The 57,671-nt window shown below is 37.0% G+C and carries 54 protein-coding genes and 3 tRNA genes (2 of these 57 cut by a window edge); 36 read left to right on the plus strand and 21 right to left on the minus strand.

Annotated features, from left to right (window positions below):
- From M0R38_00260 to M0R38_00270, 3 genes are all read left to right on the plus strand, one after another.
- Nucleotides 1–388, plus strand: the 3' portion of a protein-coding gene (locus M0R38_00260; GenBank protein MCK9480181.1) for a glycosyltransferase family 2 protein. The gene continues 245 nt to the left of window position 1, outside the view; the window shows 388 of its 633 coding nt (coding positions 246–633); the start codon falls outside the window, past its left edge; its stop codon occupies nt 386–388.
- Nucleotides 389–504: 116 nt separating this feature from the next.
- On the plus strand, nt 505–1,746 hold the full coding sequence (locus tag M0R38_00265) for a transglycosylase SLT domain-containing protein (protein MCK9480182.1): 1,242 nt from the start codon (nt 505–507) through the stop codon (nt 1,744–1,746).
- A gap of 10 nt (nt 1,747–1,756) precedes the next feature.
- Nucleotides 1,757–2,359 (plus strand): DUF1684 domain-containing protein, encoded by a 603-nt coding sequence (locus M0R38_00270; protein ID MCK9480183.1) that lies wholly within the window; start codon nt 1,757–1,759, stop codon nt 2,357–2,359.
- A gap of 101 nt (nt 2,360–2,460) precedes the next feature.
- On the opposite strand, the gene M0R38_00275 is transcribed toward M0R38_00270, so the two are convergent.
- Nucleotides 2,461–2,625: a hypothetical protein gene (locus M0R38_00275; GenBank protein MCK9480184.1), complete on the minus strand. Its 165-nt coding sequence runs from the start codon at nt 2,623–2,625 to the stop codon at nt 2,461–2,463.
- A gap of 34 nt (nt 2,626–2,659) precedes the next feature.
- Here M0R38_00275 and M0R38_00280 point away from each other — a divergent pair, with 34 nt between their 5' ends.
- Entirely contained in the window at nt 2,660–2,905 is a 246-nt protein-coding gene (locus M0R38_00280; protein ID MCK9480185.1) for a helix-turn-helix domain-containing protein, read from the plus strand.
- Nucleotides 2,906–3,130: 225 nt separating this feature from the next.
- Here the strand turns inward: M0R38_00280 and M0R38_00285 are convergent, their stop codons facing one another.
- The 3 genes from M0R38_00285 to M0R38_00295 form a co-directional block, all read right to left on the minus strand.
- Nucleotides 3,131–3,511, minus strand: coding sequence for a hypothetical protein (locus tag M0R38_00285; protein ID MCK9480186.1), 381 nt, complete (start codon nt 3,509–3,511; stop codon nt 3,131–3,133).
- Complete coding sequence (locus M0R38_00290; GenBank protein ID MCK9480187.1) at nt 3,511–4,227, minus strand: polymorphic toxin type 23 domain-containing protein; 717 nt, start codon at nt 4,225–4,227, stop codon at nt 3,511–3,513. Before M0R38_00290 ends, M0R38_00285 begins: the two co-directional genes overlap by 1 nt.
- A 568-nt stretch (nt 4,228–4,795) precedes the next feature.
- On the minus strand, nt 4,796–5,428 hold the full coding sequence (locus M0R38_00295; GenBank protein ID MCK9480188.1) for a Crp/Fnr family transcriptional regulator: 633 nt from the start codon (nt 5,426–5,428) through the stop codon (nt 4,796–4,798).
- Nucleotides 5,429–5,614: 186 nt separating this feature from the next.
- Between M0R38_00295 and M0R38_00300 the strand changes: the two genes are divergently transcribed.
- The 3 genes from M0R38_00300 (at nt 5,615) to M0R38_00310 (ending at nt 8,145) form a co-directional block, all read left to right on the plus strand.
- Nucleotides 5,615–6,391 carry an SDR family NAD(P)-dependent oxidoreductase gene (locus M0R38_00300; GenBank protein ID MCK9480189.1) on the plus strand — a complete coding sequence of 259 codons (777 nt, stop codon included), beginning with the start codon at nt 5,615–5,617 and terminating at the stop codon, nt 6,389–6,391.
- Between the two features lie 311 nt (nt 6,392–6,702).
- A complete protein-coding gene (locus M0R38_00305) occupies nt 6,703–7,680 on the plus strand; it encodes a deoxyhypusine synthase family protein (GenBank protein MCK9480190.1) in 978 nt (325 codons plus the stop codon).
- A 42-nt stretch (nt 7,681–7,722) separates the two neighbouring features.
- On the plus strand, nt 7,723–8,145 hold the full coding sequence (locus M0R38_00310; GenBank protein MCK9480191.1) for a BrxA/BrxB family bacilliredoxin: 423 nt from the start codon (nt 7,723–7,725) through the stop codon (nt 8,143–8,145).
- Nucleotides 8,146–8,408: 263 nt separating this feature from the next.
- Here M0R38_00310 and M0R38_00315 read toward each other — a convergent pair whose 3' ends face one another.
- Together M0R38_00315 and M0R38_00320 are read right to left on the minus strand one after the other, a co-directional pair.
- Nucleotides 8,409–9,251 (minus strand): 1,4-dihydroxy-2-naphthoyl-CoA synthase, encoded by an 843-nt coding sequence (locus tag M0R38_00315; GenBank protein ID MCK9480192.1) that lies wholly within the window; start codon nt 9,249–9,251, stop codon nt 8,409–8,411.
- An 80-nt stretch (nt 9,252–9,331) separates the two neighbouring features.
- On the minus strand, nt 9,332–10,189 hold the full coding sequence (locus tag M0R38_00320) for a methylated-DNA--[protein]-cysteine S-methyltransferase (GenBank protein MCK9480193.1): 858 nt from the start codon (nt 10,187–10,189) through the stop codon (nt 9,332–9,334).
- Between the two features lie 101 nt (nt 10,190–10,290).
- Between M0R38_00320 and M0R38_00325 the strand changes: the two genes are divergently transcribed.
- The 3 genes from M0R38_00325 to M0R38_00335 are packed head-to-tail and all read left to right on the plus strand — an operon-like array spanning nt 10,291 to nt 13,202.
- A complete protein-coding gene (locus M0R38_00325) occupies nt 10,291–11,031 on the plus strand; it encodes a pyridoxine 5'-phosphate synthase (protein ID MCK9480194.1) in 741 nt (246 codons plus the stop codon).
- A complete protein-coding gene (locus M0R38_00330; GenBank protein MCK9480195.1) occupies nt 11,028–12,014 on the plus strand; it encodes a zinc dependent phospholipase C family protein in 987 nt (328 codons plus the stop codon). The genes M0R38_00325 and M0R38_00330 overlap by 4 nt, the downstream gene beginning before the upstream one ends.
- Before the next feature lie 27 nt (nt 12,015–12,041).
- Entirely contained in the window at nt 12,042–13,202 is a 1,161-nt protein-coding gene (locus M0R38_00335; GenBank protein MCK9480196.1) for a hypothetical protein, read from the plus strand.
- Here the strand turns inward: M0R38_00335 and M0R38_00340 are convergent.
- The 3 genes from M0R38_00340 to M0R38_00350 all read right to left on the minus strand — a co-directional run bounded on the left by M0R38_00340 (nt 13,199) and on the right by M0R38_00350 (nt 16,490).
- On the minus strand, nt 13,199–13,873 hold the full coding sequence (locus tag M0R38_00340; protein ID MCK9480197.1) for a DUF3575 domain-containing protein: 675 nt from the start codon (nt 13,871–13,873) through the stop codon (nt 13,199–13,201). The genes M0R38_00335 and M0R38_00340 overlap by 4 nt on opposite strands.
- Nucleotides 13,874–14,053: 180 nt before the next feature.
- The gene (locus tag M0R38_00345; protein ID MCK9480198.1) at nt 14,054–15,694 is read right to left on the minus strand and encodes a T9SS type A sorting domain-containing protein; all 1,641 of its coding nucleotides are present in this window, start codon (nt 15,692–15,694) and stop codon (nt 14,054–14,056) included.
- 91 nt (nt 15,695–15,785) lie between these two features.
- Nucleotides 15,786–16,490 carry an SDR family oxidoreductase gene (locus M0R38_00350; GenBank protein MCK9480199.1) on the minus strand — a complete coding sequence of 235 codons (705 nt, stop codon included), beginning with the start codon at nt 16,488–16,490 and terminating at the stop codon, nt 15,786–15,788.
- A gap of 51 nt (nt 16,491–16,541) precedes the next feature.
- Between M0R38_00350 and M0R38_00355 the strand changes: the two genes are divergently transcribed.
- The 18 genes from M0R38_00355 to M0R38_00440 all read left to right on the plus strand — a co-directional run bounded on the left by M0R38_00355 (nt 16,542) and on the right by M0R38_00440 (nt 32,534).
- Nucleotides 16,542–17,288, plus strand: coding sequence for an ABC transporter permease (locus M0R38_00355; GenBank protein ID MCK9480200.1), 747 nt, complete (start codon nt 16,542–16,544; stop codon nt 17,286–17,288).
- Nucleotides 17,289–17,293: 5 nt separating this feature from the next.
- Entirely contained in the window at nt 17,294–18,031 is a 738-nt protein-coding gene (locus tag M0R38_00360; GenBank protein MCK9480201.1) for an ATP-binding cassette domain-containing protein, read from the plus strand.
- A gap of 68 nt (nt 18,032–18,099) precedes the next feature.
- Entirely contained in the window at nt 18,100–19,101 is a 1,002-nt protein-coding gene (locus M0R38_00365) for a bifunctional oligoribonuclease/PAP phosphatase NrnA (protein MCK9480202.1), read from the plus strand.
- On the plus strand, nt 19,098–19,979 hold the full coding sequence (locus M0R38_00370; GenBank protein MCK9480203.1) for an FKBP-type peptidyl-prolyl cis-trans isomerase: 882 nt from the start codon (nt 19,098–19,100) through the stop codon (nt 19,977–19,979). The genes M0R38_00365 and M0R38_00370 overlap by 4 nt, the downstream gene beginning before the upstream one ends.
- A 51-nt stretch (nt 19,980–20,030) precedes the next feature.
- The gene (locus tag M0R38_00375) at nt 20,031–20,312 is read left to right on the plus strand and encodes a T9SS type A sorting domain-containing protein (protein ID MCK9480204.1); all 282 of its coding nucleotides are present in this window, start codon (nt 20,031–20,033) and stop codon (nt 20,310–20,312) included.
- A gap of 133 nt (nt 20,313–20,445) precedes the next feature.
- Nucleotides 20,446–20,883 (plus strand): DUF5004 domain-containing protein, encoded by a 438-nt coding sequence (locus M0R38_00380; GenBank protein ID MCK9480205.1) that lies wholly within the window; start codon nt 20,446–20,448, stop codon nt 20,881–20,883.
- Nucleotides 20,884–20,955: 72 nt separating this feature from the next.
- Complete coding sequence (gene rfbB, locus M0R38_00385; protein MCK9480206.1) at nt 20,956–22,011, plus strand: dTDP-glucose 4,6-dehydratase; 1,056 nt, start codon at nt 20,956–20,958, stop codon at nt 22,009–22,011.
- Nucleotides 22,012–22,036: 25 nt separating this feature from the next.
- The gene (gene rfbA / locus M0R38_00390; protein ID MCK9480207.1) at nt 22,037–22,912 is read left to right on the plus strand and encodes a glucose-1-phosphate thymidylyltransferase RfbA; all 876 of its coding nucleotides are present in this window, start codon (nt 22,037–22,039) and stop codon (nt 22,910–22,912) included.
- The gene (locus M0R38_00395; protein MCK9480208.1) at nt 22,903–23,691 is read left to right on the plus strand and encodes a polysaccharide biosynthesis/export family protein; all 789 of its coding nucleotides are present in this window, start codon (nt 22,903–22,905) and stop codon (nt 23,689–23,691) included. The genes rfbA and M0R38_00395 overlap by 10 nt, the downstream gene beginning before the upstream one ends.
- Before the next feature lie 5 nt (nt 23,692–23,696).
- Nucleotides 23,697–26,096 (plus strand): polysaccharide biosynthesis tyrosine autokinase, encoded by a 2,400-nt coding sequence (locus M0R38_00400; GenBank protein MCK9480209.1) that lies wholly within the window; start codon nt 23,697–23,699, stop codon nt 26,094–26,096.
- 3 nt (nt 26,097–26,099) lie between these two features.
- On the plus strand, nt 26,100–26,843 hold the full coding sequence (locus tag M0R38_00405; GenBank protein ID MCK9480210.1) for a capsular biosynthesis protein: 744 nt from the start codon (nt 26,100–26,102) through the stop codon (nt 26,841–26,843).
- 19 nt (nt 26,844–26,862) lie between these two features.
- Entirely contained in the window at nt 26,863–28,335 is a 1,473-nt protein-coding gene (locus M0R38_00410) for an oligosaccharide flippase family protein (protein ID MCK9480211.1), read from the plus strand.
- Nucleotides 28,335–28,769, plus strand: coding sequence for a dUTP diphosphatase (gene dut / locus M0R38_00415; protein MCK9480212.1), 435 nt, complete (start codon nt 28,335–28,337; stop codon nt 28,767–28,769). Before M0R38_00410 ends, dut begins: the two co-directional genes overlap by 1 nt.
- Nucleotides 28,770–28,794: 25 nt before the next feature.
- A complete protein-coding gene (locus M0R38_00420; GenBank protein MCK9480213.1) occupies nt 28,795–29,796 on the plus strand; it encodes a sugar phosphate nucleotidyltransferase in 1,002 nt (333 codons plus the stop codon).
- Nucleotides 29,797–30,163: 367 nt separating this feature from the next.
- Nucleotides 30,164–30,598 carry a cold shock domain-containing protein gene (locus M0R38_00425; protein ID MCK9480214.1) on the plus strand — a complete coding sequence of 145 codons (435 nt, stop codon included), beginning with the start codon at nt 30,164–30,166 and terminating at the stop codon, nt 30,596–30,598.
- A 141-nt stretch (nt 30,599–30,739) separates the two neighbouring features.
- Nucleotides 30,740–31,207 carry a hypothetical protein gene (locus tag M0R38_00430; protein MCK9480215.1) on the plus strand — a complete coding sequence of 156 codons (468 nt, stop codon included), beginning with the start codon at nt 30,740–30,742 and terminating at the stop codon, nt 31,205–31,207.
- An 18-nt stretch (nt 31,208–31,225) separates the two neighbouring features.
- On the plus strand, nt 31,226–31,933 hold the full coding sequence (locus M0R38_00435) for a VIT family protein (protein ID MCK9480216.1): 708 nt from the start codon (nt 31,226–31,228) through the stop codon (nt 31,931–31,933).
- 40 nt (nt 31,934–31,973) lie between these two features.
- The gene (locus tag M0R38_00440) at nt 31,974–32,534 is read left to right on the plus strand and encodes a cytochrome b/b6 domain-containing protein (GenBank protein ID MCK9480217.1); all 561 of its coding nucleotides are present in this window, start codon (nt 31,974–31,976) and stop codon (nt 32,532–32,534) included.
- A gap of 9 nt (nt 32,535–32,543) precedes the next feature.
- Here M0R38_00440 and M0R38_00445 read toward each other — a convergent pair whose 3' ends face one another.
- From M0R38_00445 to M0R38_00460, 4 genes are all read right to left on the minus strand, one after another.
- Nucleotides 32,544–33,932 carry a hypothetical protein gene (locus M0R38_00445; protein ID MCK9480218.1) on the minus strand — a complete coding sequence of 463 codons (1,389 nt, stop codon included), beginning with the start codon at nt 33,930–33,932 and terminating at the stop codon, nt 32,544–32,546.
- Nucleotides 33,933–33,975: 43 nt separating this feature from the next.
- Nucleotides 33,976–34,332: a hypothetical protein gene (locus M0R38_00450; protein ID MCK9480219.1), complete on the minus strand. Its 357-nt coding sequence runs from the start codon at nt 34,330–34,332 to the stop codon at nt 33,976–33,978.
- An 80-nt stretch (nt 34,333–34,412) separates the two neighbouring features.
- Nucleotides 34,413–36,008, minus strand: coding sequence for a phosphoenolpyruvate carboxykinase (ATP) (pckA, locus tag M0R38_00455; GenBank protein MCK9480220.1), 1,596 nt, complete (start codon nt 36,006–36,008; stop codon nt 34,413–34,415).
- Nucleotides 36,009–36,203: 195 nt separating this feature from the next.
- A tRNA-Ile gene (locus M0R38_00460) sits at nt 36,204–36,277 on the minus strand.
- A gap of 104 nt (nt 36,278–36,381) precedes the next feature.
- On the opposite strand from M0R38_00460, the gene ileS reads away from it, so the two are divergent.
- The 4 genes from ileS (at nt 36,382) to M0R38_00480 (ending at nt 42,040) form a co-directional block, all read left to right on the plus strand.
- The gene (gene ileS / locus M0R38_00465; protein ID MCK9480221.1) at nt 36,382–39,720 is read left to right on the plus strand and encodes an isoleucine--tRNA ligase; all 3,339 of its coding nucleotides are present in this window, start codon (nt 36,382–36,384) and stop codon (nt 39,718–39,720) included.
- A gap of 13 nt (nt 39,721–39,733) precedes the next feature.
- The gene (locus tag M0R38_00470) at nt 39,734–40,108 is read left to right on the plus strand and encodes a TraR/DksA C4-type zinc finger protein (GenBank protein MCK9480222.1); all 375 of its coding nucleotides are present in this window, start codon (nt 39,734–39,736) and stop codon (nt 40,106–40,108) included.
- Between the two features lie 104 nt (nt 40,109–40,212).
- A complete protein-coding gene (locus M0R38_00475) occupies nt 40,213–40,836 on the plus strand; it encodes a lipoprotein signal peptidase (GenBank protein ID MCK9480223.1) in 624 nt (207 codons plus the stop codon).
- Between the two features lie 112 nt (nt 40,837–40,948).
- Nucleotides 40,949–42,040, plus strand: coding sequence for an acyltransferase family protein (locus M0R38_00480; protein ID MCK9480224.1), 1,092 nt, complete (start codon nt 40,949–40,951; stop codon nt 42,038–42,040).
- Nucleotides 42,041–42,054: 14 nt separating this feature from the next.
- Here M0R38_00480 and M0R38_00485 read toward each other — a convergent pair whose 3' ends face one another.
- From M0R38_00485 to M0R38_00495, 3 genes are read right to left on the minus strand one after another with little or no spacing between them, the layout of a single operon-like run.
- Nucleotides 42,055–43,023 (minus strand): polyprenyl synthetase family protein, encoded by a 969-nt coding sequence (locus M0R38_00485; GenBank protein ID MCK9480225.1) that lies wholly within the window; start codon nt 43,021–43,023, stop codon nt 42,055–42,057.
- A complete protein-coding gene (gene rnr, locus M0R38_00490; GenBank protein ID MCK9480226.1) occupies nt 43,024–45,228 on the minus strand; it encodes a ribonuclease R in 2,205 nt (734 codons plus the stop codon). It lies immediately after the preceding gene.
- A 2-nt stretch (nt 45,229–45,230) separates the two neighbouring features.
- Nucleotides 45,231–46,841, minus strand: coding sequence for an ABC transporter ATP-binding protein (locus M0R38_00495; GenBank protein MCK9480227.1), 1,611 nt, complete (start codon nt 46,839–46,841; stop codon nt 45,231–45,233).
- Between the two features lie 120 nt (nt 46,842–46,961).
- Here M0R38_00495 and M0R38_00500 point away from each other — a divergent pair, with 120 nt between their 5' ends.
- Complete coding sequence (locus M0R38_00500; protein MCK9480228.1) at nt 46,962–49,286, plus strand: T9SS type A sorting domain-containing protein; 2,325 nt, start codon at nt 46,962–46,964, stop codon at nt 49,284–49,286.
- Between the two features lie 92 nt (nt 49,287–49,378).
- Here M0R38_00500 and M0R38_00505 read toward each other — a convergent pair.
- The 4 genes from M0R38_00505 to M0R38_00520 all read right to left on the minus strand — a co-directional run bounded on the left by M0R38_00505 (nt 49,379) and on the right by M0R38_00520 (nt 53,130).
- A tRNA-Ser gene (locus tag M0R38_00505) sits at nt 49,379–49,466 on the minus strand.
- 46 nt (nt 49,467–49,512) lie between these two features.
- Nucleotides 49,513–50,478 carry a YihY/virulence factor BrkB family protein gene (locus M0R38_00510; protein MCK9480229.1) on the minus strand — a complete coding sequence of 322 codons (966 nt, stop codon included), beginning with the start codon at nt 50,476–50,478 and terminating at the stop codon, nt 49,513–49,515.
- A 4-nt stretch (nt 50,479–50,482) separates the two neighbouring features.
- Nucleotides 50,483–51,271, minus strand: a complete 789-nt coding sequence (locus M0R38_00515; GenBank protein MCK9480230.1) for a class I SAM-dependent methyltransferase — start codon at nt 51,269–51,271, stop codon at nt 50,483–50,485.
- Nucleotides 51,271–53,130, minus strand: coding sequence for a DUF349 domain-containing protein (locus tag M0R38_00520; protein ID MCK9480231.1), 1,860 nt, complete (start codon nt 53,128–53,130; stop codon nt 51,271–51,273). Before M0R38_00520 ends, M0R38_00515 begins: the two co-directional genes overlap by 1 nt.
- Before the next feature lie 76 nt (nt 53,131–53,206).
- Here M0R38_00520 and M0R38_00525 point away from each other — a divergent pair, with 76 nt between their 5' ends.
- On the plus strand, nt 53,207–54,055 hold the full coding sequence (locus tag M0R38_00525) for a hydroxymethylglutaryl-CoA lyase (GenBank protein ID MCK9480232.1): 849 nt from the start codon (nt 53,207–53,209) through the stop codon (nt 54,053–54,055).
- Between the two features lie 73 nt (nt 54,056–54,128).
- Here the strand turns inward: M0R38_00525 and M0R38_00530 are convergent.
- Nucleotides 54,129–54,202: transfer RNA gene (locus M0R38_00530), tRNA-Ala, on the minus strand.
- Nucleotides 54,203–54,636: 434 nt separating this feature from the next.
- Here M0R38_00530 and M0R38_00535 point away from each other — a divergent pair.
- Together M0R38_00535 and M0R38_00540 are read left to right on the plus strand one after the other, a co-directional pair.
- On the plus strand, nt 54,637–55,326 hold the full coding sequence (locus M0R38_00535) for a hypothetical protein (protein ID MCK9480233.1): 690 nt from the start codon (nt 54,637–54,639) through the stop codon (nt 55,324–55,326).
- 14 nt (nt 55,327–55,340) lie between these two features.
- Nucleotides 55,341–57,671: the 5' portion of an Ig-like domain-containing protein gene (locus M0R38_00540; protein MCK9480234.1), read on the plus strand. Its footprint extends 1,692 nt past the window's final position; 2,331 of the gene's 4,023 nt are visible here — the first part of the coding sequence; its start codon is at nt 55,341–55,343; its stop codon lies off the right edge, out of view.

Genomic DNA, 57,671 nt, shown 5'->3' on the forward strand with positions numbered 1-57,671 from the left:
AGGGAACTACGTTACTTTCTTGGATTCAGATGATTATTATGAGGATACACATTTGGCTACAAGAAAAGAAATATTAATACAGCATCCGGAAATTGATATTTTACATGGAGGTGTTAAAATCATTGGAGAACAATATGTGCCCGATGTTTTTAGAGAAGGGGAATTGATACACTTGTCCAAATGTGTGATTGGAGCAACTTTTTTTATTAAAAAATCCGTGTTCACAGCATTGCATGGATTTGAAACCATACGCTTGGGTAGCGATGCTAAACTATTGGCTAAAGCTGAAAAATCAGGCTATTCAATAGAGAAGACACATCATCCTACTTATGTTTATGATCGTACAGGAACGGATTCTATTACCCACAATTACAACAAGAATATATAGGCATTAAAGCATGTTTATCTAATTAGGAATTTTGGTAAAGGTCGTTGAAAACTCTATTTTTCATAGTTGGTATTAATTCAATAAAAACTTTGTTTTGTACGTTTATAAACGACACCATGCAAAAGCCTTTTTCAGTACTTCTATTTTTCTTGCTCTTTTTTGCTGTAGGTGCTATACACTCCCAGTCAGACACAAGCCGAAATACATTTGTTAAAGATCAATATTATAACAAGCTAATTAAAGTAAAATCTGAAATTCCGGTCTTTTACAATAACAGCGTAAGGCTGGAAATCATGAATTTGCTTAAGAATCAAGGACATAAAACATCTGACATGATTGGCAAAGCTCATTTCGTTTTAAAAACATTAGGACCATATTTTGATAGTATCGGGATGCCAAAAGAGTTAGCCCTTATTTCCATAGTAAACAGCCAACTCAATAGCAATTATATAGAATCATCAACGGGCGCATCCGGTATTTGGCCCCTTACTTATTCAACAGCAAGACGTTATCGTCTTATCACCAATTCTTATATAGATCAAAGAAGAAATATCTGGCTTTCAACAGTTGCAGCAGCCTCCTATTTGCGCGACTTAGAACAAATATATCAGGATTGGCACTTTGTGATTACTGCATTTGCCGCTGGTCCTATTAATCTCAATATGGCAATCAGAAAAGCAGGCAATACCCTTGACTACTCAATGGTGCACAATGTGCTCGAATCCAATCAACGCCAATGTTTGGAAAAATTCATGGCACTTTGGTATGTCTATAATTTTGCGACCGAGCACAAAATTAATGAGAATCAATATCATATTCCTCAGAGCGATACTGTTTGCACTTCGGTAGCATTGAGTTTAGACTATGTAGCAGATAAATTACAATTAAAAAACAGTGTTATTTATCAATTAAACCCTGATTTTATTGAAGGTATTGTACCCGAAATTCCTCATTGTACCTGTTTTAGACTACCCGTATCTGAGATTCAAAACTATCAGAGTGCCCGCGACAGCATTGAAGTTAGAGCGCCAGAACCCGATACAACAGGAAAGGATTCAGTGCCTATGATTTCTCCCGAAATCATCAAAACTCCTACCGGGGTTCCTGTGAATGTAGATGTTACATCTGAACCCAAACTAATTTACTATACTGTTAAAAGCGGTGACAACCTTGGCTTGTTGTCAAAGCTGTTTGATTGTTCTATCAATGAAATTAAGAAATGGAACAATTTAAAAGGAACCATGTTGTATGCAGGAGCCAGACTCAAAATCTATGTTCCCGGAGATAAAGTGGCGGAATACAAAAAAATCAACTCAATGTCTGCTTCGCAAAAGCAAGCAAAAGCACGAAATAAATAAACGGATTTTGATGAAATCAGTTGTTTTAGGAATCATTCTTTGTAATTCACTCATGTTTGCTGCATGCACACAACAAAACAATGTTAATCTTGATGCTGAGTATAATCGTGAAATTGCTGACCATAGAGCTCAATTAGATTCTATGTTCAGAATAAGTAAGAATTCACCTTTTTATAAACACAAGAATTTCACCCATCTCAACTTCTATGAACCGGATGTCCGTTTTAGAATTAAGATAAAAGCACAAACAACAGAAAACCCTGAGATTGTTCAGTTTCAGACTAACACAGAACGAAAACCGGTTTACTTAAAAAAATATCTTTTGGTTTTTAACCTCATTGGTAAGCAAGACACACTCTGGGGTTTTGTTAAGAATGAGACCCCCAATGATATTTTTGTACCGTTTAAAGATTTAACAAACGGAAAGCAGACGTATTACGGTGGCAGGTATATGGATTTAAAATTTGAACCAAATTCAGACTCTGTTTGGTTGGATTTTAACAAAGCATATAACCCTTACTGTCATTATGATACCGGATTTTCATGCCCGTTGGTGCCATTCGAAAATCATTTGTCTTTGGCAATTGAAGCAGGTGAAAAATTGTATCATTAAAATACAACACCTATGCTTAACCCACTAAGCTGTGGACTAATTGCAGGCACTAAGCCTATTTTTTTAGATGGTCGAATCCATTTTTTTACTGAAGGAAAAATCTAATACGCAATTTCGGTTGAAAGCATACCAATACCGGCACCCGCAATAACATCACCCAGCCAATGTCTGTCATTAACCATGCGTAAGAATCCTGTTGCAAATACAAAAGGATAACTGGCAAGCCCAAGCAAGAGATTTTTGTCTTTGTACTCTTTGAAAATCAAATGAGCTGCGGAAAAAAGCGGAGTATCTCGTGAAATGATTGGGAAGTACGAACGTGGCGAAGCTGTACCATCTATTGATGCAGCTAAAAAAATTGCCGATGCTTTGGAAGTTACATTAGATTACTTGGTAGGCGAAGGGGCGAACGCTAAACTTGATAAAAAAACTGTAAAACGTTTACACAATATTGAACTGCTTGAAGATACTAAACGTAATGTGTTGTTTGATTTGATTGATACTTATATACGGGATGCTAAAATTCGTAAAGCTCACACCAGTTAAATAAACAACGCCCCTGATTTTATTAGAGGCGTTTCTCTACTGCCAGTTGATTGTATAATTTGTTAGATTGACGGGCTTTTTTATGAGCGTATAGTTAAGAAAAATTGTAGAACCACCCCACTTGCCTAATCTTCTCTTATAAAATTTCAGATTACCATTTAAATCTATTTTTGCATAATTATAATGAAAGGCAACAAAATCATGCAGTACATGAGTTTCAGTAATTTAATCACCTTTTTTAAAATTATATATACCCCAATTACCATAAGCTAAATCATTATATTCTTTTTCTATAGGCATACTTTTGTATTCATAACTTATAAATACTTCTCCTATACTAAAAAATCTGAGAAAGTAATATGTGGTATCTTTTAGGTTAGAATTAAAGGAACTGGATGTATAAACGGCAGAAGTATCAACTGGTAATATTGATAAAGATTTGAGTCTTCTAACATGCTTTTTTTTATCATACCTAAATTTTTTCTTAGGATGTTGATATGAGTAATCTCTTTCTTTTAATTCCTCATTTGTCAATAATCGTTGTGCCCATATTTCAGAAGGCAACAATGTGATCACAAAAAACAAAATAAATAATTTACTTTTCATCAGCTTCCTCCTCCTGTTATTCCTCCACCTATTTGTAGCGAACCGGGTGAAAAAGATTCAAACCTGTTTATTCTTCCTCCAAGAAATTTTGGAAAATTATCGTGTATCCCATTTTGTAAGTACAACGGATTAAATAAACCTGTTCCGGAATAATTGGTTCGGAGATTAAGTCCATTTGAGTTATTCAACTGTAAAAAAGTTTGACCGTTGGTTAAACTCGTATTCCTTGGTGTTTGGGAATAATAATTAAACCCATCACTCTTTTTATAAGAATCATAACTCGGTGATGTACCTATCCTTTCACCTGTAAATCCATCATAGCCACCAGACAATGTAATGCCACCGCCTAGATTTACACTTGCCACTAAACTACCAGTCCACCAACGATCATTTCTATCACCTATTCCAGGGAAAAAATCATTAGATGTATGCAGACTAAAATCTCCAGATCTAAAGCCAAGGCTTCCCACTCGCTGATTTCCTTCTCCACCTCCTACAAGATTTGACCCTATTGTAAAGGATGATTTGAAGCTGTTGTTTACACCAGTTAAATTAGAGGTTTCCGAATTAAATGTATTCAATGTCATTGGCGTAGCCGTGCCCTTACCAAAAGTTAAGGCAGGGCTTACAACTATGTCCATATTTAAACCTGTCTGACCTCCTGATGTTCCTGTTGTTCCCAAACCACCACCGTTAAATCTACCTGATAAATTCAAGCTACCCGTAAAATTACCAGAGTTGGCAGAAAGTCCGACACCTGCACCGATACTAAAGTTAGATTGTCCTTTAGTTCCAAAATTAAATGATAAAGAAACTTTTGCGCTTGTGCTTGCACCAGCTTTCGGGCAATCATCACAATCTCCGTTAGGGTCGCTATTAGTTATAGGGTTGTCGCTGGGGACTTGTGAGCTCTTTTAACTGGATCTTGATTCCAACGCATAACTACTCTTGTATCATACTCCCAAAACAAGGCTGTAGTGTGGTTTCCTTCACCCGATATTTCGTTTACTTTCTCTTGCGTGTTAAATCCGTATGAGTACGAAAACTCCTCGTTTTTATATGTCTGTATACTACTACCAAACGGATAATACACAATTGTGACTCGTCCTAAAAAAAGTTTACAGTTTAAAGATTTAATCCTGTTATTTGTTTACATATACTTTTTAGTCCTGAAATGACTTTACTTTTCTTGACCATTCTTACACGTTTTGGTGTAAACCTTTTTTAGGAATAGACTCCCAAAACGATTCCTATAAAAACCTTCTTACCCATCAGATAATAATTTCAGGACTTTGACAATAACTCTATCTTATTTCTCCCAAGACGTACACTACCGGATTCTTCTAATTGTTTTAATAGCCTTGATACAACTACCCTGGCAGTACCTAATTTATTTGCTATTTGTTCATGAGTCATTAAGATTGTGGTTGATTGTGTTACATCTGCAGTCTTTTTCAGCAAATCCAACAACCTTTCATCAACCTTCTTAAAAGCAATATCATTTACAATCTCTAATAACTCTTCAAACCTTTTATGATAAAGCCTAAATATGTAGTCCAACCACTGCGGGTATTCTTTGATAAAAAAGCTTAGTTTATCAATAGGTACAAACAAGATTTCGGCATCTTCCTCAACCTCTGCCCTGACCTTACTAGTCTCATTGTGTAGCCCGCCCAAAAACGACATAATACAACTCTCTCCTGCTTTGATGTAATACAACAAAATCTCACGACCGTCCTCTTCCTCTCTTATAACTTTCAGAATTCCTTTTGTTACTATGGGTAAAGAGTTGATGTGTGCATTCTCATTCAATACTACACTGCCGGCTTTGTAATGTTTCTGAATACCATATTGAAATAGTTTCGATACTAATTCGGGAGAAGATTTAAACTCTTCAATTTGTACAAGATTTTCCACAAGGCAAAGATAAAGCAATATAGCAGAGAAAGACTGATACGAACTGTACGAGCTTAATATTTCTTAGACAATTGAATAAAGCTGATAACAGAAAAACAAAAAAAGAGCCCAACCTTATTTGTAATTTTCATAAAAGAACAACAACAATTTTTATCAAAATTTCTACTTTTGCTGATACTTATCAATATGAGCATACAATATGCGGTAATAACCGGTGCGAGTCAGGGTTTAGGCAAATCCTTTGCTTTTGAACTTGCAAGTAAGAGATATAATCTAATCTTAATCAGTTTACCCAATCAAAATTTAACCGGTTTGTCAGAAACTATACAAGAGCAATATGGCGTATCTGTAATATGCAGAGAAACGGATTTAAGTATTTCAAGCAATGTAATAGAGCTGACCGATTGGATAAATAAGCACTATCAAGTTTCGTTATTAATCAATAATGCAGGTGTTGGAGGTACAAAAAGATTTGAAGAAGCCAGCCAAAGTTATTTGATGAATATGATTAATCTGAATATTACGGCAACAACCATTCTAACGCATCAATTACTGTCTAATCTGAAAAAGCAAGACAAAGCATATATTCTCAATATTTCAAGCTTATCTGCATTTTCTCCCGTTGGTTTTAAGACGATTTATCCGGCTTCTAAAGCTTATGTTCATTCATTTACAAGAGGATTGTTTCAAGAGCTCAAAGAAACTAATGTGTTTGTGAGTGTAGTAAACCCGGGCGCAATGTCAACCAATTCAGGAGTATCAGAAAGAATTAGTAATTTGGGTTTATTTGGAAAGTTTACATTGCTCGAACCTGATTTTGTTGCAAAGAAATGTATCAACCAACTTTTCAAGAAAAATAAAGTCATTATTGTGAATCCGGTAAGTTGGTTGTTCTTGAAAATATTACCTGAACGGATTAAAATACCGTTGTTAACAAACATCATTAAGAAGGAAATTCAGTAAAACTGATAATGGATATAATTGCCTTAAATAATGCTTATCAAACAGTAATTAAGCAGCTGATAAATATCAACTAAGTGTAATCAACACATAACAACTTCCAAAATAACAATATCTAATCAAGTCATTTGTTATCTTAAGCGTAGTCAAAATTTCAATTTATTCAATCTGTATTGGTTTCACACTAAAACTGTTGTTAGAGTGGAGAGATAAGAAATAAATACCTTTAGCTATTCCATTCAAATTTACTTGCTTGTTTTCCTTCAAAAAGGTAAAGACATTATAGTTACTTTTGCACCACTAATTTTAAAACAATGACAAATAAAGGACCGGTTTCAAATTTTATAAACCATCATTACAGACATTTCAATGCTGCTGCACTTATGGATGCAGCAAAAGGGTATGAAGCACATTTGTTAGAAGGCGGCAAAATGTTGATTTCAATGGGTGGAGCCATGAGTACTGCCGAATTAGGTATTTCACTCGCAGAAATGATACGCCAAGACAAGGTGCATATTATTTCATGTACCGGGGCTAACTTAGAGGAAGATGTTATGAACCTTGTGGCGCACAGTCATTACAAAAGGGTTCCCAATTACAGAGATCTTACACCCGAACAAGAAAGAGAGTTGTTGGACAATCATTACAACAGGGTTACTGACACTTGCATACCTGAAGAAGAGGCATTCAGAAGGTTGCAATCTCATTTAGAAAAAGTGTGGAAGGATGCGGAAGCAAAAGGTGAACGATATTTTCCACATGAATTTTTGTATAAAGTTGTTTTGAGTGGAGAATTAAAACAATACTATGAAATCGACCCTAAAAACAGTTGGATTATAGCTGCAGCCGAAAAGAACCTGCCAATTGTGGTGCCTGGTTGGGAAGATAGCACTTGCGGTAATATTTTCACAAGCTATGTTATCAAAGGGCAACTTAAAGCAAGTACTGTAAAAAGCGGTATTGAATACATGGTTTGGTTAACTGAATTATATAGAGAACTAAGCACTGGCAAAGGACTTGGATTTTTTCAAATTGGAGGAGGTATTTCAGGAGACTTCCCGATTTGTGTTGTACCCATGATGTATCAAGACTTAGAATGGGAAGAGGTTCCTTTTTGGGCATATTTTTGTCAAATTTCTGACTCTACTACTTCTTACGGTTCATATTCAGGAGCTGTTCCAAATGAAAAAATAACATGGGGTAAGTTGGATATAGACACCCCGAAATTTATTGTTGAATCTGACGCAACCATTGTCGCTCCTTTGATATTTGCTTGGATTTTGGGTTGGTAAGAATAAAGACTAATTTTGCACAGTAATTAATCAAAATCAATTATGGCATATCCCGAAATGATGGTAGCACCTATGCGTGCTGAGTTAACTAACGCTGATTTTATTGAATTAAAAACAGCTGAAGAAGTAGAAAATATATTCAATTCATTCCCAGAGAATCAAACAACCTTAGTTGTAATCAATTCTGTGTGTGGTTGTGCTGCCGGAGCAATGAGACCCGGTGTGTTACATTCTTTACATGGAGATAAAAAACCACAAAAGCTATATACAGTTTTTGCCGGAATGGAGGTTGAAGCTGTAGCCAAAGCCAGAGAATATATGATACCTTTTCCACCTTCTTCTCCTTCTATCGCGCTTTTTAAAGGTAACAAACTTGTTCACTTTGTGGAGAGATATATGATTGAAGGAAAACCGGCTGAAGCGTTAGCAGCAAATTTACAGGCTGCTTATAACGAATTCTGTTAAACAGTGTTATCTTGTTGTTCTGCCCAAAAGGACAAATCAAGTCTTTTGATTAACCGAAAGTTATTAAACAGAAGAAGACATTGTCTTCTTCTGTTTTTTTGTGAGAGTTGATAGGTTTTTTGGAAGTTATTTATTTTTAAAAGGAGAAGTACAATCCAATAGCCCATTTCTATGCACTGAATAATTTTTTAAAAGCTATTTGATTCAGCACAAACAGGGTGATTTTGTGTTCTATTTAATAATCAACGCTACAAACTATTATTTTAAGGGAATTTTGGAAATTTGCTGAAATCTCTGGGTCTTTTTTCTAAGAAAGCATCCCGTCCTTCTTTTGCCTCATCAGTTCCATAAATCAATCGGGTGGCTTCACCGGCATACACTTGTTGTCCTATGAGTCCATCGTCAATGAGGTTAAAAGCAAACTTTGCCATTTTAACAGCAGTAGGGCTTTTGGTCATAATTTCTTGAGCCCATTCGTATGCAGTTTGCTCAAGTTCGCTATGAGGAACAACAGCATTCACCATACCCATTTCGTATGCTTCTTGTGCATTATATGATTTACCTAAGAAGAAGATTTCTCTGGCTCTTTTTTGACCTACCATTCTGGCTAAATAAGCAGAGCCAAACCCTCCATCAATACTTGCAACATCTAAATCTGTTTGCTTAAATACAGCATGTTCTTTACTTGCAATGGTTAAGTCGCATACAACATGCAAACTATGTCCCCCGCCCACAGCCCATCCCGGAACAACTGCAATTACCACTTTATTCATAAAGCGTATGCGTCTTTGTACATCCAAAATGTTAAATTTATTAACGCCATCAGAGCCTTTATACCCTGTGTTTGAACGAACTCTTTGATCGCCTCCTGAGCAGAATGCCCAACCACCATCCTTGGGCGAAGGTCCTTCACCGGTAAGCAGCACAACCCCTATTTCTTGTGATTCATGAGCTATTATTAATGCCTCTAACATTTCATCCACTGTCAGAGGTCTGAACGCATTTCTTACCTCAGGTCGATTAATAGCAATACGTGCTACTCCATTACAATAGGTAAATGTTATATCTTCAAACTCTTTTATTTTTTCCCACTTGAGTGTATCCATAAATCGGTCTATTATTGAGCAAAAATAGAGTTTAAATTCTTAGTGTTTTATGAAAAGTATGGAGTTTACCCTAAAAGGAATTATTCGCTTACTCTCATAGAGTTATTACTTCCTACTGCGTGAATTGCTTCCCAACCTATAAGAGCTAATTTGCGCTCACTTCCCCACATATAATTGCCATATTCACCCGATGAACGCACAACCCTATGACACGGAACCAGCATTGTGATCGGGTTGTTTCCGACTGCGGTTCCGACTGCACGTGATGAACGCGGACTCCCTATCTGTCTTGCAATAATTTGATAGGTGGTAAGTGAGCCAAAAGGAATTTGAAGAAGGGCATTCCAAACTTTAATTTGAAAATCAGTCCCTTTTAGATGTAAGGGAATGAGTGCGCTTGTTGCTTTGTGAGGAAAAAATGCACTGAATGCATTGTTGTGTAGGCTTACAGATTCTTCCTTTAATTGTGCATTTGGAAAAAGTTCTTTTAGAACTGTAATTTCTGTTTGAGGATTTGTACTAAAAACCATGTAACAAAGCCCTTTTGCAGAAGAAGCTATAAAAAGTGAACCAAAAGGACTTTCTGCCATTGAATATGTTATGAGTAAATTGGAGTCAAGGGCTTCTTCTTCGCTCATTTGAATGATGGATATTGGAGCATGTTTAAAGTCAATTCTATTATCTAATGGATGACTAAAAAGACTTCTTTGTTGTGTTTTTTCTTTGAGTCGATAATGAGCATACTCAGGGGTTGTATAGAGTAAAAAATCCCTTGGTCCAACTCCGCACCAATCAATGAACATGCGATGAAACACTTGTGGAGATACTTGCATTATCTTGGCAACCTCATCTAAGTGGTTTCGAAGCAAGGGCTGTTTCTCAAGAATAGCCAATGCCTCAAGAATATATTCTGAATATAATTTGCCTCTGTATCTCACTTGTGGGGCAAAACTCGGTGCTACGATTGAGTAGTTTTACACTTTTTGGCAAAGGTTTTCCTGAAGGATGTGAATAACCAAATATTCTACCTTTGCATACCATGATAAATCACACTAAGCTCAGTGTTAATATTAATAAAATTGCACTTATTCGCAATAGTAGAGGAACAAACAATCCGAACTTGATTTCTGTTGCCAAGGACTGTGAACGCTTTGGAGCTCAAGGAATTACAGTTCATCCGCGTCCTGATCAACGACATGTTAGATTTGACGACTTGGAACCACTTGCCAACATTGTGAAATCAGAGTTTAATATTGAAGGAAATCCTACACATGATTTTACCCAAAGAGTTTTACAAATTAAACCGGCACAAGTAACTCTTGTGCCTGACGCTGAAGACCAGCTTACCAGCGACCATGGTTGGAATACTATCAAAGACAAGCAAAAACTTATAGATTTGATTGCACCTTTCAAAGAAGCAGGAATCAGGGTGTCAATATTCTTGGATGCCGACCCTTTGCTCGTAGAATCTGCCAAAGAAACCGGTGCGGACAGGATTGAATTATATACGGGTCCTTATGCGTGGAATTTCCACAAAAACCCATTTGAAGCTATAGAGCCATATATTCAAACAGCAAAAGAAGCGGCAATTGTTGGCTTAGGACTTAATGCAGGTCATGACCTTGATTTACATAATCTGAATTATTTTTATAAAAAAGTACCCGGGTTGCTTGAAGTAAGCATTGGACATGCATTGGTTTGTGATGCCCTTTATTTAGGCTTGGAAAACACTATTAAATTGTATTTAAACAGACTAAATCCGACTTTTGAGATGCGATGAAAGTATTTTCAAAAATATTGTTCTTGTTGTTTTGTCTTTGCATAAATTCAAGCCACAGTTATGCATGGGGCTTTTTTGCACATAAGAAAATCAATGAGTTAGCAGTATTTACATTGCCGCCTGAGATGTTTGGTTTTTATAAATTGAATATTGAATTTATTGCAGAACATGCACCCGATCCGGATAACAGGCGATATGCTATTGCCGAAGAAGGTGCCCGACATTTTTTAGATGCTGATAGATATGAAAATGCACTTCCTTTTGACACAATACCTCAAAAATGGGAAGACGCAGTGGCTATGTTTACCGAAGATACTTTGCAAAAACATGGTATTGTTCCTTGGCATTTAGAGTTAATGGTGAAAAGACTAACGTATTCGTTTAAGAACAGAGATTTATATAAAATAATACGATATTCAGTTGATATCGGGCATTATGTTGGCGATTTAAACGTGCCTCTACACACCACATCAAATTATAATGGGCAGCTTACCAATCAACATGGAATTCATGCACTATGGGAAAGCAGACTGCCTGAACTATTTTCGTCAGGCTATGATTTTTTGGTTGGCAAAGCAAAGTATATTGAGGATGTTAGACAGTGTATTTGGATGCACTTTGCAGAAAGTCATTCCTTGGTAGATAGTGTGTTAAACGTAGAACGCAGCGTGTCGCAGCAATTTAGCGAAGAAGAAAAGTATAGTTTTGAGCAAAGAGGAGCAAGTACCGTTAGAGTATATTCTCAAACCTTCTCAAAAGCATATCATAAAGCATTGGGAAGCATGGTAGAAGACCGCATGAAAAGTGCGATTAAACTGTTGGGTGATATTTGGTTTACTGCATGGGTAAATGCAGGGCAGCCCGATCTGAATGAATACAAACAAAAAATTCAGTTGGACGAAGAAGAACTCAAAGAGTTACAAGAGATAAAAATGAAAGTTAAAGATGGGAAAATCAAAGGAAGACCCGAACCAACAGAATAGAACCCTTTTCACTCATATCTTTGCGCCATGCTAAATATTGCAAAAAAGCTGATTGCACTTGTTATTGTGATGGTGTTAGGGGTGATGGTGTTTATTTGGTATCGTTCTTCTCAACCACCCGCTTTGCTGGGATTGATTCCACAACAGGTAAAAGAAGCCGGGTTTATTGATGTGCGCAACTTAATGAAAAAGGCGTATTCGCAAGGTGTAACCGATTTGGGAGAATTAACTTATCCTGATTTTCTTCATCAGGTTTTTTCTGTTTCTAATAATGCAAAAGAACCCGGAATCAATTTGTATAGTGAATTAGTCTGGTTTAAGCATCAAGAAGGGTATAACTGTATTTTTGTTAGATTGGCAAATACAGAACGTTGGGAAGCTTATCTACGTAAATATAAAGAAGAGGCACAACTTGAGGATATACAAAGTCAAGACGATATCCAATATGTACGGTTTAAAAATTACAATGCACTTTTTGCATGGAGAGGAAAACATCTGGCTTTGCTTTATGACTCAGCTAATGCAGAAATATTATCCTTTTCACAAGCTTTTGATGTATTAAAACCAAAATCAAAAAGTGAAATTCTGAATAAAGCGTATGAAAAAACAGCACCGGATGTTTTTTATGTTGACTTAGTGAATAACAATACATTAGCCATAAAATTACTGAATGGTAAAGTTCGGTATGTATGGAACGAAAACGTAAAGAATCTTAACGAATTTGCTCCTTTCAGCAGTATAGATGCACAAGAACTAATAGCAGGTGCAGATACATCTGTAACTTATATGAGTGCTGACTTTGCACTCCAACAAGTAAATTTTGTAACTGAAGAACAGCTCAAGAGTAAGCATTATGCGGGAGTTGCAATTTATTCATATCATTCAATAGGAGTAGATTCTATAATGTCATCAATAAAATACTTGGATAAAATACCGAATCAAATTCATGGGTTTGCAATCAAGAATCCTGCAAAAACGCTCTTATTCCAAGACTCCTACTCAAAACACATAGTGGATGCAGACACTAATAACATTAGAATTTTTAAGACAAAAGAGCAACTCACAATCGGGACTCAAGAGATTGGGACCATTTATTTTTTAAAATCCAATCAATTGCTTTTTAAGGAAGTTGCAGAGTATATTATGTCAAATAAGATGTTTGGGAATGTTCAAGATAAAAAGAACTAAATCTTGATTCCTAAAGTCATACCCAGTTTTAAATTATTTGATTTCTTGAAAGGTAGAAAAAAAGAATGAGACTCAGCCGCATCTCCGATATTAGTGGGTGTAATTCCTCCACCAAAGTAAAAATCCATACTAAAAATGTCATAGAAACGTGTTCTATATCCCAATACTGTTCCTATACTAAATGCATCAGAAGCGTACTTGACGGGTGTGTATTTTGTTATTCCGCTTAAACCATCATATTCAGTTTTGTCTCCTTTAAGGGTTATGTTTTTGTAAACCCCGTAGATACCTACAAAGAAATTATCAGGTGCTGAAAAAGAACGGCTGTAAAAGCGATATTGAGCTTCGGTGCGAAAGGCTTCCATGCTTGAAAAGTCAACATTATTACTATTTCCAAAATAATTATAACTATTGCCTGAGTAGCTCATAAAATAGCCGGCAGATATTTTTAATGAATTATTTGTACGTGTTTCAAACTCAGTGCCCATTTCCATACCGGAAATAAAAAATGATAAAGGATAAAAAACCAACTCCTGTTTAACTGGTTTTAATCCGCCTGCTGAGGTGCTTTTGATAGAAGCATTCTGATTTTTATAAATGTTTGTTGCATTGACACTTTGGGTCAAAAGAATGCTGCAAGACAAAAGAAAAAATGCGTGTACTGTTTTCATAAGATTTAAAATAATTGAGTTTGTTTTTAATGCATTGCGAATTTCACGAATAATTTCAATATACCAAACTTCCTTTCATATAAAGTATTGTAAGTTGATTTTGGAATAAGGCTTCAATAAAGCTAAAAAAAAGCCCTCTCAGTATAGAGAAGGCTTTTATGAATAGTTTTAAATAAGTGCTTATTTAATAATTACTTTTCCGGTTGCGTTAAAGTTTGCAGTATTCATTGTATAGAAATAAACACCTGCATTAAGACCGGTAGTTTCAACCTCGATAAAGTTGTTACCAGCTGCATACTCTGCAGAGATAGTTTTTACAGTTCTGCCAGTAATATCTTTGATATCAAAAGTAACTGTTTGAGCAGCACCAAGTGAAAATGGTATTGCAAAACTCATTGCATTGTCAGTTGGGTTTGGATAACCATTGCCAAGACCATATCCGTTTGCATTTGGAGTAACCACATCTACGTTTTGAGAAGTAGCATGGAAAGCTACACCGGAGAAACCGGATAAGAATGGGCGGTATGATTTCCAACCACCTTGACCTGTTGAGCCATATCTTAAATCACTTTGTGTAGCAAACATGTTGTTAATTGCTTCAGGGTCCACAATTCTCAGACTCTGTCCATCTTGTGCATAATAAGAAATAGCAAGTAAGTTATGTTTGTTTCCAATGGTTACATCTTTATTAACAGAAATCAAGGTATCGTTGAAAGTGTATTTTTTCATTGGTTTGAACAGGAAAGAAATTCCATATAAGTTATCAGGAATATTATTGCTACCATTCATTTGCTTTCCTACAAACATTGATAATCTTCTTGATCTGAATTTCAAATCCTCAGTCATAGAATCCTGAAATTCTTTTGTTAAGAATATTGTATCAGTTTTGTATGCACCGGTATTCATAATAGTTTGAGGAACGTACTTGTCAATATTAGGCATACCTGCATAATATGTTTGAGCATCTCCTTGGAAAGTTAAACCACGGATTTGTAGGTCTTCATTCGCTCCAACAAAGTGTTGAATATATAGGGTGTCAACAATTTCTACTTTAGTAATATTGTCCCCACCACCAGTAAAGGTTGCACCTGAAACTTGTAAATCTGTGTTGTCAGAAGACAAAGTTGTTGCATTACCTGCCGAACCAATAGTTTTAGCTGTTATTGTTAATTCGTTTCCATTAATTGCAACAGTATATCCTAATGCTTCGATAGCTGTTTTAATTGAAGCGGCAGTTGTAGCTTCATCAACAGAAGCATTCCATTCAGCACCTTCGGTTAAGGAATCACCACCAATTTCTAATATAGCTCCAGTTAAAGTTGAAAAGTCAACAACAGTAACAGTTGCAGTTGCATAAACAGAATTGATAACATTTAATGAATCTACTTGGCGAATATATGATTGAGCCCAATTGATAGAGTCAAGAGTATAATTAGTCCAACGGCTGAAATATCTTGGTGTTCCATCATTCTCGTCTGTAAATACGTGGTCTTTTGGGTCAAACATAGTTCCAATCATTTGGGTAAATGATCTGCCTAACTGATCATCGTACATAATATGTACACTGTCTGGAAATAAGAAAAGGACATAAGGAGTATAAGAAAGTCCGTTTGCATTTGCGTAGTCATTTGCGAAAAAATACCAACCGCTCTCTTCCCTTCTGTCATTCCTCTGATTCATTTTTTGAAGAAACCCTGCTTCTTCAATAGCTTGATAACGGTGAGGATTGTTGTCCAAAGTTATCACATTGGTGCTTTGTTGAGCTGTAGATAAACCACAAAAGCCCAAAAATAAAGCCATCGATAATACAATTTTTTTCATATTTAATTTTTTTGAGTGTGCAAATATAAATAAAAAGCTTCTGAAAAATGCTGCTACATTTTTTGCTTTGCTAGATATAACCGAATAGATACTATATGTCCCCTAAGTGCGGACGCAGAATTATTTCTTCCAACACTGTGTGTTTTCTATTGTGCCAGGCGGTCAAAACGAACTGAGCCACATCATCAGGCATCATAAATCTTTCCGGTGGCAAATCAGTATCTGCCCAACTGTTTGTGAGGGTAGCACCGGGCATCAGTGCTGTTACGCCAATATTCAGATGTTTAAGTTCTTGACGTAAAATTCTGGTAAAGCCCAACAATCCATATTTACTGATACTGTATGAGCCTCCATTACTGTGGGCAGTAATAGAGGCGGTGGAACACATATTAAACACATAGCCGTCTTTGCTTTTTTCTATTACAGGCAATAACTTTCTGACAAGGTAATAAGGTGCGGCTAAGTTAATTGCCATTTCTTTTTCAAAAACACCCTCTTCTTCGTGTATTGTAGCACCCGGTAAAAAAATTCCGGCATTGTTGATTAAAAGGTTCAATTCTCCAAAGGTTTGATTCACAAATGCTGCAAATTTCATTACCTCCTCCTTGTGTTCAAAATCAGCTTGAAAAGTATGGATTGTTACCCCTGTCTGATGTAATACTTCTTTGTGCAGAGACTGTAAATTCTGCGCACTTCTACTGTTTGTAATAATGTCAAACCCTGCTTTGGCAAAATGCAAAACCAAACTTTTCCCAATCCCTTTTGTTCCACCTGTGATAACTGCCGTTTTTTTCATGTGGTCAAAAATAAACAGAAACATTCTAATTTCGCAGCTTCGATTTATCCAATGAAATATAATTATATTTATCATCTTGGGCGGTATGTATTCTTCATTAGAGGTATGTTCAGCAAGCCTGAAAAGGCAAAGATATTTGTAAACAGAGTCTTTGAAGAAATGAATAATATCGGCATCGGTTCGCTGCCTATTGTTGCTATCATCTCGGTCTTTATAGGTGCTGTTACTACTGTTCAGACTGCATATCAGCTTGTATCACCTCTTGTTCCTGCTTCTATTATCGGTCAGATTGTGAGCGATTCTTCTATTTTAGAATTATCTCCGACTATTATGTCGTTAGTTTTGGCGGGTAAAGTAGGTTCTCATATTGCCTCTGAAATAGGCACAATGAGGGTTACGGAGCAAATAGATGCGTTAGAAGTAATGGGTATCAATGCTTCCGGCTATTTGATTTTGCCTAAAATAATCGCTGCATTGTTTATGTTCCCTATTCTCAATATTATTTCTATTACTTTGAGCATTTGGGGAGGTATTACAGCAGGTGAACTTACCGGTGCTTTATCGCAAGAAGAGTTTTTGTTTGGCGCAAGAGAAACTTTTAAGGGATTTGTTGTGTTCTTTTCTATTCTTAAAGCGGTTACGTTTTCCTTTATTATTACTTCTATTTCTGCTTACCAAGGGTATCATACAAGCGGTGGTGCATTAGAAGTAGGAACATCCAGCACAAGATCAGTGGTGTATAGTTGTGTGATGATTTTATTTGCAGATTATATTTTAGCACAACTCCTTTTAAAATAAAGCCCATGATTGAATTACTGCATGTCAATAAGTCGTTTAATGGAATCCAAGTCTTAAATGATATTAATATTCAATTTAATGCCGGAGAGTTGAACTATGTCATTGGTTCTTCGGGTGGAGGAAAAAGTGTATTGATGAAGTGTATGGTTGGACTGGTAAAACCTGATTCAGGCAGTATTTTGTATGACGGAAGAGATTTTTTAGCTAAAAATGAAGATGAAGTACGGGCGGTTAGGCAAGAAATAGGTATGTTGTTTCAAGGCACTGCATTATTTGATTCTCTTACGGTTGAAGAGAATGTAGGATTTCCGCTCAAGATGCTTTCAAACATGAACAAATCCGACATACTCGATAGGGTTAATTTTTGTCTTAAAAGAGTTAATTTGGACAATGTAAACAAAAAATATCCTGCTGAAATTAGTGGAGGAATGAAAAAAAGAGTTGGGATTGCCAGAGCCATTGCTTTACAAATTAAATATTTGTATTGTGATGAACCTAATTCCGGATTAGACCCGTTAACCTCTCGCGTGATTGATGAACTACTAAAAGATATTACCGAGGAGTTCCAGATTACTACTGTTATTAACTCACATGATATGAAGTCGGTTTTTGATACAGGTGATAAAGTTACTTTTATTTACAAAGGTGCTGTTAAATGGCATGGAACCCGACATAATATTAAAAATGAACTTGCAGATGTGCCCGAATTAGATGCTTTTGCTAAAGCATCATTTCTAAGCTAATCCGCTCACTTGAATTCCCAATTATATGTTATAGAAATCTAATTTTGCACTGAATTAATAAACCCGTTTTGAAAAAATTAATACCACTCATACAGCAATCGCCTTCAAAGAATATTGTAATTACAACACATCACAAACCGGATGGTGATGCAATGGGTTCTACCTTGGCGTTATACAATTTTCTCAAAAATATAGGACTGCAAGCAACTGTTATTACACCAACTGATTATGCAGATTTTTTGACTTGGTTGCCGGGTAATGAATTTGTTGTTTTATATCCGAATGATGTTGAAAAGTGTAATCAATTAATCGTAAATGCGGATTTTATTTTTTGTCTTGACTTTAATAAGTTGTCAAGAATCAATGAAATGGGGGTGGAGGTTGAGAATTCCAAGGCAATGAAAATCCTGATTGACCATCATCAAGAAGCACAGCAATTTGATGATATGCAATGGTGGGATTCAAAAGCAACTTCTACTTGCGAGCTGATATTTAAACTCATTTTGACGGAAGGATATTCTAATAAGATAGATGTCAATGTTGCAACCTGCATCTATACAGGGATGATGACTGATACGGGTGGATTCAGGTTTAGAGGTGTGAGTTCGGAAACGCATGTAATTATTGCCGCATTATTAAAAACAGGAATAGTGCCTGCTGATATTCACTCAAAAGTGTTTGATAGTTTTACTGCTGATAGGCTTAGGTTGATTGGGTTTGCACTGTCTGAGCGTATGGAAGTGTTAAACGAATATAATACGGTGTTGATTTACTTGACACAAGAGGACTTGAAGAGATTTAACGTAAAAACAGGCGATACAGAAGGTTTGGTTAATTATGGACTCGGAATAGAAGGCATGGTTTTATCAGCATTAATTATTGACAGAACTGTTATGATAAAGATGAGTTTTCGTTCCAAAGGCGAATTTGATGTAAATGCTTTTGCAAAAAAATTGTTTGGAGGCGGAGGACATATTAATGCTGCCGGAGCCAGCAGTAATCATCCACTACAAGAAGTGATAACTACGTTTAAAGAAAGTTTAAAAGAATATAAAACACAACTCAAATGAAACGACAACACAGCAATTGGTTGGTAATAATCGCATTGGTTTTGGCAGCATCTTGCGGCACAAAATCAGGTTTTGAAAAAACCAAAGACGGACTTCAATTTAAGTATCTATTTAGAAGTGATAGCAAGGTTTTGCCACAATTAGGACAAATTTTGTTTATCAATTATATCATTAAAACAGAGGATGACAGCACTTTGTTCAGCACCTATGACGATTTGAAGCGTCAAGACAGAATAGAGTTACAAGAGCCTACATTCAAAGGTGGAGATATTTTTAGTGCATTAGCGATGATGTCAGAAGGAGATAGTATGGCATTTCTTATTTCGGCAGATTCTTTCTATCTCAAAACCAGACAAGAAGGACAGCTCCCTTCAAACATCAAGACAGGGTCTTTCTTGCAATTTGTTATCAAACTCGAAAAGATTGTTAATGCACAAGATTATGACGCACTGAAAAACAGAGAACGCTATGAAAGATTGATAAAGGAAGTGGGTGAAATAGATAGCTTTTTTAAAGCAAAAGGTTGGAAAGACACCAAACTTGACAATGGAATAAGATATTACATAACCGAACATACAGAAGGCAAGCAAGCCAAGTTGAACAGCGAAGTAGAATTTCACTATGTAGGAACATTATTAGAAAACGGAGTTGAATTTGTAAACTCCTATTTAGCTGGTGGCAGAGCAAGGTTTATTGTTGGTGATGAGGATATTAAACCGGAAGCCATGAATTATATGGTAATGCAACTGCGAGAGGGCGAAAAAGCAACATTCGTTGTGCCATTTGATCTTGCATTTGGCGAATATGGCGTAGCGAACCTTGTACCACCCTATGCAACCGTTATTTATGAAATCTTCTTGGTAAAAGTGAAGGAATAGTAACTTTGGAGCTAATAACAATAAGATTGTTGTGGCAATGAGTTATTCGAATTGTCTGAAGGTTTGCACTATTTTGTTGGATTCAATACAGGATTAAATCCTATAACTCAACCAATTATTTCTCTATACCGCAACCCTGCAAACAACATTCTTCATATAGCAGGGTTGATAGAGAATAACCTATACAGAATTTACAACATGTTAGGAGTTGAAGTTTCAACAGGATATAGTAATGGCAACTCCCTGTATGTTGCAGATTTGCCAAAAGGGGTGTATTTACTTCAAATCCAAACCAAGTCAAGTGTTTTACAGTCAAGATTTGTAAAAAAGTAGTTTTGATTTGTCAAGACTTGTGTCTTGTGTGTTTTCAAAACATTAATCAATCTAAAGTATCGGTACATTTTTTATGCTTAAAATATTTTAGGCAAAAAACATTACTTTTGACAACCTCAAAAAAGACAAACTTATGACTAAGAAAATTTTATCAATCTTTATGTTGGTTTCTGTGCTGACATTTTTTACTGCAAATCTTTCTTCTTGCAAAAAAGACGAAACGAAAGAAACAAATGATGACGGAACTCCGGGAGCAGTTGATGTTATTATTATTGGCAGTTGGAAAGTAAATAAAGTAACGTTAAAAGGTGCAGATGTAACAAGCACGTATTTGTCAGCACAGAAAAGTTTTGACATGACTTTTAACTCTAATGGAACATGTGCTGTTAAAAGAGGTGGTGCAAATCTTCCGGGTAATTATGACTTTAATAAAGATAAAACACAATTAACCATTACATATTATAATGATGAGATTGAGCGTTTTCAGATTATTAAATCTACCACCACTACTCTTGTGATGAAAATGACTAGCGGAACGGAGAACCACGAATTTACGTTTAAGAAAATCTAAGACTCTTTTAAGAGTTAGTTGTGATACGTTGTGAATTACACTGTATTCAACGTAAATTCGCACCGCTAAAAAATGGAAAGTCCAAAAAAGATATTAATTACAGGAGGTGCCGGTTTTATTGGCTCTCACGTAATACGCAGGTTTGTCAAAAATTATCCTCAGTATGAAATTTTTAATCTTGACAAGCTGACTTATGCCGGCAATCTCGAAAATTTGCTCGATATAGAAAGTGCAAGTAATTATACTTTTTTAAAAGGTGATATTACTGATGAAACATTCATAGCTCAGCTATTTGAAAAACACCAATTTGACGGAGTGATTCATCTTGCTGCCGAGTCCCATGTGGACAGGTCAATTCTCGCGCCTTTAGAATTTTTGAAAACGAATATCTTAGGAACTGCAATTTTGCTTCAAGCCTTTAAGAAGCATGGCAATACAAGTGCCGGATTGTTCTATCATATCTCTACAGATGAAGTATATGGAGAGTTGCATGATGATGGTAAATTTCTTGAAACTACACCGTATTCTCCAAACTCGCCCTACTCTGCTTCCAAAGCATCCTCAGACCATTTTGTACGCGCATATCATCGCACTTTCGGGCTGCCGGTTATTATTTCAAACTGTTCAAACAATTATGGCTCACACCAGTTCCCGGAAAAGTTAATTCCTTTGTTTGTCAATAATATCCAAAACAATTTACCATTACCTGTTTACGGGAAAGGTGAAAATGTAAGAGATTGGCTCTGGGTGGAAGACCATGCACGCGCAATAGATGTGATTTTTCACAACGGTAAAGTAGGCGACACTTACAATATTGGAGGTAATAACGAATGGAAAAACATTGATTTGGTATTGCTTATGTGTAAACTGTTAGACGATAAATTGGGGAGAGCAACAGGAACATCTCAAAAGCTTATTACCTATGTAAAAGACCGTGCCGGACATGACTTTAGATATGCAATCGATTCAACAAAATTAATGTCAGAACTTGGTTGGAAACCTTCTGTTAATTTTGAAGAAGGATTGTCACTTACCATTGATTGGTATTTAAACAATCGTCAATGGCTTGACAATGTAACCAGCGGGGCTTATCAGAGTTATTACCAAACCCAATATAGCAACAGATAATCAAATAAACCTAAATTTGCGCCCGATGAAAGGGATTATACTTGCCGGAGGATCAGGAACAAGACTACATCCACTCACACTCGCAATCAGCAAACAGTTGATGCCGGTGTATGACAAGCCCATGATTTATTATCCTTTGTCTGTTTTGATGATGGCAGGTATCAAGGAGATATTAATTATTAGCACTCCCCATGATTTGCCATTATTTGAAAAATTGTTGGGAGATGGACAAGCGATCGGTTGTAGTTTTGAATATGCTGTTCAAGAGGTGCCAAACGGACTTGCACAAGCATTTGTTATTGGAGAGAAGTTTATTGGCAATGATAAAGTGGCTTTGATTCTGGGCGACAATATCTTCTTTGGCGAAAGCCTTCAAGATTTATTACATTCTTGCAAAGAACCTGAAGGAGGAATTGTATTTGCATATCACGTGTCAGATCCGCAACGATACGGGGTTGTTGAGTTTGACAATAAGATGAATGCTGTTTCTATTGAAGAAAAACCATTAAATCCCAAATCAAATTTTGCAGTACCGGGTTTATATTTCTATGACAATGATGTGGTTGCAATCAGCAAATCTCTTAAGCCTTCTGCAAGAGGAGAGTATGAAATCACAGATGTGAACAGAATATATTTGGAGAGAAAGAAACTCAAAGTAGGCTTGATGCATCGAGGAACCGCATGGTTAGATACAGGTACTTTTAGTTCACTTATGCAAGCAGGTCAATTTGTTCAAGTGATTGAAGACAGACAAGGATTGAAGATTGGATGTATTGAAGAAATAGCTTGGCGTATGGGTTTTATTAATGATGAACAATTGTTGAAAGTAGCCAAACCGTTAGAAAAATCAGGTTATGGAAGCTATCTGATTAATTTATTAAATAATAAACAATGGAAATAAAAAAGCTGTTCCCCATTTTTCTCTTTGGGCTGATTTTTGTGTTTGGTGGATGTAAGAAATACACCTCTAATGTGATGCTCAAAACCAAGAAGGACGATATAAATTGGTCTTCTGAATATAAAAAGGTGGTTGACGAGTATAAACTTAGACCCGGAGATAAGATTCAATTCAATATTTATACAAATTTAGGAGAAGCAATTATTGACCCTTCGGGAAATTTAGTGTCTGCAAATACTGCTGCTCCATCCGATAACCAAACCACCGACAATGGTAAGCCTGAATATGTAATTTCAGAATCAGGATTCTGCTTTTTCCCGGTCATTGGTAAGGTGCACATTGCAGGCTTAAGAATTTCTGAGTTAGACAGCTTACTTTCTACTAACTATGAAAAATTTTATAACCAAGTATATATTATCTCAAGAGTAACCAACAAGAGAGTAATCGTTTTAGGTGGAAATGGCAGCAAAATCATACCGCTCATTAATTATAACACAAGTTTATTAGAAGTGATTGCCTTGTATGGCGGTATAGGCAATGATGCTCGTGCCTACAATATCCGCATTGTTAGAGGAGATTTGAAAAACCCCGAAATTACAGTAGTCAATCTCAGAACGGTAGATGACATGAAAAACACAATTGTCAATATTAAACCCGATGATATTGTATATATAGAACCTGTGAGACAGCCCGTTTTAGAAGGATTAAGAGAGTATAGAGAGATTTTCTATATCACCAATTCACTGCTCACCATTTTTTTATTGATTGACAGATTAAAATAAGCAATATGCAGGAATTTGAAGAAGACATACAATCAACATCAGATGAAACCGGGTTTGGAGGGATTGACGTATTCAGGTTGCTGCTTGTACTCAAAAAATCCATAGTCTGGGTGATTCTGTTTGTTTTGATTGCAGTCGCTTCTTGTTACTATTATCTAAGGTATGCACAGCCGATTTATAAAGCATCTTCTTTAATCAAACTTGATGTACAGTCGGAGGCAGCGGATATTGGGATGGGAAATGTGGCAACTCCATTTTCTAAACAAATTGATAACTTGGTCGGAGAGACAGAGTTAATTAAGTCTTCTCTTGTAGCATCAGAGGTTGCCGATTATTTGGATATTGATATTTCCTATTATGCCATTGGTAACATTCTCACAACAGAACTGTACCGTACTAACCCTTTTGAGGTTAAAATTGTATCTGGCAGCAAATCTGACATTGAAGATATAAATTACTATGTAACCTTTACCTCTGATTCGCAATTTGAAATTTCGGCAAATGAGGATGATAAAAATGCCTCAAAACATAATATTGGCGATGTTATAGAGGAGAAAGGGTTAAAGTTTGCTCTTATTTGGAACCCTGATTTTAAAGGGGGAATAGGCAATCAAAAGAATTATTTTTTGAGGTTTAACAGCAAATCTTCTCTTGTTTCCTATTTGAGAGCAGGTTTGGAAGCCAACATTGCAGTAAAAGAAGCAAGGACGATCTCGATTGAATTTACAGATTTTAATAGAACTAAAGCTATTGCAATTGTGAATGCATTTGACACAGTGTATTTGAAACATTCGCTTGCAAGAAAGCAAACTTCGCAAGAGCAAACTATCGCTTTTCTTGAAAATCAGTTACTCGAAACTTCTAAAAAGTTAGATGATTCTGAAAAAGAGATTGAACAATTTGTTAGAGAAAACAAAACAGCAAATCCCGGCTCAGAATTTTCAACTGTGATTCAGAAAGTGCAAGAGCAACAAGATAAAAAAGTATTGCTTGAGGCTCAGAAAAAGCAATTAGCTGATATCTTAGATTTTATTCAACGCGATGCATCTCGGGATAATGTTTTTCCGCTGGTATTTGGCATCGAAAATCAACAAATCATTGATGGCATAAATAAAATCAATGAGCTATACAAACAAAGAGAGTTACTCAAAATATCCAATAAGTCCACAACTACACCATTTAAGAAAATTGATTTAGAAGTATCAATCATAAAATCACAACTGTTGGACTATGTCATTGAATATAAAAATTCTCTCATTACTCAGATTACCGAGATAAATCAACGAATTCAAGAGTTTAACAGTTCATTCAATGAATTGCCAAGCTTAGAAACTGAGTTGAACAGATTAAAAAGATACCAAAGCCTCTATGAGAAATTCTACCTTTCTTTGTTAGATAAGCATATAGAGTTTCAAATTTCCAAAGCCGGTACAGTTCCTGAGTTTACAATCTTGAGTGCAGCCACCTCATCTCCAAAGCCAATACATCCCGACAAGAACAAGATTTGGTCATATTTCCTGTTAGGTGGTATTATTCCGGGTTTGTTGTTAATAGGAGCGCGGTATATGTTAATGAACTTGGTATTAGATCCTAAGGCTGTTGAAAAGAAAATTAAAGCACCGGTACTCGGATTGATTCCGTCTTATAAGAAAAAGATAGATGCATCTACGCTGATTGTAGATCACAATCCTAAGTCTTCTATTAGTGAAGCCTTGAGAACAATCCGCTCCAATGCAGATTTCTTATTGGATGAAAAGCCCAATCATTTTATTGCTGTAACTTCTACAGTCAGCGGAGAAGGTAAAACCATGTTTGCGATTAATTATGCCGCCATTACAGCGTTGAGCGGTAAGAGGGTTATTATCCTCGACTTTGATATGCGCAAACCCAAAATCCATATTGGTTTTAATGTACCAAATAATTTAGGTATCAGCACAATATTGGTTGGTCAAACTAAATGGGAAGATGCAGTGCAGCATACCCGAATCGCAAACTTAGACTTTATTACTTCTGGTCCTACACCGCCAAACCCCTCAGAACTTATTCTAAGAAAGGATTTTGATAAACTTATCTATGCCTTGTTTGAAAAATATGATGTGGTTATGGTTGATACTCCTCCTATTGGTTTGGTTACAGACGCCAGTACTATTATGACCAAAACAGACCTCTCGGTTTATGTAATTCGTTCAGGATATTCTCATAACAATACTATTTCAAACGTCAATAAGTTATACTCAAGCAAGAAACTTAACAATCTGTCGGTTGTTATTAATGATGTTAAAGTTGGAAGTAAGTATGGATATGGATATGGATATGGCTACGGATATGGCTACGGATACGGTTACGGATATTATGATGAAGATAAAAAACCTAAAAAGAGTTTTTTAAAGAGAATCTTTAAATAACAAATGAGTTTTTTCGGATCTTTTTTTTCAAAGCATAAACTACAATATTCTCCTCTCACATGGGATATGCACGACCATTTACTGTTCGGGCTGGACGATGGTTCGGAATCGCTTGAAAACTCGGTTCTGATGGCAAAAAAATATGTAGAACTCGGATATTCTCATATTACTTGTACCCCTCACATTATTACCGACTTCTATCCTAATACAAAAGAAACCATTCAAGAGAAAGCACTCATTCTGCAAGGTGAACTACAGAAACAATCTATTCCGCTTACCATTGATTTTGCTGCAGAATATTTCTTGGATGTTAGTTTTATAAAAAAACTCAAAGAGAATGAGCCTCTGCTAACTTTTGCAGGAAATCATGTTTTGGTTGAAACAGGGTTTTTAAATATGCCAAAAAATTTACATGACACTTTCTTTGAAATCTTTTCTCATGGCTTCATCCCCGTATTGGCACACCCTGACAGATATGTTTATTTTCATTCTAATTTTGAGTTAGCGGAACAAGTTTTTCAAACAGGTGCCAAATTTCAACTCAACTTGCTGTCGTTTATTGGGTATTATTCTGCAATGAGCAAGAAGTTTGTGGAATGGCTTGTTGAAAAGAAATATTACCATTTCTTGGGTACTGATGCCCATAGCATCAAGCATTTAGATTTATTGCCTAAAGTTTGGAATTCTAAAGCATTTTCTAAAATTGATTTTGACAGAGTTGAGAATCTAAAAAAGCCTTTATTTTGACACAAATAAGCAATTTAACTTGTCAGCAATCAAAAAATTAGCCGCTCAGACTCTCACCTATGGAGTTTCGAACATCATCGGTAGATTTATCAATGTTCTTTTATTGCCCATTTATACCGCTTATTTGCAATCTGCAGCTGACTTTGGTGTTGTTACCGTTGTTTTTACTTTGGCAGCTTTTCTCAATATTGTTTATACTCATGGTATGGAAACTGCCTTTTTTAACTTCGCCAGAACGGACGTTGGAGAGAAAAAATCTTTTACTGCTGCATTTAATTCAGTGTTGATTGTGAGCCTTGTCTTGGCTACAGCCGGATTCCTTTTTTCAAATAGTATTGCAAGGATGCTGGATTATGAAAATCAAGCAGTTATTTTTAAATTATTAGCAGGCTTTCTATTGTTTGATGCTCTTTCTGCACTTCCTTTTGCATGGTTGAGACAACAAGAACAATCAAAGCGATATGTAGTAATAAGACTAGTCGGTATTTTTATTAATATAGGGCTAAATCTAATTCTTATACCGGGATTATTGTGGGCATACAATCGCCAACTCATTGCATTTGACCCACAACCATATTTTATCAGTTTTATTTTCTGGTCTAATTTTGTTTCAAGTGCCTCTGTGTTTCTGTTGCTACTACCCATCATAATGAAAAACAGAACACAAATCCCTAAGGAACTTTGGCGCAAAATGCTCTCTTTTGGGTTGCCCTTGATTTTGGTTGGGTTTGCAGGCATTGTGAATGAAACCCTTGACCGAATCTTGTTAAAGATACTTTTACCGGTTGGAATTGCAGATACCGAAGTTGGTATTTACAGTGCATTTTATAAAATCAGTATTGTGATAACATTATTTATCCAATCTTTCAGGTATGCAGCAGAGCCGTTCTTTTTTAACCATACAAAAAATGAAAATCCTCAAAAAACCTATGCTCAGGTGATGACCTATTTCGTGTGGGTTTGTGGATTCATCCTCATTTTAACCTTGGTGTTCCTTCCAATTATTGCCAAAATGCTCATACGTAATCAAGAATATTTTGCAGATGGGAGAGGTTTTGCGGTTGTTCCCCTGCTCTTGTTGGCTAATCTGTTTTTGGGAGTATATTACAATCTTTCAATTTGGTATAAACTTTCAAACAAAACCATGATGGGTGGCATTATTGCCTCTTTGGGAGCAGGGCTGACTGTTGTGCTGAATATGCTATTAATACCAAGTCTGGGTTTTGTCGGTTCTGCTTGGGCCACTTTGGGGGCTTATTTCGGTATGACTGTGATTAGCTTTATTGTGGGCGAAAAATATTATCCTGTACCATATGCGTTTGGCAGATTGACACTCAACTTTTTGTTGTTGAGCGCGATATGTCTTTGGTTTTATATCGCATCTCCTCAGCCCTTATACATGGTAATGGCTGCTATTGCTTATGCAGCCTTTTTCTGGATTCTTGAAAGACCCGATAAAAACCCTAATTTTGCACGACTTTTTAAAAAATAATGGCGGTAATCAATATTATAAATAAATCAAATAATCCCCTACCTTCTTATCAAACAGAAGGTTCTGCCGGTATGGATTTAATGGCTTTTTTGGAAAATGATATCGTAATAGAACCCAACAAAACAGCATTGATACCCACAGGTTTGTTTTTTGAATTGCCACAAGATATGGAAGCCCAAATTCGCCCTCGTAGCGGATTGGCTTTTAAACATGGGATTACTGTTCTAAACGCACCCGGCACCATTGACAGTGATTACAGAGGAGAAATAAAGGTATTACTTATTAACCATTCGGATATTTCTTTTTCAATTAAAAATGGCGAACGTATTGCACAAGCTGTTTTTGCTCGTGTTGAGCAAATCAAATGGCGAGAAAGCAACGAACTTAACCAAACAGAAAGAGGTGCCGGTGGATACGGACATACAGGTAAATAAAGTTAAATTAGTATTAGTTAGATAAATGAAGATAATAGTTCCGATGGCGGGTCAAGGAAAAAGAATGAGACCCCATACACTCACAGTTCCAAAACCCTTAATTCCTATTGCAGGAAAACCGATTGTACAAAGATTGGTTGAAGACATTGCACAGATTTGTGGTGAAACCATTTCTGAAGTGGCATTTATAATTGGAGATTTTGGTAAGGAGGCCGAAAATGCATTAATTAAGATTGCCGAAAGTGTAGGCGCAAAAGGCACAATCTGTTATCAAGATGAAGCACTTGGAACAGCACACGCTGTCCTTTGTGCAAAGCATGCGTTAGATGGCGAAGTTATTATTGCCTTTGCAGATACTTTGTTTAGAGCAAAATTTGATTTTGACAGAAATAAGGATGGAATGATTTGGGTACATTCGGTTGAAGATCCATCTGCTTTTGGCGTGGTTAAGCTGAACGAGCAAGGCGTGATTACTGATTTTATAGAAAAACCCCAGCAATTCATTTCTGACCTTGCTATTATTGGTATCTATTATTTCAAAGACGGAAACAACCTTAAAAATGAACTACAATATTTGATTGATAACAATATCAAGGAGAAAGGAGAATATCAATTAACAAATGCCTTGGAGAATATGAAAGCAAAAGGCTTGCAATTTGTGCCGGGCAAAGTTGACGAATGGCTGGATTGCGGAAATAAAAATGCAACTGTTTATACCAACCAAAGAGTCCTAATTAACAATGCAGCTAACAAAGAAGACTATACTGCACGATTTGATAAGAGTGTTACCATCCATGAACCTTGTTTTATTGCGGCCGGTGTAGAAATAACAAATTCTGAAATTGGTCCTTTTGTATCAATTGGTGAAAATTCCCGTATTGAGAATGCTAAAATTAGTAATAGCATTATCCAAAATAACACCAGTATTAGTAACATTAACTTTGCAAATTCAATGATAGGCAACCATGTTGTTTTGCGTGGCAATGCCGGTGAGTTTAGTATAGGTGATTATAGCACTATCGTATAACTGCTTTGCTTGTCGTAAGTAAGATTTTTGCAAATCCGAAGAATCATTTGGTAATACACTTGACATAGTTACCTTTGTAGTCAATAATATTATAGGTTGCAGCCTTTGAATACCCTGACAATAAATACCTGTTTCTATTTCAGCTTGCTCATTCAGTTGCCGTACAATATTGTTCAAATACAAGACAGAACGGCAATTTGATAAAAACAACTCACCATAAGCAAGACTGCAAAAAAAGCAAACAACATTTTGAATTTATCAATTATGAACTGCAACATCGTTGCATCCTTTATCTTATAAATGTAAACACATCATTGTTTACACTCAATCAATATTCTATTCCCAACCTTACACAACCCAATATATAATGGCAGATACATTTAATAAAAAAGCACTTCAAGAAAAAAAAGCAAAGAAGAAGAAAAACAAGCAAGAGAAAAGAGAAGAACGAAAACTCAACAATGACAAATCTAAAAATTTTGAAGATATGTTAGCTTATGTAGATGAGTTCGGCAACATTACAGATGTTCCACCCGAAAATAAAAGAAAGGTTGAGGTTAGCTTGGATGAAATCCAATTAGGAGCAGCCCCGGTAGTGGAACAAAAAGAATTTACAGGAGTGTTGACCACCTTCTTTGCAGACAAAGGATTCGGGTTTATTACTGAGGATAAAAGCAAGAACAGCGTATTTGTTCACATGAATAAAATGTTAGAACCCATTAATCAATACGATAAGGTGAGCTATGAAAAGGAGAAGTCTCCTAAGGGTTTTTCTGCCGTAAATGTGAAGAAAGTTAAGTAATTCTAACTTTCGTTTCATTTTTTAATTAAGAAAACTTTCTTTGGGTTTAAACAAAACTCAAATTTCAGAATGAAGGCTATTTCTTATGTGGTTGAAAGGAAATATGATGTATTTTTACCAACCAATAAATCCATTTTAATTATGAAAAAAATAGCATTATTAGCACTTTGTACCTTCGTCTTTACATGTTATAGCTGTAATAATAACACCAGTCAATCAGAACAAACTGAGGAAGAAACAGAAGAACATGCAGACCATCAACATGAGGCAGATGAAGAAGACGCTATTGAGCTGAACAATGGCGAAAAATGGAAAATTAATGAGGAGATGAAGCCCTTTGTCATTCAAGGAGAAGCATTGGTTGAAAAGTATATGCAAGGAAATGATACCGACTTTAAGAAGTTGGCAATTTCATTAGAAGAGCAAAATGACAAATTCATCAGCAGTTGCACAATGGACGGCAAAAGCCATGACGAACTACACAAATGGTTGCATCCTCATCTTGAACTTGTGGAAGAATTAAAAGAAGAATCGGATACAGCTGAAGCAACCGCATTGGTTCACCGTATTCACGCATCATACGCGCTTTTTCACTCTTATTTCCAATAACCACAACCACTCTTAAAATTGGAAAATATTAACTTAGACAATTACTTAGAGACCCATTACATACAGAGAAGCAATTGGCTTAGAGCTGCTGTTATGGGGGCAAATGATGGAATCATATCTGTTACTAGTCTTGCCATTGGGGTTGTGAGTGCAGGAGCAGATAGGGATTCCATAATCTTGGCAACCTTTGCAGGTATTGTTGCAGGTGCATTGTCTATGGCTGCCGGTGAATATGTCTCGGTTAGCTCACAAACAGATATTGAAAAATGTGATATAGAGAGAGAAAGGAAGGAGCTGGAAGCAATGCCGGAATTAGAACTCCAAGTGCTGGCACAAATTTATGAAAAACGAGGATTGAAGAAGGAAACAGCTATGCAAGTGGCTAAAGAACTTACAGAACATGATGTATTGGCTGCCCATGTACGGGATGAATTGGGTATTAATGAGCTAAATCAAGCCAATCCACTGCAAGCTGCACTTGCTTCCGGTGCGTCTTTTATTGCCGGAGGAATATTGCCCTTATTTGTTGCTGTGTTTGGTACTCATAACTATCTTGAAATGTTGTTATATGGTATTACCATAATAGCATTGATTGTCTTGGGTGCCGTATCTGCAAAAGCCGGTGGAGCAGGAGTTGCAAAGGCTGTGCTGAGAATAGTGGTGTGGGGTACAATTGCAATGGGCTTGTCTGCGCTTGTAGGATATATCTTTGGTGTTAATGTTTAGCAAACTACAAATCCATTGATTCTTACTTAATTTTAAGTTTATGAATACAAGAACTAAGTTTACACTGATTCACAGAATGTTACACTGGGTAATAGCAATAGCCGTTACAGTACAGTTTTTTACTGGTTTTTTGCGAATGAAATGGATGGGAAAAAAGGCTGTCATTGGTGCTATGGAGCAACATGAAATTCCGGCATCAAGTGAGCAAATGAAGGCTGTTTATAAAACCATTCGCGAACCTATGTGGCAGTGGCATGAAATTTTTGCTCATGTTGTGATTATTGCGTTTTTAGTGCGTATCGTGTATATGTTGCTAAAGGGAATTCGTTTCCCCAATCCGTTTAAACGTTTCGTTTCTTTCAAGGAACGATTACAAGGGTTAACCTATGTTTATTTTTATGGGTTTTTGTTTGTTCAATCAATTACTGGAATTTTTTTAGAAAAAGCACTTTTTAGTCAATACAAAGACACTATCGAAGACGTTCATAAGTGGGGAATATGGTGGTTTCCCATTTTCATTGTGCTGCATCTCGGAGGAGTGCTATTAGCAGAATATTCTGACAAAAAAGGGATTACTTCTAATATGATAGGAGGCGAATAAATAATTTCACTATTCTACTTCATACGCACCTATATCGGCAGGATTTTTACGTGTATTTCCCTTTAGGTCAATAAACACCTGAGGATTGAGTGTTTTTGCCTTTCCAATTACGGGAGAACCCGGGCGTAGTCCTAAATCACTGTCTCGGGGCGCAATAAGCAATGGGTCGGTATTGAGTATGTTGTTATTGATATTCAGTGCCTTTGCATATTCTTTGGTTCTTATTAAACAATGATCTATCAAAGCAAACAAAGGTGGCGTTCCACTATGTATGTCAATTATAAATTCATCTTCTAAAGGTCCATAAATAATACAATTCTCAATTTTGTATGAAATGGGGTAGCTGCGAACAAACCTGTCTTTATCATCTCTTTGAATATTATTTAAAACGCAAGCTGACTGAGTACGACCACCCAAAAAACCGCTGGCAAAAGTGCAGTGTCTTAAAGTATAATCTCCGCCAAAATATCCCACAAACCCATTCGCTCCACAACGGGCAATGGCAATATTTTCAGCAAATATGGGGGCTGTAATTCCGATTAAACCATAAAAACTGCAATTCTTTATCAATGTTTTGCTTATATGTAATTTGGGAGAGGAGTTGTTACTCAGAGAGTCAACCCTGACACCGATTGTCGCATTTTTGATGATAGAGTTTTTGATTCTGGTATCTTTACTCTCTTTCAACAAATGAATCCCTTGCCATTGACCGGGCACTTCTTCAAACCCCGGCTGCAGCCTGTCTCCTTGGAAAATTACCGGTTGCAGTTCATCGCCCTCCACACTAAGCGTTCCTGCCACATAGATTGAAGATCCGGGCGATGAATACACATTCACACCTTGCAGTATTTGTAAGGTAGTATTTGTATTTACAAGTATGGAATTTACTATAACATAGGGTTTGTCTGTTTGACTCCATACCATATTTTGGCTTATAACAGAATCATGAAAATAGATAGCATCCCAACCATAAGCTGCTAATATTATTTTCTGTTGTTGTCCATTGGTGTTAAACAAAATGGAGTCGGTCAAAATAGCTGGATTGATTTGATTGTTTGCTTCTAAAGTAACCTCAACAAAAGCTATCAAGCTATCTTTTGCAGGAATTTCAACTTCTTTGAAATCAGTAGAAGAAACGCCATCTACATTGATTCTATAAGAAGAATTACTGCCACCTGCTAACAATATATTAGTTTTAACAGGTTGATTGAGTCGGTTTACAATAAAGAATTGTTTGTTCACAGAACGCGGATATTGTGTTCCGGACATTCGCGTAAAAACAGTATCAAAAAAAACAGTATCTGCCGGTCTGCCGGGCCAAAACTGAAAGACTAATTTTACATTATTACCTGTATAAAATACCGTATCTTTTTTGCACCCATAAGCTAATACTATCATTAAGAATACAAAATGTACAGTGAGCTTCTTCAAACGAATGTTATTATTGTGTTCTGTTATCTTGCCAAATCTTCTTGCCTTCGGGTAATTCTTTTACATACTCCGGACATTGTCCATCGCCCTTGTCCGTGATACCTCCATCAGGATGACAAATTAAAACACATTCATCGCTGTAAAGCTCTCCGAACTTGTCACAACAAACAGGAGGAATATAATAGTAATGACTTCCCTTAAAATCAATAAGCCAAACGCTTGAAGGAGGGTTTGTTACTGTCGCTTTTTGAATGGCTTTGATTTTTTTCTTAATACACTTTGGCGTGTCATCAGGAACATCAATCTTCTTGCATTGGATTGAGGTTAGTGTGATAGTTACAAAAAAGAAAGTGTATAGGTATTTCATTTTAAGAGGGTAGAATGACTGTATAAATTGTTTTTAAAACGAAGTCAAATCTACAAACGCAAAAAAACGAAAATTATTGCTTAGATGGTAACAGTTGCTTTAGGTGCTGCAGACAGAATTTCTGTGCTCACACCGGAAGCGTATTGTTCAAAGTTCTTAACAAACAGTTGCGCAAGATGGTTTGCCTTTTTGTCGTAAGCTTCCTTGTCAGCCCAAGTATTTTTAGGATTTAAAATTTCAGAAGGAACATTTGGACAAGAGGTAGGTACTTGTAACCCAAAAATAGGGTCTTGTTCATATTGAACGTTGTTGAGTTCTCCGTTTAAAGCAGCAGTTAACATCGCCCTTGTATAAGACAATTTCATTCTCTTGCCTGTTCCGTATGCTCCACCGCTCCAACCTGTATTTACAAGCCATACATTAATTTCCGGATGTGCCTTTAATTTTTCACCCAACAACTCCGCATATTCGCCCGGATGTAATGGAATAAAGGCTTTGCCAAAACAAGCAGAAAACGTTGCTTGCGGTTCTGTTACACCGGCTTCTGTACCTGCTACTTTAGCCGTGTATCCTGAAATAAAATGATACATCGCTTGGGCAGTTGTTAATTTTGATATTGGAGGTAGAACACCAAAAGCATCTGCTGTTAATAGAATAATATTTTTTGGTGAAGCACCCATAGAAGGAACCGCAATGTTGTCAATGTAGTCAATAGGGTAAGCAACACGGGTGTTTTCTGTAACAGAAATATCATCAAAGTTAACTTTGTTGCTATCAGGGAAAAATCTCACGTTTTCCACTAATGCCCCTTTTCTGATGGCATTCCAAATTTGAGGTTCTTTTTCTTCTGTAAGCCCGACACACTTTGCATAGCAACCGCCTTCAAAGTTGAAAACACTGTCGTTGTCCCAGCCATGTTCATCATCACCGATTAATTTTCTTTCTGGGTCAGCAGATAATGTGGTTTTTCCTGTTCCGCTCAATCCAAAGAAAATAGAAGTATCTCCGTTCTTGCCAATGTTAGCAGAACAGTGCATAGCCAAGACTTTCTTTTCATGTGGTAAAATATAATTCAACACAGAAAAAATACCCTTTTTGATTTCACCTGTATAACCGGAACCACCAATCATGATGATTCTTTTGGTGAAATTTACAATAGTAAAATTGTGTTGTCTTGTTCCGTCAACTGAAGCATTGGCACGGAATGAAGGTGCGGCAAGAATTAACCAATCTGCTTGTTGGGTTGCTGCTTCTTCCTTGGTTGGTCGCAAAAACAAATTGTTGGCAAACAAGTTTTGATATGCAGTTTCATTAACTACCTTGATGTTTAAGCGATACTTAGGATTTGCACAAGCATAGGCATCTCTGATGAAAAGCTCTTTTCCTTTATAATGCTCAATCACCTTGTTGAATAATTTATCAAAGTTTTCGGTAGAAAATTTAAAATTCACATCACCCCACCAAACTGAATTTTCAGTTTTTTCATCACAAACAATAAACTTGTCTTTTGGAGACCTGCCTGTAAATTCGCCTGTATCTGCGGCTAATGCTCCCATGTCGGTTAGTTTGCCTTCGCCTCTCTCGAGTGCTTTCTCTACCAATTGATCCACACTTAGGTTTACGTGTGCTTTTAACGCATTTTGAATGATTTGCTCAACAATTTGATTATTATTCATTTGATGACTCTTTTGAAAAATTTGTGCTCGCAAAATTAAGACTTTTGAAAGGGTATTAGTCTATCAGTTGCTCTAATTAATCACAAGTTTTGCCAAGTTTTAAGCGTAAAACTGTATGGATGGGGACACACCTGCTCTTCCATTGTTACCATAAACAAAAAAAGGTTGTCGTTTTGACAACCTTTTTAAAATGGGTGGTCCCACCTGGGCTCGAACCAGGGACCTACTGATTATGAGTCAGTTGCTCTAACCGACTGAGCTATAGGACCTGTTCCCTTGGTTTGGGGCAGCGAAAATAGTTATTTTTCTTAAACAAAAAGAAAAAACTACTTTTGCGCTCTTTGAAAAATTACCTTTGGTCAGAGAGTCTAACATGAAGTTCCCGAGCTACAAAAACCCCAATTGGTCCTCATTAGAAGAGGAAATGCTGACACTATGGAAGCGTGATCAAATTTTTGATAAAACCATTAGTCAGCGTCCTGAAAACAATGCCTTTACTTTTTTTGAAGGTCCACCCAGTGCAAATGGAATGCCCGGTATTCATCATGTGATGGCAAGAACTATCAAGGATGTATTTTGTAGATATAAAACCCAGAAAGGATTTAGGGTGCTGCGCAAAGGCGGATGGGACACTCACGGACTACCGGTTGAATTACAAGTTGAAAAAAGACTCGGAATTACTAAAGATGATATTGGAAAAAAAATAAGCATTGCAGACTACAACAAAGCCTGTCGCGAGGATGTTATGAAATTCAAAGGAAAGTGGGATGAACTTACCGAACGTATTGGTTTTTGGCTTGACTTAAATGACCCTTATATAACTTATGAAAATAATTACATTGAAAGTATCTGGAATTTGCTCAAGCAATTTTACGACAAAGGATTGCTTTATAAGGGATATACTATTCAACCTTTTTCTCCGGCAGCAGGAACAGGTCTGAGCTCTCATGAATTGAACCAACCCGGATGTTACCGTGAGGTTAAAGATACTACTGCTGTTGCGCAGTTTGCATTGGTTAAGAATGAGGTTTTCAATAAGTTGAAATTGCCAGAAAACTCCTATGCACTTGCTTGGACAACTACACCTTGGACATTGCCATCCAATACAGCACTTGCAGTAGGAGCTAATATTGATTATGTTTTGGTTGAAACACTGAATCCTTATACGTTTTTGCCTGTTCATGTACTGATTGCAAAAGACAGGGTTCATGCCTATTTTAAAACAGAGATGGAGAATCACAATATTGCTGATTTTAAAGAGGGCGACAAGGATATTCCATGGAAGATTGTCAACAGTTTTAATGGCAAAGAATTGGAAGGGCTAAAGTATGAGCAATTACTACCCTATGTGCAGCCGGAAGGAAGGGCTTTTGAAGTATTTGTAGGTGATTTTGTTACAACAACTGATGGTACAGGGATTGTGCACATGGCTCCGAGCTTTGGTTCTGATGACTTCAGATTATCTCAGAAAAAAGGATTTGCTGCATTGACCTTGGTTGATGAGCAAGGCAGATTTGTGCCTGAGGTAACGGATTTTGCCGGTGAATTTGTCAAAGAAGCGTATTATTCAGAAGCCGAGTTAGAAGCGCAACGTGTAAAACAAGGCAGAGACAAGTATTTGTCAGTTGATGAGCGAATTTCAATCAAATTAAAACAAGAGAACAAAGCCTTTAAAGTAGAAAAATATAGCCACAATTACCCACATTGTTGGCGCACAGACAAGCCCATTTTATACTATCCTCTCAAAAGCTGGTTTATTAAAACAACCGCTCTACGCGAGAAACTAGTAGAACTCAACAAGACCATCAATTGGAAACCTAAATCAACCGGTGAAGGACGTTTTGCAGACTGGTTAGAAAATCTTGTGGATTGGAATTTATCCCGTTCACGGTTCTGGGGTACACCTCTTCCTATCTGGCGTACAGAAGATGGCAGCGAGGAAATTTGTATAGGCTCATTGGAGCAATTAAATGCAGAAATTGAAAAATCAATTGCTAACGGTTTTATGCAATCAAACCCCATTAATGAAACTCAAACCCTTGACTTACATAGACCTTTGGTGGATGAAATTATTCTTTGTTCTGCTGAAGGTAAGAGAATGGTACGCGAGTCTGATTTGATTGATGTATGGTTTGATAGCGGTGCAATGCCTTATGCTCAATGGCATTATCCCTTTGAAAATAATGATGTTTTTAAAGACAATTTTCCGGCTGATTTTATTGCAGAAGGTGTAGATCAAACACGTGGTTGGTTTTTTACACTGCATGTAATAGCCGGAGCGTTGTTTGATTCAATTGCTTACAAGAATGTCTTAGCAAACGGATTGGTGTTAGACAAAAATGGCAATAAGATGTCAAAGAGGTTGGGAAATGCAATAGACCCTTTTGAGACAGTAGCTAAATACGGAGCAGATGCCATTCGTTGGTATATGTTGTCAAATGCTCAACCCTGGGATAATCTCAAATTTGATATTAACGGTGTGGAAGAAGTGCAAAGGAAGTTCTTTGGCACTTTGTTTAACACCTATTCTTTTTTCACCCTTTATGCCAATGTGGACGGGTTTACACACAAAGAAGCGTTAATTCCTGTAAAGTCAAGACCGGAAATTGACCGTTGGATATTGTCCATGTTGAATAGCTTGGCGAAAACAGTAGATGAAAGTCTTGATGAATACGATCCTACACGTGCAACACGCGCAATTCAGGTGTTTGTTGATGAGCATTTAAGCAACTGGTATGTACGCCTATGCAGAAGAAGATTTTGGAAAGGAGATTATTCCGAAGATAAAATTGCAGCTTATCAGACTCTGTTTGAGTGTTTAAATACCCTAAGTAAGTTAATCGCTCCGTTTGCACCATTCTATGCAGACAGACTGTACAGAGATTTACAACTAACAACCCTATGCGAGCCTTTTGAATCTGTTCATTTGAGCACATATCCGCTTGTTCAACAAGACGTAATTGATTCAGAATTGGAACAAACAATGGAGTTGGCACAAAAATTCAGTTCAATGATTTTGAGTTTGCGCAAAAAAGAAAACTTAAAAGTACGCCAACCCCTACAGAAAGTAATGATTCCTGTCCTAGACGCTTCATTTAAAAAGCATTTACAACATGTAGAAGAGTTGATTTTAAGCGAGGTAAACGTCAAAGAGATGCAATATCTGGAAGAAGATTCTGCCACACTCGTTAAACAAATCAAGCCAAACTTTAAAACCTTAGGTAAAAAAGCCGGACCACTCATGAAACAGATTGCTACTAAAGTTGCAGCTTTTAGTCAGGATGAGATTGCGGCAATAGAAAATGTAGGGAAGATAGATTTAATGCTGTCAGATGCTACATTTACGTTGAGTTTGGAGGATGTAGAAATCAGTCCGGTTGACATTGAGGGGTGGTTGGTAATGTCTGAAGGCATGCTGACTGTTGCACTTGACATTACAGTTACAGAAGAATTAAAGCAGGAAGGCATAGCAAGAGAATTTGTAAATAGGTTACAGAATTTGCGTAAAGAACTTGACTTTGACGTAACCGATAGAATCAGTGTTACAGTATACAAGGACAAAGAAATTTCTGTGGCAATTGGCAATTATAAAAGCTATATTTGCACCGAAATTTTAGCGCAGGAAATTTCAGAGTCTGACTCTGTTGAAATGCCCTACACTATTGAGATTGAGGGGATTGAGTTAAAAGTAAATATTAAAAAAGTTTCGTAATTATAAAACCTTTATGGAAGAAAATAAAAGATATGGCGATGCGGATTTAGCTGAATTTAAGGCAATTATCATGGAAAAACTGAATTCTGCGAAGGCGGAATTAGGCAAATTGCAACAGCAGTTAGCAAATCCAAACGAAAATGGTATTGAGCAACAACACTACATCACAATGGAAGATGGTGCACTTACTTTTGAAAAAGAAAACCTGAATCAACTTGCTGCAAGACAACAAAAGTTTATAAATAATTTGGAAGCTGCTTTGATCAGGATTGAAAACAAAACCTATGGTATTTGCAGAGAAACCGGAAAACTTATCAGCAAAGAACGTCTGAAAGCTGTTCCTCACACTACTCTCAGCATAGAAGCCAAAAACAATCAATATAAATAATTCCCTGATTGGAAAACACGTCTGAAAATCAAACTCCCGAAATCATTCAGGAGCCAATAGCACTGCAGGAAACGACAAAGCCTTATAATGCCAAAAAACTTTGGTTGTTGTGTGGCGCTATTGTATTCTCAGTCTTGTTATTGGATCAGATTCTCAAAGTTTGGATAAAAACAAACATGCACATTGGTCAGGAGATTCATGTGTTTGGTAATTGGTTTATACTCCATTTTACAGAAAACATGGGTATGGCATTTGGCTTGGAGCTGGGTGGTAAATACGGAAAACTCTTTCTTACCTTGTTCAGGTTGGTGGCAGTGGCATTTGGTATGTGGGTCTTGAATTATCAAATATCAAAAAAGGCACACAAAGGTTTTGTACTGTGTATTGCGCTGATTCTTGCCGGTGCAATCGGCAATATTATTGATAGTGTTTTCTATGGCGTTATCTTTAGCGACATCAATCATTATTCTGGAGGTTGGTTTCATGGTTGGGTAGTTGATATGTTTTATTTTCCCTTAGTAGAAGGCTTTTATCCTGACTGGGTGCCTTTGAAAGGTGGTGATTATTTTATTTTTTTCAGCCCGGTTTTTAATCTTGCTGACTCTGCAATCACTGTTGGCGTGCTTTCGATTCTTATTTTTCAAAAGAGATTCTTTAAAAAAGAGGAAATTATTACTGTTGCTGTTGAGCAACCCGATTCCGAGTCTGATACTGCCAAACAAGAATAAGTATTAGCATCTAATTCATTTCGCTTTTTCCTGTTTCTTTGTTTATAATTAATTGTATCTATGTTGGGTTTTATTGCTAATTATGCAATGCAATTCCTAAATAAAAGGGCTGTTGAAATTTATCAAAACATACAGACATCTGAGTATTGAAGATACCAACCTGCTCAAAGGGATTTCAATTCTCTTGATTGGATTTCATAATTTCTACAGAAATATCCCCCCGCATTTTGGAGAAAATGAGTTTTATTTTAATAGCAATTTTCTCACTGATTGGATAGCATATATATCACAGAAACCATTTGAGATTTTTATAGCAATTTTCTCATTTTTAGGGCATTATGGAGTGTCCGCTTTTGTCTTAATAAGTGGTTATGGATTGGCAATGGGTTTTAAAAATAAAGAAATACCTTTATTTACATACTTTGCATCACGAGTCAAAAAGATATACCCTACATTCTTTCTGGGAGTTGTCTTGGCAATCGTCATTGCATTGGCTATCCACCGATATCCTACTCAACATGAACTTTGGGAGTCGGTTTTTTGGAAACTCAGTTTGCTGTCGCCATTTAGAGCGGATATGATGTATGCCCTATATGGACCTTGGTGGTTTTTTGGTTTAATTTTTCATTTGTATGCGCTGTTTCCGCTATTGTTATTCCTCCTCAAAAGAAATCATCTTGTATTGTTTTGGGGGCTTCTCTCCATACTTTTTGTTCTGCCACATACCAACTTGATTCAAACAAGTGCAAATTATTATGCGAGTGCACTCTATCAACTTCCATTATTTGGTTTGGGTGTGTTTTTGGGCTACCAAAAGGAACTGTATCTACCTAAACATGTTGTTTATCTTGCCCTTTTCTTATTGCTCTATGGACAAGGCAATTTTGTAATATGGAAATTTACCCATGTTTCAGCTGCTATTTTGATTGTATTATTGGTGTTGTATGTTCGTGAAAAACAATGGAAGTTCAACAAGATTATGATTGCTTGCGGAATCTTATCTTTCCATTTCTTTGTGATTCATCCTGTCATTCGTGCTCCTTTTCTTCTTTTTGCTGAGTACGTAAACTCAATCTATTTCACTACCTTCTTTGGATTAGTATATATCGCAATTGCTTATCTGGCAGCAATCTTGTTTCGAAAGATTGATAATAAATTCCGGGAACTTTTAACGAATATGGGCAAAATGTTAAATAAGTCGTGATTAACTCACTGTGGTTACTCTTCTCGACTTCTCAAAAATTCAACCAAATCAAGCAGGTCTTGATAATCTGATTTATTGAGGGTAGAATTGACTAACAATTCTTTGGCGCTTGAGAAGTGTTCTTCCATCAGTGTTTTGCAACGTTGTTGAATATTTAACTCATCAAAAAGTCTGCTTGTGTTTGCTAAACGGGTATCTTCATCTGTTTTTGTCTTGTCAAACCAAAGTTCTAACTTTTCCCTTTGTAATTGATTGGCATTACTCCATGCGAGGTTAAACAATGCAGTTTTTTTTGCAGCCAGTATATCGCCCCCTGTTCTTTTTCCTGTTAATTCGGAATTGCCATATAAATCCAGATAATCATCCATAATTTGGAAAGCAATTCCAATGTTTACCCCAAAGCTATATAAGAGTTTATAGGTAGATTGAGGAGCATTGGCGGATATACTGCCACATTGCAGACAACAACCCAACAGAACCGCTGTTTTAAGTCTTATCATCTCAATATATTGTTCAATGGTAACATGATTTATTTTCTCAAAATCCATATCCATTTGCTGTCCTTCACACACTTCTCTTGCGGTATTGGTTAGTGTTTCAAGTATTTCAGTTTTATTTGGTAAATCGGCATTAAGAATGATATCGAAAGCGGTTATCATCATATTGTCTCCTGCAAGTATGGCGGTTGCAGTATTTTCTTTTACATGCAAAGATGGTTTCCCTCTGCGGGTAGGTGCATCATCCATGATGTCATCGTGTGCAAGAGTGAAGTTATGGAACACCTCTAAGGCATGTGCAACAGGCAACGCTGCTTCCAATTTGCCACCGGACACTTTTGCCCCTAACAATGTTAAGATAGGGCGCACTCTCTTTCCTCCAATATTCATGATGTAATTCATGGATTCATAGAGCATGGGAGGATTGCCTTTGAACTTGTTGGCTGCTAAATATTGTTCGTATTTTGATTTGAGCTTGTTTAACATCTATCTTCTTTTCTTGTTTCTGTATTTATCGTGTTTGGGGAGTTGCTTAGGTGTGTCTTGTTTGCGTTCTTTTGAACTCAGGTTGTCAATTAGCGTGAAATCAATTGTTCTAGCCAGCGGGTTGGTTTCTTTTACTCTTACAACCACACGGTCGCCAAGTGCATGTTTTTTGAAATAGTACCTGCCCACCAATTGCATATTGTATTCATCTAAATCATACATATCGTCTTTGAGTGAAGATATTTTGACCAAACCTTCGCTTTTGTTTTCGGTCAATTCGACAAAAATACCCCAATCGGTAACACCGCTGATGACTCCTTCAAAGTCTTTTCCGATTTGATTGCTCATCCATTCTGCTTGTTTGTATTTAACAGAGGCTCTTTCTGCTTCAGCAGCTTTTTGTTCGGCAGTACTGCTTTTCTTGCATAAGTCTTCTACCTCATGTAATTGAGGATAGCTGAGTTTTTTACCTTTCAGGATATCAAACAACATTCTGTGTACAAGCAAGTCAGGGTATCTTCTGATGGGTGAAGTAAAATGGGTATAGGTTTCAAAACCCAGCCCCCAGTGACTTGAAAAGTACGGAGTATAGGTCGCTTTTGCCATAGACCGAATGGCAAGTTGAGACAAGATTCCCTCTTCCGGCTTGCCTTTAATTTTATCCATTAATTCATTGATAGATTTCTTTACCTGGTGTTCATTACCTGTCTTGATGTGATATCCCCATTTGGCAGCAAATGATTTAAAATCTTCTAATTTAATTTCATTGGGTTGGTCATGAAATCTAAATACAAAAGGAGTTTTTGAGTTTGCATAATGTTTACTTCCAAAAGCCGCCACATGCTTGTTTGCCAATAACATAAATTCTTCTATCAAGAAATGCGTAGCCCCGCGTTCTATGACTTTGATTCCAACGGGTTTGCCTTTTTCGTCAAGGTCAAACTTGTATTCTATGCTGTCAAAATTCATAGAGCCTTCTTTGAAACGGGTTTCTCTTAGGTTCTTGGCAATTTGATTGGCAATATTCAGTTCTTGCACAAAGTCTCCTATTTGATTATCAAGGGTTTGTTGCGCTTCTTCATAACTGAAACGCCTCTTAGAATGGATAATTGTTTTAGCAAATTTTACTTTTTTAACTTTTCCGTGAAGGTCAATTTGAAAAATTGCTGAAAATGCGGGTCTATCTACTTTGGGCATCAGAGAACAAAGTTCTTCTGAGAGTTTTGGCGGCAACATTGGGATAGTCCTGTCCACTAAATAAACACTTGTGCCTCTTCTTTGTGCTTCTTTGTCAATTTCTCCACCTTTTTTTACATAGTATGATACATCGGCTATATGTACCCCTAATTCATATAAGTCATTGCCAATTTCTCTAATGGAAATGGCATCATCAAAGTCTTTGGCAGTTGCGGGGTCTATGGTAAAAGTGCATGTATTTCTTAAATCTATTCTGCTTTTTATTTCTGACTCTTCTATTTGGTCAGCGAGCAACTCTGATTCTGCAAGGGTCTCAGCCGGAAAATCGGTTGCAAATCCAAATTCTGCTACGATAGCATTCATTTCGGTCTCATTTTCTCCCGGATTCCCTAATATCTTAATGACTTTGCCAAAGGGATTTTTTGCGCCTTCGGGCCAATCTGTTATTTCTACCAACGCTTTTTTTCCATCCCATTCTTTTGCTTGTTGGTGTGTGAGTGATATAAAGATGTCTTTGTGCATCTTGCGATAGTCGGTTATCAAAAAGGCAAAATCCTTATATACCTTGAGTATGCCGGCATACGTGGTTTTGTTCCTTTCAATAATTCTAATGACTTCACCTCGTACTCTTTTTCCTCTTTTTGCCAAAATAGCAACTTCAACCAAGTCTCCTTGCAGCGCATGGTTTTGCATACCACTTTCCACTACTATTTCTTCAGGAAAATCCTGAGACATGATATAACCTTGACCGGTTTTTTTGATGTCAATTCTGCCGGTAATCTTTGCTGACTTAAATGGTTTGAAGTATTTGTTTCTGCCGACTTTGTTGATTTGCCCTTGTGAAGTCAATTCTTCCAGCAACGGGATGTAGTCTTTAATATTTTTATAACCACCGCTTTTTATGCGTGAGCCAATTTGTCTATAGGTTAATGCCGCTCCATAGAGTTTGTCTAATACGTCTATGACTTGTGCAGCAATATTTTGTGTTTTGTCTTTCTTGTGTGCCATGGTTACGCTTGGTAATATGAGAGTAATTTTCTTGTATAATCATGCTGAGGTTGAAGGAATAATTCGGCAGTATTTCCTTCTTCCACTAATTGTCCGTCTTTTAGTATTAGAATTCTGTTACATAGGTGTTTTGCAACATTCATGTCATGTGTTATAAACACAAGGCTTAGCCCTCTGTTGAATTGTAATTTTTTGAGCAAATTCAATACCTGCGCTTGAACGGAAATATCCAACGCAGAAACCGCTTCATCACATACTAATATTTCAGGATTGGCTGCCAATGCACGTGCTATACAGATTCTTTGACGTTGACCACCGGAAAACGCTTGTGGCTTTTTGTCTGATAATGTACTGTCCACACCTGTTTCTTCTAACAAGGCAGCTGTCTTAGCTGCGCGTTCTTTCTTTGAAAGTTGTGGTTGGTGAATATGAAGTACTTCGTCTATCGCACTTCCAACAGAGATGGCGGGGTTTAGTGATGCAAAAGGGTCTTGAAAAACCATTTGAATTTTAGATTCCTCAAGGTTTTCTGAGAAAGAAAGTTTTCCGGTATCCGGTTTTTCTAACTGAACTAAAATCTTTGCCAAAGTGGATTTTCCGGAACCGGATTGACCAATGATACCAACACATTCGCCTTTCTTTATTCCAAATGTGATGGGTTGTAATGCGGTGAAATTTTTGTTATACACTCTGCTAACCCTGTCAGCTTCCAATAGTTTTTCTGAACCTATTTGCAAGTCGGGGAATTTTTCTGAAACCGGAGCTTTATCCTGCATGAAATCTTTTATGGTTAAAAGAAATTGCCCTTCGTTGCTACTGTTAGGGCGGCAGCTCAACAATGCTTTTGTATATGTTTGTTGAGGTTGTTTGACCACTTGTTCTTTCGTACCTAATTCAACTAATTTTCCTTGATAAAATACGGCAATCCGGTTACAAAATCCCGCTACACTTCTGATATCATGTGAAATAAGAATGAGGGTGGTGCCAAATTTTTTAACTAATTGAGTTAATAAGTTTAAAATGATGTCCTGAACTTCAGGGTCTAACGCGGTAGTAGGCTCATCTGCAATGAGCAAATCAGGTTTGTTAAGCAATGCCATAGCTATCATCACTCTTTGACGCTGCCCGCCCGAAAGTTGATGAGGATAGCTGTCATACATTCTAATACTTAGACCGGGTAGCACTTCTTCTAAAATTGTAAGGCAGATATTTTTCTTTTGCTCTTTGGTAACGTCTTGCAACACACACTCTCTCATTTGTTTGCCAATCTTTTGAGAAGGATTAAGAGCCGCCAATGGATCTTGAAAAATATATGCAATATTCCTAAGAGCGAGTTTTCGCAACTCTGCATTGCTCAATGAATAAAGGTCTTTTTCAATTTTGTCTTTAGGACAAAATAAAGCTTTTCCTTCTATGACTGCATTAGAAGACAGCAATTTCATCAGTGATAGAAATGTTACTGATTTACCGGAACCCGATTCTCCGATTATTCCTAATACTTCTCCTCGAAAAATATCTAAGTCAATTCCTTTAACTGCGTCTATCAATTGTCCTTGTGGGTTTTTGAACGCAATATTGGTATTTTGGATTTTCAGAAGGACTTGTTCTTGCACTTGGCAAAGTTAGTAGTATTAAAACAACAAAAGATGAATTGCTATTCGCTTGTTGTACTATTTTCTTTTGAATCTTTTTTATTTTGTTAAGTTTGTGCTGCACATTCAACTATAATAACCATGAAAAAATATTGCTTAATTTTTATAACCCTATTGACAACATTGAGCTATAACATATTATCTGCTCAAGATGTCAACCCTGCTGATTTTCCGACTTTGGTTGGTTATTGGAAATTTCAAGATACCGGAGATTTGACCAAGGCGACCGTTGGAAATGATTTGATTAAATTTGGAACAGATAAGTGGGTGCAGGGTCCTGCTTATGGTGATACGGCAATTCAAATCGGTTTGGGTTCATATTATCGGTGTTATCACAACATATCGCCCAATGGTGGCGGGGTATTCGTTAATGAATACACGATGATGTTTGATTTTATGGTAGAAAACTTGACCAATTGGAGAACATTTTATCAAACGAATACAACCAACTCCAATGATGGAGAATATTTTATCAAACCGGATAATGGCTCTTTGCCCGGTGCCATTGGTTCTGCTCAGATTTCCTATGACTCTGTATTTGTTGTACAACCGTATCAATGGTATCGTTTGGTGTTATCTGTCAAGAATGATTCTTTTTATCGGATTTATATTAACGGGAATTTACTAAGAAACGGAAATTTTGATGTAAAAGATGATAGGTATTCACTCAAAGACAATGTTTTGTTTTTTGCTGATAATAATGGAGAAGATGATACAATCAATATAGCATCACTTGCTATATTCAGTTCAAGTTTAAATGCTACCGAAGTAAAATTATTAGGAACAATAGAACCCTGTATTGCATATCCAATACTCGTTGAACTGGGTAGCGATACTGCTTTTTGTGATGGTGGCAGTGTAACCAAAAGTTTGCCTGTTCAATATGCTTATAAGTGGTTGACTGGCGACACAAGCTCTACGGTTACATTCAATACAGCCAAGCTTGGTATAGGCACACGAAGTATTTGGGTAGAGGCAAAGGATATAAATAATTGTATCAAGCGCGACACATTTAAAGTAACGATAGCAGCACTTCCGGTTCCTGCATTAGGTTCAGATACAAGTCTTTGTGTAGATTCGGGAGCTGTTTATAACCTCAAAGCAGGGTATCTGACCGGTAATTCTTTTGAGTGGAAAAAACTACCCTCAGACTCTATTATTTCTGTGTCAAACAGTTATAATGTTGCAAAGAGCGGGGTGTATGCTGTAAAAATGAAAACAAGCTATGGTTGTGTGGGTTACGACACAGTTGATGTAACCATGAACATTAACCCACCTAAACCGATTATTTCATATAATGCACTACAATTGTGTGAGGGAGACACGTTTAATATTTCTACTTCACCCGGTTTTGCATTTTATCATTGGAATAATGGACAGACTGCTGCAAGTTTTGACCTTACCCAAAGTGCAGGGCTTGTTGTGAATGTTGAAACAGCAGAAGGGTGTATCAGCCCCAAGTCCGACAGTATTTATTTTTATTTTAATCCGTTGCCGCCAAAGCCTCAGGTTTATGTTATTCCTGACTCTGTCTTTTGTGCAGGAGACAGCGTATCCTTGTTTATTATTGATGCTTACCAATCCATTTTATGGAATGACGGCAATCAGACTTCAATGCGAGACATAAAGCAAAGCGGTGTTTATAGTGTACAAATAGTAGATATGAATGGATGTACCAGTCCAAGGTCGGATGAGGTCAAGATTGAAGAGCTTACAAGACCGGATAATCCCGTGTTGCTAAGCCAGGATGGAGCAGATTTTTGTGAGGGAGATACTGCAAGATTTACTTGTCAAACCAATGCTGAACTTATTTTGTGGTCGAATGGAGATACAGGTATTGCAACCTATGTTTTGTCAAGCGGTAAATTTTCTGTAACCGCTCAAAATTTGAATGGCTGTTTTAGCTTAGAAGAAGACTCGCTCGAAATTTTGTTTCACCCAATACCGGATGAGGCAGTGTTTGTTATATATGGTAAAGACAGCATCGCTTCCGCGTTTAGTGCATCTTTGTATGAATGGAAGGTTGACGATGTATTACAAGGCAATACAGAAAAGTCATTACCAATTGTTTTTAATAAGAAAATCAGCTTGCGTTTAGGCAACGGCTTTTGCTGGTCGGAATGGACTGACACCACACTGTCTGGTGAAACAAGTGTCAACAGTATATTTAGCAATACTTTTAGAATGTTTCCCAATCCTACTCAAAGTATGATTGAGTTTGATTTTGACCAACCTATAAATAGAAGCACTTTGGAAGTTAATGTTTTTTCGTTGGATGGCAAGAGGGTATTTGCCCAACAAGGTTGTCAAAGTGCAATTGATTTGAGCAATTTGGAAGCAGGACAATATATTGTTTATCTAATTAGTGATGCTACAATATTTGTTGGTAGGTTAATCAAACAATAACAAAGGAATCCAGTAGAGCAAAACCACCTGAAGATACGGACATCTTCGACTTGAATTTTAACAATAAAAAAGCCCCGACTAATCGGGGCTTTTGGCGGAGAGAGAGGGATTCGAACCCCCGGAGGTGTTACCCTCAATGGTTTTCAAGACCACCGCATTCGACCGCTCTGCCATCTCTCCTTTTGAGGGTTGCAAAAATAACCCAATTTTTATATTTACAAACAGACTATATTTTTATCTTATTCTTTTTTTTGTCCTCTCTCATCTTCTTGATAGAGACTTTGTTTATGCTGTGGTTCAGCTCATATCCTATCAAAATGGAATATACATTTACATAAATGACCAGCATCAGCGCAATGATTGCACCAATGGAACCGTAGAGTTTGTTGTATGCGTTGAAATGATTTACATAAGATGAAAAAATATAAGTCATAGCAAGCGAAAGCACTGTTGCCACAATACTACCCGGTGAAAAGAACTTCCATTTGGCGATACTTGAATGACCTATATAGTATATAAATGAAATAATGAAGAATACTAAGGAAGCAAGAATGATAACTTCGAATACACTCAAACCTATATTGAGAATGAACTCATTCACACCCAGATTGGCTATTAATGTTGATATATAAACGCTGGCAAGCTTTACAATGATGGCAAGTATCAATAACATTGAAACAATAAAGGTAATTCCGATGCTTCTCATGCGCTTTTTAAAAAAATTCCTCTTTTTGCGTATGTCGTCTTCCATTGAAGATTCAAAAGCTTTGATTAATGTATGAAAACCATTGCTCGCAAAATAAATAGCAGTCAAGAAACCCACGCTCAACAATCCGGTTCTTTGAATACTTAAAATATCCGATACGGTATCTTGTATTGTTTTGAATGTAGCATCAGGCAGAAAATCTTCCATCATGCTTAACACTTTTCCTTGTATATCATTTATTGGGAAGTAAGCTATTAACGTAAAAAGGAAAATGATGGAGGGAAACAATGCCAAGAAGAAATTGAAAGAAAGAGCACCTGCATATAGATTAAACCTTTGTTTGCCTACGTAACTCAAAAACAAACTCGCCACTTCATACAAAGAAGCTCCCTCAAAACCCGGCAAATAGATGGCATCAGTGATTTTTTCTATCACCCTCTTTACTTGTGTGTATAAATCCTTTACTATCTGTATAGGTGCTAACATTTCTCTAAAATCTTAATACAAAATGTTCTTTTTCTTGTTGCTGGCGCAAAAATACAATTCCCATAAAAAACAAGTCAATCGATACACGCACCTTTTCATGGTTTTTTATAATTTCCCAACATTCATGCATGTCTTCACTCCAACGAATATCATCAAAAACAAAAATGGTATCATTGTGTGATTTTTCGAGGAACATTTCAAAATATTTCAGTGTGGCATCTTTCTTATGGTTGCCGTCTATGAAAGCGTAATCAACTCGAGGCAGTTGTGTAAGCAATGCCGGCAAGGCGTTGTCAAATACGCCATGAAAAAGCTGTACACTGTCTTGCAAACCAATTTTGTTAAAATTAAAATGGGCTATTTCTGCTATTTTAAGACTGCCTTCTATGGTAAAAAGTTTTCCTTGTGTCAATGCAATTGCTTGGTACATTGCACTCATGCCAAAGTTTGTTCCAAGTTCAATGGCAATTTCGGGTTGATAATACCGACAAATCCGGTATAGTAGTTTTGCGTATTTACTGTTTTTGGAAGAACGTGCAACTAATTTAGCTAATGGTGCTTTGTAAGTCTTTTTGCCGGATGCTCCAAAGTCATCAACAGCAATGGTAGCAGCAGAACTTAACATCCGTTGACGTACAAGCTCAATATCATAAAAACGAGGGTCTTCGATCCGTTTGTATAATACATTTTCAGCAAATTCATAAACAAAGGGAGAGTGAGTGCCATGCCTGCTTTTGGCAAAGAGTAGGTAGCCAATATATTCCGGCAGGAGTGCCGCTCCTCTAAAAAACATTATTTACGTATTACTGAACGAAGCATTTTAAGTTCTGCTTCTAATTTCTGTATTTGCTCATGAGTTTTAGCAATTTTGACTTCAAATTGTTTTTTGAGCGTATCTGCTCCCTTTGAATTGGCAAAGAACCCTAGATTGTTCTCAAAAGTCTTAATCTCCTCCGACAAAGTTCTGATTCTGCCTGTCAGTTTTCTTTCTTCGTCTTTCAATAAGCCAAAGCTGTTAGGTTTTTGTGCCAACATCTCATAGTGTTCCTTCAATCTACCTTGTTTGAATTCATCAGTAGAAAGCTTGAATTTGTTGAGTATTGCATCGTTGATAGTTTCAAATTTCTTTGTAATATCTTGAAACTTTGCCCTGGGCACAAATCCAATTTGATTCCATTGCTTCTGAAATCCGCGCAGTTGTTCAAATACTTTGTCTTTGTTTTCTTCTCCGCTATCATGCAACGCTTGCAGCGCAGTCAATATTGATTCTTTTGCTTTTAGATTCTCCTTTTCTTCTTCTTTGGCAGCAGTTCTGTGTATATCTCTGCGTTTAAAAAATGCATCACATGCAGCCCTGAACCGGCTCCATATCTCATCAGAATATTTATTGGGAACCGGTCCTATGGATTTCCATTCTTCTTGTAACTTGATAAGTTCCAAACCGGTTCTTTCAAAATCGTTGCTATCGCTTATTTTCTCTGCCTTTTCACACAACTTGAGTTTGAGTGCATAGTTCTTTTCTCTGTCTTGGTTAATATCTGCAAAGAATTCTTTTCTGTGTTTGTAAAAATTGTTTTGTGCTTCTCTAAAGCGTTTCCATATCTGGTCGCTCACAAATTCAGGCACGGGTCCTATGGATTTCCATTCGGCAAACAAGGCTTCAATTTCCTCAACCTTTTGATTCCATTCTTTAGGAGTTTTGTATTCGATTGAAGAAAGTTGCTCCGCCTTTTCGCATATAACAGTCTTGAGTTCAAGGTTTTGTTTGCGCTTTTCTTTAAGCTCTTCAATAACTGCTTTGTTTCTTTCAATTATTTTATCAGAAGCAGCTTTGAAGCGTTGCCAGATGTCTTCTGTAAATTCTTTAGGAACAGGACCTATGTTTTTGTAATCTTCATGCAATTTGTTCAATAAAATATGTGAGTGTTTTACAGAAGATTGTTCTTCAAAAAGCTCTCCGACTTTCTTAATGAGTTCAATTTTCGCCTCTAAGTTTTTTTGACGATCAAGCTCTTTCAATTCGTGATAAATACTCAAATTGTCATAAAACTTATCTAATAAGAAACGGTATTTTTCCCAAAGTCCATCCATCTGTCCACGAGGAACTCTGCGGATTTGTCGCCATTCTTGTTGTAGTTTTTTGAGTTCTTCCAAGCTGTTTTCTGTTTCTTCTGATTCAGTTAACACTTGAATTTTATCTAAAATCTCGTTTTTGAGTTTAAGGTTGATTAGTTTTTCTTCTTCTGCTCTTGCTTTTTCTTGTGCTCTTCTTTCCAAGAATCTTGTATAGGATTGATAGAACTCATTTTTGAGCGCATCAACCGGTGCTCTGAAATCCCTTGGTTCGTTGCCTGCTGCAACAAATTCTTTTAATAACCCTTCTCTCTCTTTTTTAATGATATCGTCAAACAGTACACGCATCTTTTTGTAGGACTCATGTGCTTCGGTTATACCCGGAGAAAAGATTAATTCTTTTGCCTTTTGCACAAACTCTTCTTTGCCAAAGCCGGAATAATCAGTACGGTCAGTAGCTGTTTCCGTTTCTTCGAATTCTGTCTCTTCCTCTTGTTCATTTCCTGCGTGTTCAAGAGCCTCAATCTTTTTTACCTCATCCTCTTCGTGTAGGTTGTCTTGCGTTATTTTATCAGTCATTTTAGTTTCTGAGTGATTTTGTAAAGGGGTGCAAAGATAAAAAAATCCACTATCTTTGACAGCCTCGAAATTCATTATGACTGTAAAGATTGTTGAGTGTCCGAGAGATGCTATGCAGGGGCTTCATATTCAGATACCTACTGCTGTGAAAATTGAGTATATAAACACTCTTTTAGCTTGTAATTTTGATGTGTTGGACTGTGGCAGTTTTGTTTCTTCTCATGCAATTCCACAACTTGCAGACTCCAAAGAGGTTTTACAAGGCATAAATGAAAAAGGAAATACTAAACTATTGGTGATTGTTGCCAATGTGAGAGGAGCGCAAGAGGCGTGTGCTATTCAAAAAATTGACTTTCTTGGTTATCCATTTTCTGTTTCTGATATTTTTCAAAGAAGAAACACCAATAAAAGCAGAGAGGAATCGTATGTAATTTTAAATCAAATTCAACAAATGGCATTGCAATACGACAAGCAGACCGTAGCCTATATTTCAATGGGTTTTGGAAATCCTTATGGTGAACCTTGGTCTATTGCATTAGTGGAAGATTGGGTTGCTAAGGTTATAGATTTAGGCATTAAAACTATTTCATTGAGTGATACTGTCGGAAAAGCGAATCCGGAGGATATTTTTGCTTTATTTTCTCATTTAATTCCTACTTTTCCTGATATAGAATTTGGTGCACATCTCCATACGCGACCGGACAATTGGGAAAGCAATGTGGAAGCAGCTTTTAGAGCCGGATGCAGAAGGTTTGACGGTGCTGTCAAAGGCTATGGCGGGTGTCCTTTTGCAGAAGATGCTTTGACTGGAAACTTGCCTACAGAAAATCTGATACATTTTATTGAAATTAGAGGGGAGAAACACAAGGTGATTAAAGACAAATTCAACCATTCGCTCAATTTAGCTCTCAAAGTTTTTGCATAGCATTATGCAGGGCTGCATTAATTTTACTAAATATATTGGCAAAACTTTGAAAAGGGTTGATTTGTATAGAGAGTGGAGCATATCGGAGTCGAACCGATGACCTCTACAATGCCATTGTAGCGCTCTAGCCAGCTGAGCTAATGCCCCTTCGGATTTGAGCTTGCAATAATAGTTGTTTTTCTGTGATATTTTGGTTTGCATTTATTCCTTGACGTAATCTATTGTGTATGAAGCCGTACCTTGTAATGATATAGTAGTCCATAGATTTAATAAAAATAGAGCATTTTTGAGTTTAATAAAAACTCGTTTTTGTTTTGCGTTTCAATAAATAGTATAACTATAATTATAATATTATCCACAGTCATATTCCTAAATCAGTCTGATTGTCTTTTGCATTTCTATTGGTATTAAACACTTTTTGAGGGAATAAAATTAGGGGTTGTTTGTTCTTTCTTGTTATTTGTATATTGGTAAATAAAAAAATATTTTTAATAAATTGGAATAAATATACATTTGCGCATGAATCTAACCAATAAAAGTATCAAAATGCTTTTATTGGAGATTAAATCAAAAACAGTAATATGAGAACAACGATTACCGCCACTTTTAAGCACAGCATCAAACCTCCGCTATGGATGTTAGCTGTCGGATTTTTACTCTGCTCATTCATGCAGGTAAAAGCAACAGACCTTGAGAATATCATTCCTTATAAAGGGAAGATAACCCGAGATGTTGAACTATCTTCCACCTCTACATGGACAATTAAGCAATCAGGAAATGTTTTTGCAAGCGGAATGGGAGAAACCCTGTTAGATTTCTCATTTAATATTCCCGGAGATTACACCATTGAAATTAACGAGACTGATGTAACCAAACAACACCATGATGAATGTGAGCATACCGAGTGGCCGATTGTAATGAACATAACAGTAAGTCCGGTACGCATGACTTTTGACATGAGTTCCTTGGCATTGTCTGAAGACATCATAGGCGGGAAGGATATGACAGGCAGCACATTGACTATCTCTGTGTTTGTAGAGACATTTAACAACCAGCCTGTAACCTTGACCTATCCACAGTTCAGAAGCGCGGGTATAGAAACCACAATTGAAGGTAGCTTACCCAATCCGGCAACCATACTCATGCCCGGTATCAATCTACTGCAATACGATTTGAAAGGTGCAGCTACCTCCGGAACCTATATTATGTTTGACTTGATTGATTACAATGGTCTGACACAGTGTTACTATAAACAGGAAATGATTCCATAAATTACACACAAACAATGAAAAGATTAATTACAAACACCATTCAATATAGTATAGCATTGGCAGCATTTGCTTTGTGCATAAACGAAACCAATGCACAATCTATATGTGCTACTCCAGTTGTCGGATGCCCTAATACGAATTTATCCAATTACGGATTTAATTCTAATGATACGGCTGCTACGATAGAATACGACAACATGACTTCTGCATTCCATGCAACGATTGTAAGAAATGGAGACGGAACTTTTTCTACTTGGGGTGCTCAAAGCGGTCCTGCGGGAAATGATGCAGGTAGCAACCTAAGCCCTAAGGTGATTAACAGCACCAATTACACCGGTTTGAAAGGCACACCGCTAAAAGCGGGCGTTGGTTCAACAACTACTTCTCACCAATTCATTTTGCTTACTACCTACGGGTTGTTTGCTTGGGGAACTGAGGGTACCGTGATTGATAATGCCCACACTTCAAGTACCGCTTTCCAGCGCTTGGGTGCGGGAACTTTTTCTAATGCAGACTCTACCGGATTACCAAACGGAATACAACCCGGAGATGTTAAAATGCTGTTTGTAACTTATCAAACCATTGCAATTACTACTTGTGGCGGAGATGTTTGGGTGTTGTCACAACAGGCTAGGTTAAGAGGGAATGGCAATAGTGGCAATGCAACTACTTGGTATAGAGTTAGAAAAAGTTCCGGAGCATCTGATTGGCTTACAGACATTGTTGTTTGCAGGGGTTCATATCGTGGGTTGTTTGCGCTGGATGGAAGCGGTAATATTTGGACCTGGGGGAACAATGTGTATCTTGGTGATAACACAGCCGCAAACAACCTTAATTATGCAGCAAGCATGACCAAACCGACAGGAACTATCAAAATGATAGGCTCTACCTCCTCCACCGATAAAATCAGCTATTACGTTCTGATGACCAATGGTAAGCTCTATGCTCTGGGTAATAATGACTATCGTCAGTTAGGTGATTTCACCACAACTGAAAGACGAGGCTGGGTACAGTGTCAGTATAGTAATACTCCCACTTATATGAACAATATAAAATGGATAAGCCCCAATGAACATGGAGTTTATAATAATAGTAACGCAATGTCAGTCAACGCATTAAATGCTAATAAAAAAATATATGCTTGGGGTAATAGTAATACTAGTATGATTGGAAGAGGAAGTTCTTCTTATGATCCAGACCAACCAGATGGGCTAAGCGCATCAGGCGATAGTATGTTGACAGTAGAAACAGGCGCTCACACCAGTATGGTAATCAAACAGTGTTCCTCCACCTTTGGTTATGTAGGACACAGAATTAACGGCAGTATGGGTAATGGCTCAAGTGCATCAGCAACGGAGAGTTCTTATACATTTGCATCCGCACCTGTAGATATTTGCGGAGCACCGTCCAAACCCACTGCATCTGCAAAACCCAAAATTAACTTTGGAGGTTCCGGTTTATGCTACGAGTCAGATTTTATAGTAACTTCGGTAAGACGGGCTTCATATTCATTTATACAGCAAACACCTTCCGGAATAGCCACTTTAGACAGTGTACATTTTGATACATTTTTAATTAAATTCAAAGAACCGGGCTATATTAAGTTAGAGTCCAGCCTTCCCAATGTGTGCGGAGTCGTAAAAGACACGTTTGAGACAGCCGTTTTAAAGTGTAAATTTACCAATCCTGACTACAATATCGGTTTAATCAACACAACTGTATCAGGCACAATAGCAACCAATGACAACATATCCTATTCTGCCACACCATACAACACAAGTCCCACCCTCATCCATAAACCAAGTGGCAGCACCCCGAATATCAGTTTGAGTGCCAATGGAAGCTATACCTTTAGTGCGGACAAAGCCGGGACATATATCTATGTAGATTCGATTTGCGATCCGGGTCAAGTGAGCAATTGTGAAGTAGAATATCTCACTATATACCTATCCGACCCCACCACATTAAACAATCCACCGGCTGCTGCTACCGACATAGTAGCAACGAAAAAGAACACTGCAGTAGCCATCAAGACCTTGGATAACGACTATGCCGGTGCAACAGGGCGTTCATTGGTTCCCTCCAGTGTAAGTATAACAAGTTCGTTCACGGCATCCTTTGCGAGTGATACAGGAAGTTTTTCTATCAATTCATCCACCGGAGTTGTAACCTTTACTCCGGTGTCCACATTTGTAGGGGATTTCACCTATTTTTATAAAGTATGTAACGATGCCTCACCTACTGCATTATGTGATACAGGCATACAAAAAATCACAGTAAACGGGTTGGGTATTCAAAACACGACCTTGGGCGTAGATGACATGAAAAAAGGTGGAAAAAACAAG

The organism is Bacteroidia bacterium (assembly GCA_023228875.1).
Taxonomy (GTDB): Bacteria; Bacteroidota; Bacteroidia; order NS11-12g; family UBA955; genus JALOAG01.

Bases quoted from the DNA above. Each gene is read 5' to 3' on its own strand.
- M0R38_00265 (MCK9480182.1), top strand. From the start codon at position 505: ATGCAAAAGCCTTTTTCAGTACTTCTATTTTTCTTGCTCTTTTTTGCT.
- M0R38_00270 (MCK9480183.1), top strand. From the start codon at position 1,757: ATGAAATCAGTTGTTTTAGGAATCATTCTTTGTAATTCACTCATGTTT.
- M0R38_00280 (MCK9480185.1), top strand. From the start codon at position 2,660: ATGATTGGGAAGTACGAACGTGGCGAAGCTGTACCATCTATTGATGCA.
- M0R38_00285 (MCK9480186.1), bottom strand. From the start codon at position 3,511: ATGAAAAGTAAATTATTTATTTTGTTTTTTGTGATCACATTGTTGCCT.
- M0R38_00300 (MCK9480189.1), top strand. From the start codon at position 5,615: ATGAGCATACAATATGCGGTAATAACCGGTGCGAGTCAGGGTTTAGGC.
- M0R38_00305 (MCK9480190.1), top strand. From the start codon at position 6,703: ATGACAAATAAAGGACCGGTTTCAAATTTTATAAACCATCATTACAGA.
- M0R38_00310 (MCK9480191.1), top strand. From the start codon at position 7,723: ATGGCATATCCCGAAATGATGGTAGCACCTATGCGTGCTGAGTTAACT.
- M0R38_00315 (MCK9480192.1), bottom strand. From the start codon at position 9,251: ATGGATACACTCAAGTGGGAAAAAATAAAAGAGTTTGAAGATATAACA.
- M0R38_00325 (MCK9480194.1), top strand. From the start codon at position 10,291: ATGATAAATCACACTAAGCTCAGTGTTAATATTAATAAAATTGCACTT.
- M0R38_00330 (MCK9480195.1), top strand. From the start codon at position 11,028: ATGAAAGTATTTTCAAAAATATTGTTCTTGTTGTTTTGTCTTTGCATA.
- M0R38_00335 (MCK9480196.1), top strand. From the start codon at position 12,042: ATGCTAAATATTGCAAAAAAGCTGATTGCACTTGTTATTGTGATGGTG.
- M0R38_00340 (MCK9480197.1), bottom strand. From the start codon at position 13,873: ATGAAAACAGTACACGCATTTTTTCTTTTGTCTTGCAGCATTCTTTTG.
- M0R38_00345 (MCK9480198.1), bottom strand. From the start codon at position 15,694: ATGAAAAAAATTGTATTATCGATGGCTTTATTTTTGGGCTTTTGTGGT.
- M0R38_00350 (MCK9480199.1), bottom strand. From the start codon at position 16,490: ATGAAAAAAACGGCAGTTATCACAGGTGGAACAAAAGGGATTGGGAAA.
- M0R38_00355 (MCK9480200.1), top strand. From the start codon at position 16,542: ATGAAATATAATTATATTTATCATCTTGGGCGGTATGTATTCTTCATT.
- M0R38_00360 (MCK9480201.1), top strand. From the start codon at position 17,294: ATGATTGAATTACTGCATGTCAATAAGTCGTTTAATGGAATCCAAGTC.
- M0R38_00370 (MCK9480203.1), top strand. From the start codon at position 19,098: ATGAAACGACAACACAGCAATTGGTTGGTAATAATCGCATTGGTTTTG.
- M0R38_00380 (MCK9480205.1), top strand. From the start codon at position 20,446: ATGACTAAGAAAATTTTATCAATCTTTATGTTGGTTTCTGTGCTGACA.
- rfbB (MCK9480206.1), top strand. From the start codon at position 20,956: ATGGAAAGTCCAAAAAAGATATTAATTACAGGAGGTGCCGGTTTTATT.
- rfbA (MCK9480207.1), top strand. From the start codon at position 22,037: ATGAAAGGGATTATACTTGCCGGAGGATCAGGAACAAGACTACATCCA.
- M0R38_00395 (MCK9480208.1), top strand. From the start codon at position 22,903: ATGGAAATAAAAAAGCTGTTCCCCATTTTTCTCTTTGGGCTGATTTTT.
- M0R38_00400 (MCK9480209.1), top strand. From the start codon at position 23,697: ATGCAGGAATTTGAAGAAGACATACAATCAACATCAGATGAAACCGGG.
- M0R38_00405 (MCK9480210.1), top strand. From the start codon at position 26,100: ATGAGTTTTTTCGGATCTTTTTTTTCAAAGCATAAACTACAATATTCT.
- dut (MCK9480212.1), top strand. From the start codon at position 28,335: ATGGCGGTAATCAATATTATAAATAAATCAAATAATCCCCTACCTTCT.
- M0R38_00420 (MCK9480213.1), top strand. From the start codon at position 28,795: ATGAAGATAATAGTTCCGATGGCGGGTCAAGGAAAAAGAATGAGACCC.
- M0R38_00425 (MCK9480214.1), top strand. From the start codon at position 30,164: ATGGCAGATACATTTAATAAAAAAGCACTTCAAGAAAAAAAAGCAAAG.
- M0R38_00430 (MCK9480215.1), top strand. From the start codon at position 30,740: ATGAAAAAAATAGCATTATTAGCACTTTGTACCTTCGTCTTTACATGT.
- M0R38_00440 (MCK9480217.1), top strand. From the start codon at position 31,974: ATGAATACAAGAACTAAGTTTACACTGATTCACAGAATGTTACACTGG.
- M0R38_00445 (MCK9480218.1), bottom strand. From the start codon at position 33,932: ATGATAGTATTAGCTTATGGGTGCAAAAAAGATACGGTATTTTATACA.
- M0R38_00450 (MCK9480219.1), bottom strand. From the start codon at position 34,332: ATGAAATACCTATACACTTTCTTTTTTGTAACTATCACACTAACCTCA.
- pckA (MCK9480220.1), bottom strand. From the start codon at position 36,008: ATGAATAATAATCAAATTGTTGAGCAAATCATTCAAAATGCGTTAAAA.
- ileS (MCK9480221.1), top strand. From the start codon at position 36,382: ATGAAGTTCCCGAGCTACAAAAACCCCAATTGGTCCTCATTAGAAGAG.
- M0R38_00470 (MCK9480222.1), top strand. From the start codon at position 39,734: ATGGAAGAAAATAAAAGATATGGCGATGCGGATTTAGCTGAATTTAAG.
- M0R38_00485 (MCK9480225.1), bottom strand. From the start codon at position 43,023: ATGTTAAACAAGCTCAAATCAAAATACGAACAATATTTAGCAGCCAAC.
- rnr (MCK9480226.1), bottom strand. From the start codon at position 45,228: ATGGCACACAAGAAAGACAAAACACAAAATATTGCTGCACAAGTCATA.
- M0R38_00500 (MCK9480228.1), top strand. From the start codon at position 46,962: ATGAAAAAATATTGCTTAATTTTTATAACCCTATTGACAACATTGAGC.
- M0R38_00510 (MCK9480229.1), bottom strand. From the start codon at position 50,478: ATGTTAGCACCTATACAGATAGTAAAGGATTTATACACACAAGTAAAG.
- M0R38_00515 (MCK9480230.1), bottom strand. From the start codon at position 51,271: ATGTTTTTTAGAGGAGCGGCACTCCTGCCGGAATATATTGGCTACCTA.
- M0R38_00520 (MCK9480231.1), bottom strand. From the start codon at position 53,130: ATGACTGATAAAATAACGCAAGACAACCTACACGAAGAGGATGAGGTA.
- M0R38_00525 (MCK9480232.1), top strand. From the start codon at position 53,207: ATGACTGTAAAGATTGTTGAGTGTCCGAGAGATGCTATGCAGGGGCTT.
- M0R38_00535 (MCK9480233.1), top strand. From the start codon at position 54,637: ATGAGAACAACGATTACCGCCACTTTTAAGCACAGCATCAAACCTCCG.